General features: G+C 52.9%; 39 protein-coding genes, 2 tRNA genes and 1 pseudogene (1 of these 42 only partly in view). 33 read left to right on the forward strand and 9 right to left on the reverse strand.

From position 1 onward, the window contains the following. The 15 genes and pseudogenes from proS to INF30_RS10885 all read left to right on the forward strand — a co-directional run. Positions 1 to 545 carry the 3' end of a proline--tRNA ligase gene (proS, locus tag INF30_RS10815; RefSeq protein WP_076780186.1) on the forward strand. Its footprint begins 898 nt before the window's first position, so only the last 545 of its 1443 coding nucleotides appear in the window; its start codon lies beyond the left edge, outside the window; its stop codon occupies positions 543 to 545. 173 nt (positions 546 to 718) lie between these two features. Further along, positions 719 to 2068, forward strand: a complete 1350-nt coding sequence (locus tag INF30_RS10820; RefSeq protein WP_226395190.1) for a CCA tRNA nucleotidyltransferase — start codon at positions 719 to 721, stop codon at positions 2066 to 2068. A gap of 80 nt (positions 2069 to 2148) precedes the next feature. Further along, positions 2149 to 3204: a phosphotransferase gene (locus INF30_RS10825; protein WP_226395191.1), complete on the forward strand. Its 1056-nt coding sequence runs from the start codon at positions 2149 to 2151 to the stop codon at positions 3202 to 3204. Between the two features lie 163 nt (positions 3205 to 3367). Beyond that, positions 3368 to 3661 (forward strand): annotated as a pseudogene (locus INF30_RS10830) (HU family DNA-binding protein); the annotation flags it as partial. 139 nt (positions 3662 to 3800) lie between these two features. Further along, positions 3801 to 4040: an RNA-binding S4 domain-containing protein gene (locus INF30_RS10835; protein ID WP_226395192.1), complete on the forward strand. Its 240-nt coding sequence runs from the start codon at positions 3801 to 3803 to the stop codon at positions 4038 to 4040. 49 nt (positions 4041 to 4089) lie between these two features. Beyond that, entirely contained in the window at positions 4090 to 4374 is a 285-nt protein-coding gene (yabP, locus tag INF30_RS10840) for a sporulation protein YabP (protein ID WP_076781142.1), read from the forward strand. Between the two features lie 3 nt (positions 4375 to 4377). Beyond that, a complete protein-coding gene (gene yabQ / locus INF30_RS10845; protein ID WP_076780191.1) occupies positions 4378 to 4710 on the forward strand; it encodes a spore cortex biosynthesis protein YabQ in 333 nt (110 codons plus the stop codon). A 72-nt stretch (positions 4711 to 4782) separates the two neighbouring features. Beyond that, the gene (locus tag INF30_RS10850; RefSeq protein ID WP_226395193.1) at positions 4783 to 5106 is read left to right on the forward strand and encodes a septum formation initiator family protein; all 324 of its coding nucleotides are present in this window, start codon (positions 4783 to 4785) and stop codon (positions 5104 to 5106) included. Positions 5107 to 5213: 107 nt separating this feature from the next. Next, positions 5214 to 6617 (forward strand): SpoIIE family protein phosphatase, encoded by a 1404-nt coding sequence (locus tag INF30_RS10855; RefSeq protein WP_226395194.1) that lies wholly within the window; start codon positions 5214 to 5216, stop codon positions 6615 to 6617. A gap of 91 nt (positions 6618 to 6708) precedes the next feature. Continuing rightward, a complete protein-coding gene (gene tilS, locus INF30_RS10860) occupies positions 6709 to 8118 on the forward strand; it encodes a tRNA lysidine(34) synthetase TilS (protein WP_226395195.1) in 1410 nt (469 codons plus the stop codon). Then, positions 8102 to 8629, forward strand: coding sequence for a hypoxanthine phosphoribosyltransferase (gene hpt, locus INF30_RS10865; protein ID WP_076780198.1), 528 nt, complete (start codon positions 8102 to 8104; stop codon positions 8627 to 8629). The genes tilS and hpt overlap by 17 nt, the downstream gene beginning before the upstream one ends. A 17-nt stretch (positions 8630 to 8646) precedes the next feature. Then, entirely contained in the window at positions 8647 to 10497 is a 1851-nt protein-coding gene (ftsH, locus tag INF30_RS10870; RefSeq protein WP_076780200.1) for an ATP-dependent zinc metalloprotease FtsH, read from the forward strand. A 17-nt stretch (positions 10498 to 10514) separates the two neighbouring features. Further along, positions 10515 to 12557, forward strand: a complete 2043-nt coding sequence (locus INF30_RS10875; protein ID WP_226395196.1) for a glycoside hydrolase family 13 protein — start codon at positions 10515 to 10517, stop codon at positions 12555 to 12557. Positions 12558 to 12789: 232 nt separating this feature from the next. Next, complete coding sequence (gene gnpA / locus INF30_RS10880; RefSeq protein WP_226395197.1) at positions 12790 to 14952, forward strand: 1,3-beta-galactosyl-N-acetylhexosamine phosphorylase; 2163 nt, start codon at positions 12790 to 12792, stop codon at positions 14950 to 14952. A 38-nt stretch (positions 14953 to 14990) separates the two neighbouring features. Beyond that, positions 14991 to 16118 (forward strand): radical SAM/SPASM domain-containing protein, encoded by a 1128-nt coding sequence (locus tag INF30_RS10885; protein ID WP_033125819.1) that lies wholly within the window; start codon positions 14991 to 14993, stop codon positions 16116 to 16118. On the opposite strand, the gene INF30_RS10890 is transcribed toward INF30_RS10885, so the two are convergent. Beyond that, positions 16115 to 16972 carry an AraC family transcriptional regulator gene (locus tag INF30_RS10890; protein WP_076780206.1) on the reverse strand — a complete coding sequence of 286 codons (858 nt, stop codon included), beginning with the start codon at positions 16970 to 16972 and terminating at the stop codon, positions 16115 to 16117. The genes INF30_RS10885 and INF30_RS10890 overlap by 4 nt on opposite strands. Before the next feature lie 16 nt (positions 16973 to 16988). Then, positions 16989 to 18449 (reverse strand): arylsulfatase, encoded by a 1461-nt coding sequence (locus tag INF30_RS10895; protein ID WP_033125820.1) that lies wholly within the window; start codon positions 18447 to 18449, stop codon positions 16989 to 16991. A 211-nt stretch (positions 18450 to 18660) separates the two neighbouring features. Here INF30_RS10895 and INF30_RS10900 point away from each other — a divergent pair, with 211 nt between their 5' ends. Then, positions 18661 to 19461 carry a sulfite exporter TauE/SafE family protein gene (locus INF30_RS10900; protein ID WP_330391207.1) on the forward strand — a complete coding sequence of 267 codons (801 nt, stop codon included), beginning with the start codon at positions 18661 to 18663 and terminating at the stop codon, positions 19459 to 19461. Positions 19462 to 19488: 27 nt separating this feature from the next. Here the strand turns inward: INF30_RS10900 and INF30_RS10905 are convergent, their stop codons facing one another. Continuing rightward, positions 19489 to 20409: a glycoside hydrolase family 43 protein gene (locus tag INF30_RS10905; protein ID WP_033125821.1), complete on the reverse strand. Its 921-nt coding sequence runs from the start codon at positions 20407 to 20409 to the stop codon at positions 19489 to 19491. Between the two features lie 138 nt (positions 20410 to 20547). Between INF30_RS10905 and INF30_RS10910 the strand changes: the two genes are divergently transcribed. The 6 genes from INF30_RS10910 to INF30_RS10935 all read left to right on the forward strand — a co-directional run bounded on the left by INF30_RS10910 (position 20548) and on the right by INF30_RS10935 (position 28014). Further along, entirely contained in the window at positions 20548 to 22458 is a 1911-nt protein-coding gene (locus INF30_RS10910) for a beta-N-acetylhexosaminidase (protein WP_226395198.1), read from the forward strand. Positions 22459 to 22648: 190 nt separating this feature from the next. After that, entirely contained in the window at positions 22649 to 24172 is a 1524-nt protein-coding gene (locus tag INF30_RS10915; RefSeq protein WP_226395199.1) for a polyhydroxyalkanoate depolymerase, read from the forward strand. Between the two features lie 34 nt (positions 24173 to 24206). After that, positions 24207 to 25469: an ABC transporter substrate-binding protein gene (locus tag INF30_RS10920; RefSeq protein WP_033125823.1), complete on the forward strand. Its 1263-nt coding sequence runs from the start codon at positions 24207 to 24209 to the stop codon at positions 25467 to 25469. Between the two features lie 100 nt (positions 25470 to 25569). Further along, positions 25570 to 26475: a carbohydrate ABC transporter permease gene (locus tag INF30_RS10925; RefSeq protein ID WP_033125824.1), complete on the forward strand. Its 906-nt coding sequence runs from the start codon at positions 25570 to 25572 to the stop codon at positions 26473 to 26475. Positions 26476 to 26493: 18 nt separating this feature from the next. Continuing rightward, positions 26494 to 27378: a carbohydrate ABC transporter permease gene (locus INF30_RS10930; protein WP_330391208.1), complete on the forward strand. Its 885-nt coding sequence runs from the start codon at positions 26494 to 26496 to the stop codon at positions 27376 to 27378. Positions 27379 to 27552: 174 nt separating this feature from the next. Continuing rightward, positions 27553 to 28014, forward strand: a complete 462-nt coding sequence (locus INF30_RS10935) for a hypothetical protein (RefSeq protein WP_226395200.1) — start codon at positions 27553 to 27555, stop codon at positions 28012 to 28014. Between the two features lie 72 nt (positions 28015 to 28086). On the opposite strand, the gene INF30_RS10940 is transcribed toward INF30_RS10935, so the two are convergent. Further along, a complete protein-coding gene (locus INF30_RS10940; protein ID WP_226395201.1) occupies positions 28087 to 29547 on the reverse strand; it encodes a sulfatase-like hydrolase/transferase in 1461 nt (486 codons plus the stop codon). A gap of 188 nt (positions 29548 to 29735) precedes the next feature. Here INF30_RS10940 and INF30_RS10945 point away from each other — a divergent pair, with 188 nt between their 5' ends. The 5 genes from INF30_RS10945 (at position 29736) to INF30_RS10965 (ending at position 32415) form a co-directional block, all read left to right on the forward strand. Further along, positions 29736 to 30878, forward strand: coding sequence for a DUF3810 domain-containing protein (locus INF30_RS10945; protein ID WP_226395202.1), 1143 nt, complete (start codon positions 29736 to 29738; stop codon positions 30876 to 30878). A 21-nt stretch (positions 30879 to 30899) separates the two neighbouring features. Beyond that, the gene (gene prdD, locus INF30_RS10950) at positions 30900 to 31655 is read left to right on the forward strand and encodes a proline reductase cluster protein PrdD (RefSeq protein ID WP_226395203.1); all 756 of its coding nucleotides are present in this window, start codon (positions 30900 to 30902) and stop codon (positions 31653 to 31655) included. A 32-nt stretch (positions 31656 to 31687) separates the two neighbouring features. Then, a complete protein-coding gene (locus tag INF30_RS10955) occupies positions 31688 to 32176 on the forward strand; it encodes a glycine/sarcosine/betaine reductase component B subunit (RefSeq protein WP_033126204.1) in 489 nt (162 codons plus the stop codon). A gap of 88 nt (positions 32177 to 32264) precedes the next feature. Next, a tRNA-Glu gene (locus INF30_RS10960) sits at positions 32265 to 32336 on the forward strand. A gap of 7 nt (positions 32337 to 32343) precedes the next feature. Beyond that, positions 32344 to 32415, forward strand: a tRNA-Cys gene (locus INF30_RS10965). A 111-nt stretch (positions 32416 to 32526) separates the two neighbouring features. Here the strand turns inward: INF30_RS10965 and INF30_RS10970 are convergent. The 3 genes from INF30_RS10970 to INF30_RS10980 form a co-directional block, all read right to left on the reverse strand. Beyond that, positions 32527 to 32928: a HEPN domain-containing protein gene (locus tag INF30_RS10970; protein WP_076780231.1), complete on the reverse strand. Its 402-nt coding sequence runs from the start codon at positions 32926 to 32928 to the stop codon at positions 32527 to 32529. Then, positions 32913 to 33242: a nucleotidyltransferase domain-containing protein gene (locus INF30_RS10975; protein WP_033126205.1), complete on the reverse strand. Its 330-nt coding sequence runs from the start codon at positions 33240 to 33242 to the stop codon at positions 32913 to 32915. Before INF30_RS10975 ends, INF30_RS10970 begins: the two co-directional genes overlap by 16 nt. Positions 33243 to 33348: 106 nt before the next feature. Continuing rightward, the gene (locus INF30_RS10980) at positions 33349 to 34692 is read right to left on the reverse strand and encodes an MATE family efflux transporter (RefSeq protein ID WP_076780232.1); all 1344 of its coding nucleotides are present in this window, start codon (positions 34690 to 34692) and stop codon (positions 33349 to 33351) included. A gap of 177 nt (positions 34693 to 34869) precedes the next feature. Between INF30_RS10980 and INF30_RS10985 the strand changes: the two genes are divergently transcribed. The 5 genes from INF30_RS10985 to INF30_RS11005 all read left to right on the forward strand — a co-directional run bounded on the left by INF30_RS10985 (position 34870) and on the right by INF30_RS11005 (position 40158). Continuing rightward, positions 34870 to 35715 carry a PocR ligand-binding domain-containing protein gene (locus INF30_RS10985; RefSeq protein WP_052084060.1) on the forward strand — a complete coding sequence of 282 codons (846 nt, stop codon included), beginning with the start codon at positions 34870 to 34872 and terminating at the stop codon, positions 35713 to 35715. Further along, positions 35712 to 37058, forward strand: coding sequence for an MATE family efflux transporter (locus INF30_RS10990; protein WP_226395204.1), 1347 nt, complete (start codon positions 35712 to 35714; stop codon positions 37056 to 37058). Before INF30_RS10985 ends, INF30_RS10990 begins: the two co-directional genes overlap by 4 nt. 130 nt (positions 37059 to 37188) lie before the next feature. After that, positions 37189 to 38466 carry a sugar ABC transporter substrate-binding protein gene (locus tag INF30_RS10995; RefSeq protein ID WP_226395205.1) on the forward strand — a complete coding sequence of 426 codons (1278 nt, stop codon included), beginning with the start codon at positions 37189 to 37191 and terminating at the stop codon, positions 38464 to 38466. Between the two features lie 70 nt (positions 38467 to 38536). After that, positions 38537 to 39322: a carbohydrate ABC transporter permease gene (locus INF30_RS11000; RefSeq protein WP_330601314.1), complete on the forward strand. Its 786-nt coding sequence runs from the start codon at positions 38537 to 38539 to the stop codon at positions 39320 to 39322. After that, entirely contained in the window at positions 39319 to 40158 is an 840-nt protein-coding gene (locus INF30_RS11005) for a carbohydrate ABC transporter permease (RefSeq protein WP_076780240.1), read from the forward strand. The genes INF30_RS11000 and INF30_RS11005 overlap by 4 nt, the downstream gene beginning before the upstream one ends. A 40-nt stretch (positions 40159 to 40198) precedes the next feature. On the opposite strand, the gene bilS is transcribed toward INF30_RS11005, so the two are convergent. Both bilS and INF30_RS11015 read right to left on the reverse strand, forming a co-directional pair. Next, entirely contained in the window at positions 40199 to 40720 is a 522-nt protein-coding gene (gene bilS, locus INF30_RS11010; RefSeq protein ID WP_226395206.1) for a flavodoxin family protein BilS, read from the reverse strand. A 30-nt stretch (positions 40721 to 40750) separates the two neighbouring features. Then, a complete protein-coding gene (locus INF30_RS11015) occupies positions 40751 to 41146 on the reverse strand; it encodes a zinc-ribbon domain-containing protein (protein ID WP_226395207.1) in 396 nt (131 codons plus the stop codon). Between the two features lie 167 nt (positions 41147 to 41313). On the opposite strand from INF30_RS11015, the gene srtB reads away from it, so the two are divergent. After that, a complete protein-coding gene (gene srtB / locus INF30_RS11020; protein ID WP_226395208.1) occupies positions 41314 to 42351 on the forward strand; it encodes a class B sortase in 1038 nt (345 codons plus the stop codon). The last annotated feature ends 143 nt before the right edge of the window (positions 42352 to 42494 follow it).

Genomic DNA, 42494 nt, shown 5'->3' on the forward strand with positions numbered 1-42494 from the left:
CACAGCACAAAGAGGGCGTGCTGGATCGGGCAGATGCGCTGCTGGATGAGCTGAAGAAAGCCGGATACAGAGTGAAGATCGACGACTCCGACAAGAGCACAGGATGGAAGTTCTCCGAGCAGGAGATGCTTGGTATTCCTACACGTATCGAGATCGGACCGAAGGATATCGAGAAGAACCAGGTAGTTGTTGTGCGTCGTGATAACCGTGAGAAGATCATTGTTTCCATGGATGAGATCGCAGTAAAGCTGCGTGAGATCCTTGAGACGATCCAGCAGGATATGTACAACAGAGCTGAGAAGTTCCTGAATGACCACATCGACACAGCCACAAACATGGATGAGATGGTGGAGAAATTCAAGGCCAACAGAGGCTTTGTAAAAGCATGCTGGTGCGGAGATCCGGAGTGCGAGGGCGAAGTGAAATACGCTACAGGCGGAGCTGCCACAAGATGTCTGATCGAGGATGAGGAGTTCGTCTCCGACAAGTGTATCTGGTGCGGAAAGCCTGCGAAGCACATGGCATACTGGGGCAAATCTTACTAATCCCTGCCGGTTTCTGGAGGCTGCCTCCGGGGCGGAGGCGCAGCGGGATCACCGTATGCGAAGAGAGAATATACAAGGGCGGAAGGACAAAAACTTCCGCCCTTATCTTGCGCCTGAAACAGGAAATGGGATATGATATATACACGAAAATAGATTTTAAAGGACTGATAGATATGAATGGCGTCAGACAGACACATATATCCATGCCGGAGAAAGTGAAAGAGATCATTGGCACGCTGAGAGCCGCCGGCTTTGAGGCCTGGGCGGTGGGCGGCTGCGTCCGGGACAGTCTCCTGGGCAGGGAGCCGGAGGACTGGGACATCACCACCTCCGCCACGCCGGAGCAGACAAAGGAGCTGTTTTCCCGGACTTTTGACACAGGGATCCAGCACGGGACAGTGACCGTGCTCCTGGACGGGGAGGGGTTCGAGGTGACCACCTACCGGATCGACGGGGCCTACGAGGACAGCAGGCATCCCAAAGAGGTGACTTTTACGAGGAACCTGAAAGATGACCTGCTGCGCCGGGACTTTACCATCAATGCCATGGCCTACAGCGATGAGGAGGGGCTGGTGGACATCTTCGGCGGCATGGAGGATCTGGAGCGGGGAGTGATCCGCTGTGTGGGTAATGCCAGGGAGCGGTTCAGTGAGGATGCCCTGCGCATCCTTCGGGGCGTGCGCTTTGCGGCCCAGCTGGGCTTCCGGCTGGAGGAGGAGACCCGGGAAGGAATGGAGGCGCTGGCCCCCACCCTGCAGAAGATCAGCGCCGAGCGGATCCAGACGGAGCTTCTGAAGATCCTTCTGTCCGGACGGCCGGATATGCTGCGGACCGCCTGGGAGCTGGGGATCACCGCCTGGTTCCTGCCGGAGTTTGACCGGATCATGGACACGTCCCAGGAGACGCCCCACCACATGTATACGGTGGGGGAGCACACTCTCCACGCCCTTTTAAACGTGCGGCCGGACAGGGTGCTGCGGCTTGCCATGCTGTTCCACGATATGGGAAAGCCGGACCTGAAGACCGTGGATGAGGAGGGAGTCGCGCATTTTAAGAAGCACGCCCTGCGCAGCGAGGAGATCGCCAGGGACGTGATGCGCAGGCTGAAGTTTGACAATGAGACCCAGAGGAAAGTGGCGGTCCTGGTGCGCTACCACGATTACCGGATGCCGGTCCAGGGAAAATATGTCAGGAGAGCCATGAACCGGATCGGTCTGGATCTGTTCCCTCTGTACCTGGAGGTGCGCCGGGCGGATGTGCTGGCCCAGAGTACCTATCTCAGGGAGGAGAAGCTGGCAGATATAGACGGAGTGGAAGCACTCTACAGGCAGAGCCTGGCCAGGCAGGAGTGCGTCACGCTCAAGGACCTGGCCGTCAACGGCCGGGACCTGATCGAGGCGGGCTTTCGGCCGGGGAAAGAGCTGGGCGTGGTGCTGGAGAGTCTGCTGGAGGCGGTGATCGAAGATCCGCAGCTCAACGAGAAGAGCAGGCTTTTGGAACTGGCAGAAGAGAAAAAGAAGTAAAAAGAGAACAGGCATATTACCGTTTTCGCTGTCATACATTAAACAGAACATGATATTGGAAATGTGCAGGGGACGGTAATATGCAGGATTACGAATTGAGTATATTGGAGCAATATCCAATCAATGTAAAGTGCACCCGCAAAACAAGGGGTGCGTTTTTTTGTGATACAGACCAGGGACTTTTTCTGCTCCGGGAGGCGGGGGTGTCCAGGCGCCAGGTCCTCCTGATGCGGCATGTGGGAGTCCATCTGTACCGGGAGGGGAATATGCGGACGGACCTGCCTGTGGCCAACTGCGACGGGGAGTATGTCAGCACGTCCCCGGAAGGGCGGAACTATATATTGAAGCAGTGGTTCAGGGGAAGGGAGTGCGATATCCGCAAGAGCCGGGAACTTCTGGAAGGGACTGCAAATCTCGCCCACCTGCACCGGTTTATGCAGCAGGTGCCGCCTTGCCCCGATCCAGAGCCTGAGAGCGGACCGGAGGAGGACAGCGGCGAAAGAGCGCAAAGTCCTGCCGCCGATGCGGCTTTTGAGCCGGAGAGCCTGAAAAAAGAGTATGAGAGGCACAACCGGGAGCTGAAAAAGATCCGCAGGTTCATGCGGGGACAGTCGCCCAAAGGGGAGTTTGAGATGGAATTCCTCCGGTGCTTTGACGGCATGTACGAGTGGGCCCGGCAGGCGGCAGAGGAGCTGGAGCGCACAGACTTTGGAGAACTCTGGGACGGAGCCAGGGAAAATGGCGCGATGATCCACGGGGATTACAATTATCACAATATCCTTGTCACGGCGGGCGGGTACGCCATCACCAATTTCGACAGATGCAGGGTGGGTATCCAGATGGAAGACCTATATTATTTTCTGCGGAAGGCCATGGAGAAGCATGGGTGGAATGTGCGGAGCGGGGATCACATGCTGGATGCTTACAGCGCCATCCGGCCTCTGTCCGGGACAGAGATAGAGTACCTGAAGATCCGGCTGATCTACCCGGAGAAATTCTGGAAGCTGGCTGATTCCTACTATTGCTCCAACAAGGCATGGATCCCGGCCAAGAATGTGGAGAAACTAAAGACCGTGGTCATGCAGACAGAGGAGAAGAGCCGGTTCCTGGAACAGTTGTTTTCATTTTCTCTGTAAAAAGCCCAGAAACCTTGAAAATACCGGGTTTTTCGGGGATTTTCCCTTGACAAACAGGGGGAAAACCTGTATAACTTTATTGAAAGACGTCCGGCGGCTCTGCAAGATGCAGCGCAGGATGTACAATAAGCTGAATAGAATATGATAAGGGTTCTATCATAAGTCGAAGGAGGAGTTATCCATGAACAAAACAGAATTAGTAGCAGCTATTGCTGAGAACGCAGAAATATCCAAAAAGGATGCTGAGAAGGCCTTAAAAGCTTTTGTTGATGTAGTGACAGAAGAGTTAAAGAAAGAGGAGAAAGTACAGCTTGTAGGCTTTGGTACATTCGAAGTGAGCAAGAGATCTGCAAGAGAGGGCAGAAATCCTCAGACAGGCCAGACAATGAAGATCGAGGCATGCAAGGCTCCGAAGTTCAAAGCTGGCAAAGCTTTAAAGGATGCTGTGAACGCATAGATTTTGTTGCGGTTTATGTGAAAAGTTCGACAGGATGTGCCCCTGGCGCATTCTGCTGGGTACTTCGTAATATAAGACGGCACTGCGGCGGAGAAGGCTGCAGTGCCGTTTTGTCCATAAAACGCAGGGAGGTGACAGTATGAGACTTGATAAATTCCTGAAGGTTTCCCGCCTGATCAAGAGGCGCACCGTGGCGAATGAGGCCTGTGACGCGGGGAGAGTACTGGTGAACGGCGCGGTGGCAAAGGCCTCAGTCAAGGTAAAGCCGGGCGACATCATAGAGATCCAGTTCGGGACAAAAACTGTAAAAGTCGAAGTCCTCGACATAAAAGACACGTCTAAAAAAGAAGAGGCGAAAGATCTGTTCAAATATCTGTAATAATCTCAGACAGCCTTTCATATGATTATCAAGAAAGGTTGTGATGGCAATGGAAGAAAAACAGGTGCGGGGAGCGCACAAGCTCGTTGTGAATAACCGGAAGACCAGCCTGGTGACAGGCGTCCTGGATGTTTTGTCCTTTGACCTGAACGAGATCCTCCTGGAGACAGAGCAGGGGATGCTGATGGTCAAAGGATCTGACCTTCACGTGAACAGGCTGAGCCTGGAAAAAGGGGAAGTGGATCTGTCCGGGACCATAGACAGTGTGGCCTACTCGGAGGTGCATCCGGCGGCCAAGACGGGTGAAAATATACTGAGCAGACTGTTCAGGTGACGCATGCACGGGATAGAGGTGGAGGGCCTTTCTTTCCTTGAGGCAGTGCTGACGGGAATGACGGTCTGCAGTGTCTACACATGCCTGCGCGTGCTGCGGCGGATCGTCCGCCACGCCCCGGCGGCCATTGCTGCGGAGGACCTTTTTTTCTGGCTGGCGACAGCGTTTTATATGTTTGTGCAAATTCACCATACTACCAGTGGTAGCATCAGGTGGTATTTTATACTAGGTGTTGTGCTGGGGAGTATTTTTTTCTCCTGTCTGTCGAAAATTCCGGGAAAACTGCGAAAAAAATTGTACGCAAAGAGGAGGGGGAAATTCGGCGAAAACGGTTGAATAAGCAGGAGAAAAAAGATAAGATAAGAGATAATAACCAGTGAAAGCTGGCGAAATGGGTGAGTAATTAATATGGGAAGCATTAAACAAAAGAACAGGGCGAGACGCCGGAAAAAACAGGTGCAGCAGCACAGGAGGAGTATGCTGGGCATCAGTGCGGTGATCCTGCTTTTGGCAGTCATTGTCTCGGTGAGCAGTATTGAGCTGCGTGCCAAGAACAGTGCATACATAGAGCAGGAGCAGGAGCTGGAGGAAGAGATCCAGGCCGAGAAGGACCGCGCGGAGGAGATCGAAGATCTGGAAGAGTACGTAGGTACAGATGAGTACGTGGAGCAGACAGCCAAAGATAAGCTGGGACTGGTTCACGAAAATGAGATTATTTTTAAGGCAAAATAAGAATTTTTATAAGTATGCAAAAGAGAAGCTTTGGGAGAGAGTCCCAAAGCTTTTTTGTTCCACAGACAGAAGTTTTGGCCTGCCTGTGGGTGCAGGGGAGTATAGCGATGGGTGAGGTTAAGGAAAAGGAACTTTTTGTCAATCCCTACGTGATCCAGATGGACAAATTTGCGGGCTCTCTGAAGCATCTCTCTGAGACCTTTCTGGGCCTGGAAAAGAGCCGCCGGACGCTGACAGGGGAGGAGATCGACGAGATGTTCGCCGCTGTCTCGGAGAAGGTGTGCGGGGGATGTGAGAGGAAGAGCCTGTGTCTGGGAGAAGGCAGAGACAGGACAAGACAGATGGTCTACGAGATCATGGCTGCCGCCGAGGAGTACGGGGCAGAATTGAATGTGGAACTGAAGAGGAAACTGCAGAAAAAGTGTATCCTGGCGCCCCGTTTCCTGCGGGAGACGCTGGAAGTCTTTCAGGCGGAGAAGCAGAAGATCGTGTGGAGCCGGAAGATGGTCATGAACCGTGAGGGGTGCGCGGCGTCCATGAACGCCTTTGCAGATCTCGTCCAGCATGCAGCCCGTGAGCTGGACGCGGGGATCTGCATGGATGAGCACTTGCAGAAAAAAGTGAAGAATCAGCTGAAAAGGAGAGGGCTGAAACTTCTGTCCAGTGTGTTCTTTATGACCAAGCAAGGCAGGTACGAGGTTCATCTCACGGTGCGGGCTCCCAAGGGGCAGTGTGTGGCCTCTAAGGAGGCGGCGGAGGCGCTGTCCGTCTGCCTGGGGCGGAAGATGCTGCTTGTGAAGGGAGAGTGCCCGGTGGTGACCGAGAACTACGGTACGCTGGTGTTCATGGAAGGCCCGGGCTTTCAGACCATCCAGGGGGTGGCGAAGATCGGAAAGGGATGTCAGAAGATATCGGGGGATACATTTGCCATGACTCAGCTTCCCGGCGGGAAGGAGGGGGTGGTCCTCTCGGACGGCATGGGCTCCGGCGAGCACGCCTTCCAGGAGAGCGCCATGGTGGTGGAGATGCTGGAGGAACTGCTGGAGGCCGGATTCCCGCCCCAGACGGCTGTTCAGATGATGAACACGGCTCTGGTGGCGGGCAGGGAGGAGCTTTGTTTTTCCACCGTGGATATGTGCATTTTCGATCTCTACCAGGGATCCTGCGAGCTGATGAAGGCAGGGGCATCCACCACCTTTATCCGGAGCAGTGCGGGGGTGGAGAAGATCAGCTCCGCCACGCTCCCTGTGGGAGTGCTCCAGGAGCTGGAGATCCAGAGAACATCCCGGCAGCTTGGGGATGGAGATTTTGTCATCATGGTGACGGACGGAGTGCTGGACGCCCTGCCTGTGGGAAATCAGGAGGCCATGCTGTCGGCGCTCATAGGGGGTAGCAGCATTAACAATCCCGGCGAGCTGGCCCACTATCTTCTGGAGCAGGTGCTGGAAATGTCGGGGGAAGTGCCGTCGGACGATATGACTGTCCTTGCGGTGGGGATATGGAAAGTGTGAGAGAGCTTGCTTTTTTTCTCCTGATTATTTATAGTATTATATATTTGGTAGACAGCGAAGAGGCCTGCCATCCGGGCAGGAGGAAAAGGACATGTATGAAAAGATAAGAGACTATGTGCGCGCACATGGGATGCTGGATAAGGGTGATGTGGTTATAGCAGGCATATCGGGAGGAGCAGACTCCGTATGCCTGCTTTGTGTGCTTTTGGAGCTGCGGAAGGAGTACGATCTGTCGGTCCGGGCGGTCCATGTCAACCACGGCATCCGCGGGGAGGCCGCGGCGGCGGATCAGGCCTATGTGGAGGAACTGTGCCGAGAGGTGAAAGTTCCGCTTGATGTGGTGCATGTGGATGTGTGCCGCATGGCCCGGGAGGAAGGGATGACCCAGGAGGAGGCGGGGCGCATAGCCAGACGGCGGGCCTTTGAGGAGGCCGCCGCAAGATGGAGCGCCGGCAGGATCGCCCTGGCCCACCACAAGAATGACAATGCGGAGACGGTCCTTCTCAATCTGGCCCGGGGAACCGGGCTGCGGGGGATGGGCGGGATCCGGCCCTGCTCCGGGAAGTACATCCGGCCCCTGTTGGATACCTCCAGGGAGGAGATCGAAGCATTCCTGGATCAAAAAAATATTTCTTATTGTATGGATGCCACAAATTATGAGGATACTTATACACGGAACCGCATCCGCAATCATATAATTCCATATATGGAGGAGCAGGTCAATTCCAGGTTCGTGGACCATGTGTGCGGGACAGCTGGACAGCTGGCTCGGCTCTGGGAGTATGTGGAGAGGCAGACAGACAAGGCGGCAGCCGGCCTGACCAGCCTCCGGGAAGGGGAGGACGGACAGGGAAGAGAGATGGTGATAGATGGACAGGGATTTGCCCGGACAGATACGGCGCTGCGGCCCTACATCTTAAAGTGGGTGCTGGAGCAGGTCAGCGGCAGGGCAAAAGATCTGGAGACGGTGCATTTTGACGACCTTGAGGAACTGTTTGACAGGCAGGTGGGCAGAAGGATCAGCCTTCCCTACGGCATGAAAGCCTACCGGTGCTATGAGGGGGTACGGGTGGTCAGCTCAGACTGGAAGCCTCCACGGGAAGAGGAAAATGAGGTGTGGGACAAAGACAGGATAAAGATGCGCATTCTGGACCCGGCGGACATAGACGGCCCCGCTCTGGAGGCAATTCCCAAAACACCCTACACGAAATGGTTTGATTATGATATAATAGAAAACAGTGTTACTATCAGGACCCGCCGCCCCGGCGACTATCTGGTGATCGGCAGGGACGGAGCCACGCAGAAGCTGAACCGGTATTTTATCAATGAGAAGATACCGTCCCGGGAGAGAGACCGTATTCTACTGGCAGCAGACGGAAGCCGGATCATGTGGGTGATCGGTTACCGGCGCGGGCAAGGGTATGAAGTGACCGGACAGACGAAGAAGATACTGGAGATCACGATAGATAAGGGAGGAAAATACGATGGCAGAGACAATTAGAGAGCTTGTGTCAGAAGAAGAAGTAGAAAAGAGAGTATGTGAACTGGGCAGACAGATCAGCGAGGATTATGCCGGGAGACAGGTGCATTTGATCTGCGTCCTCAAAGGCGGCGTGTTCTTTATGTGTGAGCTGGCAAAGAGGATCACGGTCCCGGTTTCCATGGACTTTATGAGTGTCAGCAGCTACGGCGACGGGACAGCGTCCAGCGGCGTGGTGAAGATCGCCAAGGACCTGGATGAGTCGCTGGAAGGGAAAGATGTGCTGATCGTGGAGGACATCATTGACTCCGGGCGCACACTGTCCTACCTGATCCAGATCCTGGAGAAGAGAGGACCGAAGAGCCTTAAGCTCTGCACGCTCCTTGACAAGCCGGAGCGGAGAGTGAAACCGGTGACCGTGGACTATGTGGGCTTTAACATTCCGGATGAATTCGTCGTGGGATACGGCCTTGACTATGCGCAGAAATACAGAAACCTTCCCTACATCGGCGTTGTGGAAGGCGTGGAGTAGAAAGGAGCAGCAAAGATTTGAATGATAAAAGAGGCAGGGGACTGAGCGGAGCCACGCTGCTTGTGTGTGTGGCATTGCTGTTTGCAGCGCTCTGGTTCACCAATCAGATCGATCAGCGGGATAAGCAGATCACCTACCAGGATTTTGAAAGCCTGGTGGAAAATGAACAGGTTTCAGATGTGACTATCATCCAGAATCGGGATGTACCTACCGGGCGGCTGGAGATCACAGTTGTGGGCGCTCAGGAGGGGGACGAGGCAAAACAGGTCTATGTATCAGATGTCAACGAGGTGCAGGACTATCTGGACGAGTATGACGTGACCTACTCTCTTCGGGATGTGCCCCAGGAGAACTGGTTTATGACCAATATTTTCCCTACGCTTCTCATACTGGCAGCATTTTTCCTGTTCTTCTACATGATGAACAGGCAGAACGGCGGGGCCAACGCGAAAGCTATGAGCTTTGGTAAGAGCCGGGCCAGGATGAGCACGGAGCAGGACAAGAAGATCACCTTCGCTCAGGTGGCAGGCCTGCAGGAGGAGAAAGAAGAGCTGGAAGAGATCGTGGATTTCCTGAAAGCTCCGAAAAAATATATACAGGTGGGAGCCAGGATCCCCAAGGGTGTTCTCCTGGTGGGCCCTCCGGGTACAGGAAAGACGCTGCTTGCCAAAGCGGTGGCAGGCGAGGCGGGAGTTCCCTTCTTCAGCATTTCCGGATCTGACTTTGTGGAAATGTTTGTCGGTGTGGGTGCGTCCCGCGTCCGCGACCTTTTTGAGGACGCCAAGAAAAATGCGCCCTGCATCATCTTTATCGATGAGATCGACGCGGTTGCCCGCAGGAGGGGAACCGGCATGGGCGGCGGTCACGATGAGCGAGAGCAGACACTGAACCAGCTCCTTGTGGAGATGGACGGATTTGGCGTCAACGAGGGTATCATTGTCATGGCAGCCACGAACCGAGTGGATATCCTTGATCCGGCTATCCTGCGTCCAGGACGGTTTGACAGGAAAGTTGTGGTGGGCCGGCCGGATGTACAGGGAAGAGAAGAGATACTGAAAGTCCACGCAAAGGGTAAACCTTTGGGAGACGATGTGGATCTGAAGCAGATTGCTCAGACGACAGCCGGATTTACAGGGGCTGACTTGGAAAATCTGCTCAATGAGGCGGCTATCCTGGCGGCCAAGGACGGCCGGGTATACCTGCAGCAGGAAGATGTCCGGAAGGCTTTTGTCAAAGTGGGCATCGGCGCGGAGAAGAAGAGCCGCGTGATCTCAGACAAGGAGAAGAAGATCACAGCCTACCACGAGGCCGGGCATGCCATCCTCTTCCATGTGCTGCCGGATGTGGGGCCTGTGTACAGTGTGTCCATCATTCCTACCGGGGCGGGGGCGGCAGGTTACACCATGCCTCTGCCGGAGAAGGATGAGATGTTCAACACAAAGGGCAAGATGCTTCAGGATATCACAGTGGCTTTGGGCGGCCGGGTAGCGGAAGAAGAGATCTTCAACGATATCACTACCGGGGCGTCACAGGATATCAAGCAGGCTACCAGCCTGGCAAAATCCATGGTAACAAAATTCGGTATGTCCGAGAAGCTGGGGCTTGTCAATTATGACAATGACAACGATGAGGTGTTTATTGGCCGGGATCTGGCCCACACCTCAAGAGGATACGGCGAGCAGGTGGCCAGCACCATTGACCAGGAGGTCAAAGACATTATTGATGCGTGCTACAGAAGGGCCAAATATATTATCCGGAAATACCAGAATGTGCTGGAGAAGTGCGCAGAGCTTCTCCTTGAGAAGGAAAAGATAACAAGAGAGGAATTCGAGTCCTTATTTGAAGGGATTGAGGTTTCAGAAATATAAAGTCAGGCGGCGATAGAATGAACATACATGCATTATTTTGCGACGGAACAGGAAATTACGTTTTCCCGCCGGAACCACTGCCAGGACAGCAGGTCACACTGCAGTTCCGCACCGGAGCAGGCGATGCGGACAGTGTCTGCCTGCTGACGGGCGGCAGAGAGTACGAGATGGAGAAGCGGAGCACATCCGGGGTGTTTGACTACTATGCAGTGTCCCTGGAGCTTGGTGAAGAGAATCTGTACTACAGCTTCAGGGTGCGCGCCGGGGAGGAAGTCTGGTATTATAACCAGTTTGGCGCCACCAGGGAGAAGATCGAGGAGTATGAGTTCCAGATCGCTCCCGGATTTAGTACTCCCGACTGGGCCAAGGGCGCGGTCATGTACCAGATCTTTGTGGACCGTTTCTGCAATGGAGATCCATCCAACGATGTGGAAGACGAAGAGTACATCTATATCGGAGAACCTGTGGAACATGTGAAGGACTGGAATGAATACCCGGCGGCCATGGACGTGCGGCGTTTCTACGGAGGCGACCTGAAGGGCGTCATGGAGAAGCTGGATTATCTCCAGGATCTGGGAGTGGAGGTCATCTATTTTAACCCCCTGTTTGTCTCACCGTCCAACCACAAGTACGATATCCAGGACTACGACTACATTGACCCGCATTTTGGTGTCATCGTAGAGGACGGCGGAGAGCCTCTCCCGGTGGGCGTGAAGGAAAATGTATATGCGACGAAATATCAGAAGAGGGTGACGGACAGGAAAAACCTGGAAGCCAGCAACCAGCTTTTTATCAAGCTTGTGGAGGAGCTTCACAGGAGGGGAATGAAAGTCATCCTCGACGGCGTTTTTAACCATTGTGGTTCTTTTAACAAGTGGATGGATCGGGAACGGATCTACGAGGGCCAGGAGGGGTATGAAAAGGGAGCCTATGTCTCCGCGGACAGCCCCTACCGGGATTTCTTTGAATTTTTCCAGAGCGGAGACGAGCACTGGCCCTACAACGGAAATTATGACGGTTGGTGGGGGCATGATACTCTGCCTAAGCTCAACTACGAGGGTTCAAAGGAGCTGGAGGACTATATACTGGAGATCGGACGCAAATGGGTGTCTCCCCCCTACAATGTGGACGGCTGGAGACTGGACGTGGCGGCGGATCTGGGGCACAGCATAGAGTACAATCACGAGTTCTGGAAGAAATTCCGGCGTGAGGTCAAGAAGGCCAAACCGGATGCGCTGATCCTGGCGGAACACTATGGGGACCCGAAAGAGTGGATTGCGGGGGATGAGTGGGACTCTGTTATGAACTATGACGCCTTCATGGAGCCTGTTACCTGGTTCCTGACCGGGATGGAGAAGCACAGCGATGAGGACAGGGAGGAGCTCCACGGTAACGCGGACAGCTTTGTGCGCTCTATTTTTCACCATATGTCCCACATGCTCACTCCCTCTCAGCAGGTGGCCATGAATGAGCTGTCCAACCACGACCACTCCCGGTTCCTGACAAGAACCAATCATATGGTGGGAAGAATCGGCAGCCTGGGACCGGAGAAGGCGGAGGAGTATGTGAGCCTGCCTGTGATGCGGGAGGCGGTGGCCATCCAGATGACCTGGGTGGGAGCGCCCACCATCTACTATGGCGACGAGGCGGGGCTGTGCGGGTTTACAGATCCGGACAGCAGAAGGACCTACCCCTGGGGAAAGGAAGATCAGGAACTCATTGACTACCACAGGGAGCTGATCCGCATACACAAGAATTACGAGGTGTTCCGCACAGGTTCCCTCCAGTGGCTGGTGAAGCAGGACAATGTCCTGGCCTACGGGAGGTTTAACGACACGGATCAGTTTGTCGTTGTCATCAACCACAGCAGTGAGCTGCGGGAAGTGCGGGTGCCGGTGTGGGTGATCGGCGTACCCATGAAGAGCAGCATGAGGAGGGTGATTTACTCCTATGAGGAGGGGTACACCATGGAGTTCGACGAGATCCACGTGATCGATGGAGAGATCGTGGTGAACATGGGAAGCCAGTCTGTGCTGATTGCGAAGAATAAGGAATTTTAATAAAAGAGAGAGCCAGATGTTCCGATTGGCTGATGCGGAGCATCTGGTTTTTTGATTGCGATTTTAGTAACAATGGTCTGCGCTTTCTGATCAAAGCAAGAATCCTAAAAATGTAAGCAACATGCAAATTGACGGATTTCCTCTTTTCGAATATGCTTACTTTAAGTAAAATGTACAAAGACTGTGCAGGGAAAGAAACTAAAAACAATTGTATGAGAGAAAGGAGAAAAAAGTGAAGGAGCAGACAAAAGGAAGAGTTACGATACCTACAGACGTTGACGTTGTACCGGAGACACTGGAACTGGTAGAGCGCTGGGGAGCCGATGCTATCCGTGACTGTGACGGGACGGATTATCCGGAAGAGCTGAAGAACGTGGACGCGAAGGTTTACTCCACATATTACACAACAAGAAAGGACAATGCGTGGGCCAAGGCCAATCCGGATGAGATCCAGCAGATGTATATCATGACACCGTTCTACACAGCGGTGGAGAGCGAGCTTTCCATCCACCTGATGAACCATCTCTACCCGGATATGCTGAAAGTGAACGACCATGATGATATCACCAGATGGTGGGAAGTCATCGACCGCACCACAGGGGAAGTCGTGCCGGTGGAAAAATGGAGCTATGACGGGGAGACCGGGGATGTGACCATCCATGACGCAGCGGCCTTCCACGACTACACAGTCAGCTTCCTTGCCTACATTATGTGGGATCCGGTCCATATGTACAATGCAGTGACAAACGGCTGGACCAATTTTGAGAAGCAGATCACTTTTGACGTGCGCCAGCCAAAGACAAAGGCTTACTCCATGGAGCGTCTGCGCAGGTTCATCGCGGAGAACCCTCACGTGGATGTGATCCGCTACACCACTTTCTTCCACCAGTTCACATTGATCTTTGATGAGCTGGCCAGAGAGAAATATGTAGACTGGTACGGATATTCCGCATCTGTGAGCCCCTATATCCTGGAGCAGTTTGAGAAGGAAGTGGGCTACAAGTTCCGTCCCGAGTACATCATCGACCAGGGCTACATGAACAACACCTACCGCATCCCCTCCAGGGAATTCCGGGATTTCCAGGATTTCCAGAGAAGAGAAGTGACAAAGCTGGCAAAAGAGATGGTGGACATCACCCACGAGTGCGGCAAGGAAGCCATGATGTTCCTGGGCGACCACTGGATCGGCATGGAGCCTTTCATGGACGAGTTCAAGAATGTTGGGATTGACGCAGTTGTAGGAAGCGTTGGAAACGGATCTACCCTGCGCCTGATCAGCGACATCAAGGGCGTGAAGTACACAGAGGGACGTCTTCTTCCCTATTTCTTCCCGGATACATTCCACGAGGGAGGAGACCCGGTGAAGGAGGCGAAGATCAACTGGGTGACAGCAAGACGTGCCATCCTGAGAAGCCCTATCGACCGGATCGGCTACGGCGGATACCTGAAGCTGGCTATGCAGTTCCCGGATTTTATCGACTATGTGGAGAGCGTGTGCCAGGAGTTCCGCACACTGTACGACAACATTAAGGGAACCACTCCCTACTGCGTGAAGAAAGTGGCGGTCCTGAACTGCTGGGGTAAAATGAGAGCATGGGGCAACCACATGGTGCACCACGCCATCTACTATAAGCAGAACTACTCCTACGCAGGCATCATCGAGGCCCTCAGCGGAGCACCGTTCGATGTGAAGTGGATCAGCTTTGACGATATTCGCAGCAACCCGGAGATACTGGATGACATTGACGTGATCCTGAACGTGGGCGATGCAGATACAGCCTACACCGGAGGAGAGAACTGGACAGACGAGAAGATCATCACTGCTGTAAAGAAATTTATTTACAACGGCGGCGGTTTCATCGGTGTCGGCGAGCCGGCAGCGCACCAGCATGAAGGACATTTCTTCCAGCTGGCCACAGTCATGGGCGTGGAGGAAGAGAACGGCTTTACTCTGAATGTGGACAAATATAACTGGGATGAGCACGAGCATTTCATCACAGAGGACTGCAAAGGCGACATCGATTTCGGTGAAGGAAAGAAAAATATTTACGCTTACGAGGGAACTACGATCCTGAAGCAGAATGACAAAGAAGTACAGCTGGCTGTCAATGACTTTGGCAAGGGACGCAGCGTCTACATCAGCGGACTTCCCTATAGCTTTGAGAACAGCCGTCTCCTGTACCGCTCCATCCTGTGGGCATCCCACGATGAGGGCGAGCTGCACAAATGGTTCAGCACCAACTACAATGTGGAAGTGCATGCCTATGTGAAGAACGGCAAGTACTGCGTTGTAAACAATACCTACGAGCCCCAGAGCACGACTGTGTACAAGGGAGACGGCACAAGCTTTGGCCTTGACCTGGAGGCAAACGGTATCTACTGGTACGAGATTTAAAAAGAAAAAGATGAAAAAGATATAAAGGAGAAACAAAGATGAGAGAGCTTCAGCTTCTCATCAAGCCAGTCTCCTCTGCCTGTGACCTGGACTGCACTTACTGCTTTTACAAGGATGAGGCAGCAAACCGCGCTGTGGGCGATCATGGGAAAATGAGCCGGGAGACCATGCGCGCGGTTGTGGACAAGGCACTGGCGGCATCGCAGACCTGCGTGTTCGGCTTTCAGGGGGGAGAGCCGACACTCGCAGGTCTGTCCTTTTTTGAAGACTTTACAGCATATGTGGAGGAGAGAAAAAGGCCGGATCAGGAGGCGGTGTACACCATACAGACAAACGGAAACAGGCTGGATGAGAGATGGTTTGAGTTTTTGAAAGAAAAAAATTTCCTTGTGGGACTTTCCCTGGACGGTGTCCGGAAGACCCATGACGAGAACAGGAAGGACCGGGCGGGAGAGGGAACCTTTTCCAGGGTTTTTGCCTGCGCGGAGCGCATGCGTGAACTGGGGATCCCCTTCCATGTGCTCTGCGTGCTGAATGCCCAGACAGCCCCCCGGATCGGAGCCATCTACCGGTTTTTCATGCGGAAGGGCTTTGACCATCAGCAGTACATCCCCTGCCTGGATCCCCTGGGCACAGTGCGGGGTGAGGCGTCCTTCTCCCTGACCCCCACAATGTACGGGGAGGCTCTGGGGACCCTCTTTGACCTGTGGTGTCAGGACAGGATGGCGGGGCGTCCGGTGTACATCCGGCAGTTTGAAAACTATGTGGCCATGCTCCGGGGCGGACAGCCGGAGGCCTGTAGCATGTACGGCAGATGCAGCATGCAGAACGTGGTGGAGAGCGACGGGACCGTCTATCCCTGTGACTTTTACGCGCTGGACGCGTGGCAGATGGGAAATCTGAAAGATCCGGATACGGACTTTGTGAAACTGCAGAAGATAGCGGCGGAAGAGGCTGGGAGTAAGAGACATCCTTTTTTCAAGGAGGCGGACAGGCGGGACGACAGATGCCGGACCTGCAGATGGTATCCTCTGTGCCGGGGCGGCTGCCGCAGGGACTGCTTCCCGGAAGAGGGCAAGATGAGAAATTATTACTGTGAGACGTACCAGAAGTTCTTTGCGGAATCCATAGGACGGCTGGAGTACATGGCGGGGCATCTTGTTTAGATGCCCCCTCCTGCGTTTGAACGACTGCCGTCGGCGTGCTGCTGCCGGTACTTGATGGGCGTCATGCCGTACTTTTTGCGGAAAGCCTGGGTAAAGTAGGACTGAGAAGAAAAGCCCACCGTAGACGATATGGAAGAGATGGAGTGGTCCGTGTCCTTCAGCAGTGTGCAGGCAGCTTCCATCCGCCGCTGGTTCAGGTACTGGATGGGTGACTGGCCGGTGTACTTGGCGAAAGAGTGGGCCATGTAGTACTTGTTCATGTGGGTCAGCTCTGTCAGCGTGTCCAGCGTGATGGGCTCTGAGTAGTTGATGTCCAGATACTCTTTGATCCGGGCGCACTCCTTTGTCATGTAGGTGGAGGTGATGGGCACCGGGATCACGTGCTGATAGCGGACGATGCGCAGGATCAGGATCTCCAGCAGATCCTGGCAGATCTTGTCAGAACCGTAGGAGGGATTCCTCACCTCGTAGAGCATCTGCGCAAAGAGGTCTGCGATCAGAGACTTATTGCTGAAATTACAGAAGACCTGTACGCAGGTTTTTTTGTTTGCCGGTTGGAAGGAGATGCCCTCCACTCCGATGACATAGTACTCCAGTGGAGTGCCCTTGATAGACTGTTCCGTGTGTTCCATGTATGGGGGGATGATGACCAGGTCCCCCGTTCGGATATGATACTTTTCGTCGTGGAAGAGGAAGTTCCCCTCCCCGTTTACCACGAAGAAAAGCTCGGTGAAATGATGTGTGTGGAAAACGCTCTGCCAGTCCTTTTCGTCCTTGGACAGAGAAACGGACAGAAGACGGGCATTCAGCTTGTCAATGTTTGTGGGCTTGATAGCGTATTGTCTGTGACTCATAGGTCCTCTCCTCTGCTCAGATGTTTCGGGTGTGCTCCATTGTCTCCGGATAGGGCCTGCCGGGAATCAGGACTTTTCCGTCTGTAAATCCTTCAGGCCGGTCTTTCAGGGACTCGATCAGGCAGGACCGGAGAAAGGAAATCCTTTCTTTTGCTGTGCTTTCGTTTATCAGATCCGTCAGTTCATGGGGATCTTCCCTCAGGTTAAAATACTGTTCCCGGCCTGTGGCGGAGTGCCAGATGTACTTGTCAGTCTCCGTGACGATCCAGTGGTTGGAGAAATCTCCGTAGGAGTGCTCTCCGTGAAGCCATGGCCGTACGGACCCGGAGGGATCGGACAGGAGGGGCAGAAGATCTTTGCCGTCCACGGAGTCCGGGATATCGGCCCCTGCCGCAGAAAGGAGGGTGGGCATCACGTCCCTGAGTTCCACCACGCCGTGGCACACGCTGGAAGGCTTAAGATCCAGATGGACATTTTTGCCGGCCCAGACAAAGAAGGGAACACGGCAGCTTCCCTCGTAGGGGCGGGATTTCCGGAACATGTGGTGGTCGCAGAGCTCTTCCCCGTGGTCTGAGGTGAAGAGGATGATGGTGTCATCATACACTTCCTGCTCCACAAGAGCCATGATGAGCCTGCCGATCTGGTGGTCCAGGTGGGTGATGCAGGCATAGTAGCCGATCTGTGCCTGGCGGATCAGCTCTTTGTCAGCCGGGCCTGTCTTGGAGTCAAAGATACGCCCTTCCCGGCGGAGATACTCATCGCTCTCCCAGGTGCCCACAAAAGGCGGACGCAGATCCTTGTCCCGGTACAGGTCGAAATAGTACTGGGGGGCATCAAAAGGCGGGTGGGGCCGCAGGTAGGAGGCCATCAGGAAGAAGGGCTGGTCCGGATCTCTCCTGCGGAGAAAATCCAGACACCGGTCTGTCACCCAGTTGGTGGGGTGGTACTTTTCCTCGTGGGTCCAGGGGCGCGCCACCCAGCTGTTGCAGTCAATGCCTGTGTCCGTCACATCGGCATCGGCGCCCAGCTCCTTTTTCAGCCAGTAGAAATAGTCGTCCGCCACAAGCTGTGACTCCCGGTATGGCACGTTTCCGTACCTGGCCGCATGGAGGTAGCCGTCGTGGAGATCGACATTGTTGAAGCCCAGATAGTTGCGCAGGGGATGGACATGCATCTTTCCCACACACTGGGTGTAGTAGCCGGCCTTTGTGAGCTCGCCTGCCAGGGTGTGCTCATACCGCCAGGGGATGCTGTCCTCGTATCCCACACGGCCGTGGTGGCTCTGTTCCATGCCGGTGTGGAGGGCGGCGCGGGCGGCGATGCAGCTTGGGCAGGCGCTGTAGGCCCGGTCAAAGGCAACGCCCCGGGAGGCCAGGGTGTCCAGGTAGGGAGTCTTTACGTCCGGGTGTCCCGCATAGCCCAGAGCATCGCCGCGGAGCTGGTCTGTCATAAGTAAAATAATATTTGGTTGTCTCATAATCTCTCCTTCATCTCGCAAATACAAATCTTATGGGAAATTATATCTACCATAATACATTCCCGGGGGAAAAGCAAGCGGGTGGGGCGAATGCAGGAGAGATTTTCTGTGGCTGAAAAGAGAAAAACAGAGTATAATGTAGGGACAATGTGCGGCGTACGCCGCATTCTGAGGAGATTATCAAAAGACAGAATAGAAGGGAGAAAAGAAAATGGGTATGGTATTTATATTTTTTGCAGTCAGCATCCTGTCCTGCACGGCAGGGTCCATCTGCGGGATCGGAGGGGGCGTTATTATCAAGCCGGTGCTGGATGCCACAGGGATCATGGGGGTGAGCAGCATCAGCTTTCTGTCGGGGTGCACAGTGCTTGCCATGTCCCTTGTGTCTGTCTGGAAAAATCTGCGCGCCGGGACGGCGAAGATGGACGTGGGGATCTCTACGGCCCTGGCTGTGGGAGCGGCGGCCGGCGGTGTGGCCGGGAAGGCTATGTTCCAGAGCCTGAAAAACGCAGTGGGGGATGAAAACCTTGTGGGCATGACCCAGGCGCTGGTCCTCATCGTGATCACGCTGGGCACGCTGGTCTACACGATCTGCAAGGAGAAGATCCGCACAAAACACTGCCGCCAGATCTGGCTCTGTGTGCTGATCGGCCTTGTGCTGGGGATCATGTCCAGCTTCCTGGGGATCGGGGGAGGTCCCATCAATCTGGTGGTGCTCGGGTACTTCTTTTCCATGTCCACCAAGGAGGCGGCTCTTTCTTCCCTCTACATCATCCTGTTCTCACAGATCACCAGTTTTGTGCAGACCTGTGTGACAGGGACGATCCCGGATGTGGAGCTGGTCTACCTGGTCTTCATGATCATAGGAGGCGTCCTGGGAGGAACCATCGGGAGCAGGATCAACAAGAAGATCAGCGAGAAAGGTGTGGACAGGCTCTTTATCTTTCTCATGGCGGTGATCGTTGTAATCAATATCTACAATGCGATAAAATTTGGAGTGGCTGCCTTCTAGGCAGCCACTCCTTTTATAAATTCTGCTCTATTTTTTGGACAGATCTGTGTATTCCTGGAAGGGGATGGTCAGCAGACCGTCCTGGATCTGAATGGGGAGGATACTGTAGCCGGATTCCTTCAGGTTCTCGGGTTTCCAGTGATCCAGCATAAGATAGTGCACACCGTCTTTCTCGAAAATGTAGGTGCTCTGTCCGAAGAAAGTCTGGCGGGCATGCTCGCCCACGCAGGGATTGTCGATCAGTTTCCAGCCGGACAGGACCGTGGGGGATGTGGCGAAGAGGGCGTTGTTTGGATCCCAGCCTGTACAGCCGGAGGTGATCATGTAGTATACGCCGTCTTTCTCAAAAAGGGCCGGAGCCTCCCGCTCCTGCTCGACAAAAGCTTTTCCGTACACGCCGTCCACATCCAGATAGTCCTCTGTGAGCCTGGAGATGCGCAGGGTCTTGTTCCAGTCGGAACTGTGGATCAGGTAGGCCTTCCCGTCCCGGTCGCAGAAGAGAGTCATATCCCGGCAGTCTGAGCGGTTGGGGCGGATCCCGCGGACATAGCGGAAGGGCCCGGTGGGAGTGTCAGAGACGGCGATGCCGGCTCTGGCGTCTGTGTAGTCGGCAGAGTCCAGATGGAACCACATGACAAATTTGCCGGTCTTTTTATTGTACAGAACTTTGGGGCGCTCCCCCACTCTGTCTTTGTAGAGGTCGTGTCCCGGTTCGCCGGAGGCTTCCAGGGCCAGCCCCTCGTATGTCCAGTTCATGCAGTCCGGCGAGGAGTAGCAGGAAATGCCGATAAAATCCACCCGGATATCGCCTGAGGGTGCGATGGATGTGGCGCCGTTCTTGTTTTCGCCGTACCAGTAGTACATCCCTTCGTGCTCCAGAATCATGCCGCCGTGGGCCTGGATCAGTTCTCCGTTTGTGTCGTACCATGTAGAGCCGTTTTTGTTCATTGCAGATCTCCTTTGCTTTTTTTGTGTTGAATTCGTATATAAACCATGATAAAACATTAGTCACAGGGCAAGGCCCTTTGCCCTATCATCTTAATATACTTGCACTGCAAAAGCAAGTGAAAAGAAAAGGAGAAGACTATGAGAATTAAGATCAGAGGAACCGAGGACCGCACAGGAGGTCTGCAGATACAGCCGATCCGCGACATACTGGAGGAGAGAGGACACGAGACGGCAAAAGACGGGATGGAGGGAGATCTCTGCATCCATTTTACAAGAACTGACGAGAAGGGATACAGCGTCGCAAAGGCGGGGAGAGATGTGTATATTTCCTGGCATACGCGCCCCGAGGCTTTCCGGGCGCTGGGAAAGGCCCTGGAACATGCGGGGAAAGAGAAGTGGAGAGAGGAGAACAAAGGAACGCAGGGGAACACAGGACTTATGTTTGACTGCTCAAGAAACGGCGTCCTCAAGGTGGAGGCGGTCAAGGAGATGATCCGCCAGGCGGCTCTCATGGGACTGAACTGGCTGCTCCTCTACACGGAGGACACCTACGAGGTGGAGGGATATCCCTGCTTCGGCGCCCTCAGGGGCAGGTATACGAAGGAGGAGATCCGGGAGTGCGATGCCTACGCGGCGCAGTTCGGCATTGAGATGATCCCCTGCATCCAGACGCTGGCTCACCTGCGTACAGCCCTGCGTTGGCCGGCCATGGAAAAATACAGGGACGATGCGGACATCCTGCTGGCTGAGGAGGAGAGGACCTACCGGCTGATCGATGCCATGCTGGCCTCTGTCAAGGATATGTACCGATCAAAGAGGATCCACCTGGGCATGGACGAGGCGTTCTACCTGGGCTACGGAAACTACCGGAGGATCCACGGGGAAGTGAAGCAGGGAGAGCTGATCCGCAGGCATCTGGACAGGGTGATGGAGATCTGTGAAAAATACGGCCTGGAGCCCATGATCTGGAGCGATATGTTCTTTGTGACGCCGGGAGGCGGAGACTATTACAATGTGCCTGCAGACTATGAGTGGCCGGACAGCGAGAAGCCGGACCGGAGAGTCACTCTTGTATACTGGGACTATGAGGGACATGATGAGGACAGATACACAAGAATGGCTACGCTCCACAAAAAACTGACAGATCAGGTGTGCTTTGCCGGGGGAGCCTGGATCTGGAACGGGCTTGCGCCCAACTATGCCCAGGCCATGGACGCCACGAAGAAGGCTTTTCTCGGCCTGGAGGACACGGGCGTGACAGACAGCTTCTGCACCCTCTGGCTGGACAACGGGGCTGAGACGCCCATGCGGGCCGGGCTTCCTATGGCAGCTTTCTACAGCAGATGTGCCTACGGCGAGTCCACAGATCCGGAGGAGATGGAAAGCTGGTTTAAGATGCTCTGCGGCGAGTCCTACCAGGATATGCTCCTCTTTGACAGGTTGGACCATATACCGGGAACTGGCGTGTACAATGAGGGATTCGCCAACCCCTCCAAGCAGATCTTCTATCAGGATCCCCTGACCGGCGTCTTCGACGGGCAGTATGCGGGAACGGGGCTGGATGTGTATTACGCGGAGACGGCAAAGCTGTTGAAAAAGGCACAGAAGCGTGCGGGTAAACTGGAAAAAATGTTCCGGTATTACAGACTTCTGGCCAGCATCGACGCCGGGAAGTGCGAGCTGGGAGTGAAGATCCGCAGCGCCTACCTGTCCGGTGACAGAGACACCCTGGCAAGGATCGCAGACAAGGAGATGCCGGATCTCAGGAAGAAAGTGCAGAAAATGCACACGCTGAGAGAGCAGATGTGGCAGGAGGAGTTCAAGCCCAACGGCTATGAGGTGATGGATGTGCGCATGGCCGGCGTGGAGACCAGGCTGAAGTCCGCCCGCAGGCGTATCCTGGATTATCTGGACGGAAAGATCCCATCCCTGCCGGAGCTTGAGGAGGAGAGACTCCCCTATTTCACCAATGAAGAGGGGAAAAATGCGTCCGGAAAGTGCAATTTGTGGGAAAATATCGTAAGTGCGGCGAACATCTGCGGCGTGTAATTGTGTAAAATGTAGTGAATGTTGACGAAAAACATTTATTTTTGTAAATAGAATGCACAAAAAAAGCAAGAACTATAAAAAAAGGAGCAAAAGAAAGATAGAAACGGCTAAAGGGGATAGCTATAATACAGATATAAGCTGACAGACGGCTTAGAGGTTCATAGGCAGTAAATTGCGGACAGGAGGAGACATGGACGGAAGGAAGATTTATTACGTCAGCACCCTGCGGGGGGATGACAACAACGATGGCTTGTCAGAGGAGACACCTTTTCGGAGCCTGAGAAAAGTAGCCGGACAGAAAAGAGAGCCGGGTGATATGATCCTTCTGGAGCGGGGCTCCGTCTTCCAGGAAGAGTACCTCCACATATACGAGGGAGGCACCAGGGAGCATCCTGTTGTAGTAGATGCGTATGGACAGGGAGAGATGCCGGTGATAGCGGCAGAGGGAAGCGGCCTTTGGTATCAGAATTACGGAGCGCCTCTCGACAGCCCGGCCCACGTGTGGAAAGGGTATGTATCATCTGCAGTGCTTCTCTACGATGCGGAGTACATCACGGTGCGGAACATTGAGATCACCAACAGCACCCTCCGGGAAGGAGAGGTGTACAACCAGGGGGATCTGATGAACCGGACAGGCGTCAGCATTGTGGCAAAGGACAGAGGAACCCTTCGCGGGATCGAGCTGGACAACCTGTATGTCCACGATGTAGACGGGAATGTATATGACAAGCATCTGAACAACGGCGGCATTTACGCCAGTGCCCTGGCGCCGGCCGACGAGAGCCGGACGGGAGTTGCCAGATACGACGGCCTTCACATCCACCACTGCCGGGTAGAGCGGTGCAGAAGATGGGGGATCGCAGCCGGATATACCTACCAGCATGGCAGGTTTACCACGCTGGAGCTGCCGGACGAAGTGGTCAGAACATACGGTTCTGTCAATGTAGTTATTGAGCACAACCGCATCCGGGAGATCGGAGGAGACGCCATCACTCCCATGTACTGCTTCAGGCCACTGGTACAGTACAATGTATCAGAACATGTGGCCCTCGATATGAACGAGGATGTGTACACCGAGGCAGGAGAGCGGGGAGGCATGGTCGCGGCGGCCATATGGCCCTGGAAATGCAAGACAGCGCTCTTCCAGTACAACGAAGCGTCACACACACACTTCAACCAGGACGGGGAAGCCTGGGACGCGGACTCGGGGGACGGCACCATCTACCAGTACAACTACAGTCACGACAACGAGGGCGGATGTGTCATGTTCTGCGAGGGAGAGAGCGTCAACAACATTTTCCGCTATAACATCAGCGTCAATGACGGTACGCAGAGGTCGGGGGTTGTCACTCCGGTGCGGAACATAGACGCGCACATTCACAACAACATATTTATTATAAAGGAAAGCGTTCCCTTTATCCGGACCAACATGTCCGAGGGAGGGATGCTGGTAGAGAATAATCTTATTATAAATACAGGGGATGAGGCCAGGACAGAGGACTGGCATCACCAGACTGAGAAAGCTCAGTACTGCGGAAATCTGTACGGCAACTACGCAAACATCCCGGAAGATGACCGGGAGGCAAAGGACGCGCAGAGTACAGATGTTGAAAAATGGATAAAAGGGGAAGCCGGGCTGGACTTCTATGAAGAGCATACCGGTGTCCGTCCTTATATCGGGGCCTGCTTTGCCCGAACCAAAAAGCAGAACTAAAAACCCTATATTTTAAGGAAGGTGAGGTAACATTATGAAAAAGAAAATTGTGAGTGTATTACTTACAACAGCCATGGTTGCAACACTGGCAGCAGGATGCGGATCTTCCGACAGCGGAAGCTCTGATTCAGGCTCCAGCGACAGCGGCAAGGAGATGACCTACTGGTCCATGTGGAACTCCACAGAGCCCCAGGCAAAAGTCATCCAGGAAGCAGCAGATGCTTACGAGGAGGAGACAGGCATCCACATCAATATCGAGTGGAAGGGCCGTGATATGAAGACTCTCATCGGTACAGCTCTTGAGGCCGGCGAGGACATCGACCTCTTCGACGACGACTATATGCGTACTATAAGAAACACACAGGAGTATCTGACAGACCTTTCCACACTGGAGGGAGAGGAAGAGTTTGAGAGCCATGTAATGCCTGTTATCCTTGACAAGGCTAAATCATGGGGAGATGGAAAGCTCTACGCAGTACCTTATCAGGTATACACAACAGGTGTATGGTATGACAAGGCTATGTTCGAGGAAGCTGGCGTGACAGATGTTCCGACAACATGGGATGAGTTCCTGGATGTATGCCAGAAGGTTAAAGATGCAGGATACAACCCGATCACATGTAACTCCGACTCTGCAACACTGATCTATGGCTTCCAGCTGGCAAGATACATCGGACAGGACGCAGTTCTTGAGTGCTTCAACAACGGCGCATGGACAACTGTTCCGGAGGCTAAGAAGGCTGCAGAGGATATCGCTACATTAGTAGAAAAAGGATTCTTCTCACCCAACGCTCCGGCACAGTATCCGGATGGACAGAACGAGATCGGCTTCGGCGAGAGCTGCATGGTCCTGAACGCATCCTGGATCCCGAACGAGATCGTTCAGAACACAGGTACAGAGGTAGACTTTGGCTTCTTCCCGTGGCCGTCAGTTGAGGGCGGTGTAGACGGAGCTGAGGCGTCCATGGTTGGTGCACAGGGCTTTGGTATCGTTAAAGAGAGCGATATGCAGCAGGAAGCTTTTGACTTCGCAACAATGATCGCTACAGGCGACTATGACCTTGAGATGGCTTCTTCCGTAAATTCTATCCCTGCTGATACAGAGAACACAGAGTGGCCGGATGCAATCTCCGCGGCAGAGCCTTACTTCAAGGAAATGACAAAGGCTTACGACTGGGCAGTTGGTCTTGAGTCAAACGCTGACTTTACACCTGTTATTACTGAGAACGTAGTAAAACTGATCCAGGGCAACACCACTCCGGATGATTTCGTTCAGGCATTAGCTGATGCTCAGTAATTAATCTGGAATTACACCGGTATGGCAGGCAGATGCTGTCTGCCATACCGCTTTTTGTTAGCACTACAGAAAACAATCTGAGAGAAAGGGGGACATCTTCTTGAAACAGAATAAGAAAATGATCGTCTGCTTTCTGACTCCGGCGCTGCTCTTCTTCATCATCATGTTCCTGTATCCTATTATCCGTACAGTCATCATGAGCTTCTTTAATGTGGAAGGCGTCAGCGACCCGATGAGCGAGTGGACCTTTAACGGTCTGGGGAATTATGAGAAGCTGTTGGGGACAAAGCTTTTCCAGACATCCATGGTCAACATGATCAAGATTTACGTCATTGGCGGCATCGCTGTCATGGTCATCGCACTTCTCTTCGCTGTCATCCTGACAAGCGGTGTGAGGGCGAAAGCATTCTGGCGTGCGGTCATCTATGTACCCAACATTATCAACGCGGTTGCTATCTCCACTATGTGGATCCAGTACGTGTTCAACAAACGATTCGGTCTTCTTCACAGCTTCTTTGAGGCTCTGGGACTGGAAGAACTGGCAAAGATCGACTACATGAACGGATCGTGGAAGTTCTGGTCGTTGCTGATCGCTTTCTGCTTCGGCTCGGTGGGCTATTTCATGCTGATATTCATCAGTGGTATTGAGAGGATCCCGGCGGACTACTACGAGGCTGCCACTATCGACGGAGCGAACAAGCTGAAACAGTTCGGCTTCATCACTATGCCGCTGATCAAGGGCGTGTTCAAGACATGTATGACATTCTGGACCATCAGCATTGTCGGCTTCTTCGTGTGGTCACAGATGTGGGCATCACCGATGCCGTCCGACAACGCGACTATCACTCCGGTTGTGTACATGTACAACGCTGTGTTCGGCACAACAGGAAGTACAGCCCGTGATGCCGGCGTGGGCGCTGCGGTAGGTATCCTGATGGCGCTGATCGTGCTTGTCGTATTCGGACTTGTCAACGTGCTTGTCAAAGACGACGACCTGGAATTCTAAGAGAGGAGGATGGCTTTTATGTTTGGAAAAAAGAAAGAAAAAGAAAAAAAGGTCAGAGAGCCGTTTAATCCTCGCAAAGAAGTGAAACTGATTCCCGGTTATCTTATTGTAGGCATCTGGGTGTTCTTCACGATCTTCCTTCTGGTGTGGATCCTGGCAGCCAGCTTTTCCACAGCTCCGGAGATCATGCAGGGCAAGGTCTTCAAGTTTGAGAGCGGCTTTCATTTTGAAAACTATATCAATGCATGGAATGCAAACAGTATTTCCACGTTCTTCATGAACTCACTGCTGTATGCTGTTGCAACCATGGTAGGCGCGGTTGTTATCAGTGCGCCGGCAGCCTATGTACTTTCAAGATTCACATTCCTCGGAAATAAGCCGATCCGGTCCGGTTTCCTCATTGCCATGAGTATCCCGAACATCATGATCGTACTTCCGCTGATGTCCATCTCCATTCAGCTTGGCATCAACGGCTCCAGAGGACTGCTTATCTTCCTGTACATAGGAATGCAGATCCCGTACACAACCACATTCCTGATGACCTTCTTCCAGAACCTGTCCAGGACATACGAGGAGGCGGCAGCCATCGACGGATGTACGCCCATGATGACATTCTGGAGGATCATGTTCCCGCTGGCTCAGCCGGGTATTGTTACGGTCAGCATTTTCATCTTCATGAATATCTGGAATGAGTACTTTATCTCACTGATCTTTGCATCGTCCTCGGATATCATGCCTGTAGGACCCGGACTTAAGAGTGTACTTTCGTCCATGCAGTACACAGGAGACTGGGGCGGCCTGTTCGCAGCCGTTGTCATCGTCTTCCTGCCCACGCTGCTGCTGTATGTCTTCCTGTCAGAGAAGATCATCTCCGGTGTTACCGGCGGCGGTATCAAAGGTTAAGAGTGTATCCGGCCTGAGGCCAGATAAAAAAACAGGAGCGCTGCCTCGTTATCGTTATCCGATAGGGGGCAGCGCCTCTTTTTTCTCAACACTTAAGAAAGGAGACATTATGCAAAAACAAGTAACAGCGGCTGGCCGGCCAATGTCCTGACCATGCATCCAGACGGGGAGAGTGTGAGGAGAGCTCTTGAAGAGGGGCCCTACGGCCGCTGTGTTTACTACTGTGACAATAATGTTGTGGACCATCAGGTGGTAAACATGAATATGACGGACGGATCGACCGTCAGCTTTACAATGTGCGGATTTACGGCAGACTGCTCCAGATATGCAAAGCTTATGGGCACAAAAGGGCAGATCATTGCCGACATGGGGGCTAACACGATAGAAGTGACTCCGTTCGGGAAGGACGCGGAGCTGATCGATGTCTCCAGGATGGCAGAGGACTTCTCAGGACATGGAGGAGGAGACAGGGGCCTGGTGAGCGCGTTCCTGGATTTTGTCACCGGCGAGCAGTCAGAGGATGACACAATTTCTTCTGTAGAGCGCTCTCTGGAGAGCCACTACATTGCGCTGGCGGCGGAGGAGTCCAGACGGAACGGGGGCGCTGTGATCCGGATGGAGCAGGTGCGGAAATAAAAACAGAAAAGCAGGCAGAACAAAAGAGGGGGTACCTCTGTGGCGACAGCGTCACGGAGGTACCCCCCTGTTTTATTCGTTTTTTACAGGTCTGGGCATTGGCCCGTATTTCTCCAGGAGATGGGCCCGGCTTCCGGCCCGGCAGTACTGTCCGGTGCCGGTGACGCCCTCTTTTCTGGCATCCAGGTCCGGGTCTGAATAGCGAAGGAACCACTCTTCCATCTGGCGGCGCATGGCTACAATGCGCTCTTCCTGGGCCGGATCATGGAACAGGTTCTCGGTCTCATCCGGGTCCTCGGTCAGGTGATAGAACTCATTGGGGCCGTAGGGGTAACGAAGAACCAGCTTCCACTCTTTGTCCCGGATCATCCGGACAGGGCCGTATTCGTCAAATACGACTACAGGGCGGCTGCTTTCCAGCTCTGGATCCTCCAGCCATCGGGCAAAACTGTGGCCCGGGATTTCCTGTTTTGTGTTCACAGGGCAGCCGGCCAGATGGCACAGAGTGGGCAGGATGTCGTAGTGGCTGAACAGCTCACTGCACACAGCCCCTTTCGCGAAATGCCCTGGCCAGGAGGCGATGAAAGGCACCTTCACAGAGCTGTCGTACATATTTTGCGGGAAAGTCCCGTTTCCCTTGCCCCAGATGCCGTGCTGTCCCAGGTTCATGCCGTTGTCGGAGGTGAAGATAACGATGGTGTCGTCTGCGATCCCCAGCTCATCCAGGCGGTCCATCAGACGCCCGATCTGGTGATCCATGGCTGTGATGGCGGCGTAGTAGCCCCGCAGTAATTCTTTGCGGCGCTCACCCTGGCCGTGGGGGCAGGTGAAGACCTGCCAGGGGTGGTAGGGAAGGTCAGGAGTGGCAGTGAAATCACAGTCCCTGTACAGATCCAGATATTCCTTCTTGTGATCCGTCTCCTCCCACGGGCTGTGGGGAGCAGTGAAGTGGACGCTCAGATAAAAAGGCGCGTCTTCCTTTGAGAACCTGTCCAGGCACTCCAGCGCGTTTTCGCCGATGAGGTCTGTGATGTATCCTTCCTTTTCGGAGAGAACCCCGTCCTCGATGGTCTCAGGGTTGAAGTATCTGATGCCGCCCCCGCCGATGGTGTACCAGTGGGAAAAACCGTGCTGGGGCGTCATGCTGTCTCCCATATGCCATTTGCCTGAGAGGGCGCAGCGGTAGCCGCCTGACGCCAGGATGTCTGTGTAGGCGGTGAGGTGATCCGTGTACTGGATGGGAATAGTCTCGTGGGGCATATATTCTAAACTTTCCCTGGATAGGGAGGCTCTGTCCATGCTGCCGCCGTCCAGCCAGTCAAGAATGCCGTGGCAGGAGGGCATAGTTCCGGTAAGGATGGAAGCGCGGGCCGGTGAGCAGACCGGTGAGGCACAGAAAAAGTTGTCAAATTTTACACCCCTCTGGGCAAGTCTGTCCAGATTGGGGGTGTGGATGTCTGTGTTCCCGGCGTTCTTCATGGCCCAGTGCCCCATGTCATCGGCCAGCAGGAACAGAATGTTTGGCTGTTTCATAGTATGTTATGTCCTTTCTTAAAATGTATTAATAGGCTATGCATGTTATTATACTCTCTGGGATGCGGAATGGCAAAAATTTTCTGTATATTTTTGAGGGCTATCCGCTTTTTTTATACTATGTGGTAACAGGAGGGTGTATAATGTGATTACAACCAGGAAATGAAGCGACAAAAGAGGAGACGGGCATGGGGACAGAGGAGAGAAAGGTGAGAGAAATACGGGACGAGAAGAGAAACAATGTTTGCGGGACAGCTGTGAGACGGGCTGTGGCGGGCATTGTCCTTTTCGCTGCGGCGTTTCTTCTTCTGTTTGCCGCCTCAGTATCCGGAGAGTTTGCCCAGTGGTACACGCTTCACGTCTACTCCTTTTTTGTGGCTACACTGGGTCGTTTTTTTGGCATATTCGCCTTCTCTGCGTCTGAGTTTATGCTGTATGTGCTGATCGCCTTTCTTGTGTGGCAGATCATAAAGACTGTGTACAGATGCCGGCGGGGAAAGAATGTGAGAGAGCCCCTGGCAGCCTTTTTCTCAGGGATCTTTCTGGCGGCCGGGATCTTATTCTTTCTCTATGCCGCCTTCTGCGGCGTGAACTATCACAGGAGCTCCTTCGCGCAGGAGACGGGGCTTACGTGGGAGGGGGCCACGGTGGAGGAACTGGAGGCAGTCTGTGAGGAGCTGACATCGGCGGTGAACCGGACAGGGCAGCAGGTAAAGCGGGATGAAAACGGGATCATGGTGCTGACAGAGGATGTGTCTGTCCACGCTGTGCGGGCAATGGAAAAGCTGGCACTGGAATACCCCTGCCTGGAGGGCTGCTATCCGCAGCCCAATGGCCTGGAATTTTCCTGGATCCTGTCCGTCCAGCAGCTGACAGGGATTTACTCGCCCTTTACGATAGAGGCAAATTACAATACGGATATGGTTGCCTATAACATTCCTTTTACAGCCTGTCATGAGCTGGCTCACCTGCGAGGATTCATGCAGGAGCAGGAAGCGAATTTTATAGGATATCTGGCCAGCACCCGGGCAGACAGCCTGGAGTTTAACTACAGCGGCTATATGCTGGGGTGGATCTACTGTACAAATGCGCTCTATGATGTGGATCCGGATGCCTACGAGGAAGTGCGAAGTGAGCTGTCGGAGGAAGCGGAGGCGGACCTGGAAGCCAACAGCAGGTTCTGGGCGAAGTATGACACGCCGGTGGCCGAGGTGTCGGACCAGATCAACGACAGTTATCTGAAGGCCAACGGGCAGGAGGACGGAGTAGCCAGCTATGACCGGATGGTGGAGATGATCCTTACATATTACAGAGAAGAAGGACATTTATAAAAAATACGGGAGGGATGACAGATGGAGACAGGAACAAGACTTACCGTGAGGGCCTACCACATATCCTCGTTGGAATACGGGGAAGAAAACCGGGTCACACTGGACGGGCATATGACAGTGTGTCCGTCTGTGGCGGAAAAGATCCGGGAGAAGGAACCGCTGATCAAGGACATTTCGATCCGGATCATCCGGCCCGACGAGCATGACCAGCACACCAACACGGTGATGGACGTTATCCCTCTCTCCACGAAAGTGCTTGGAAAGGTGGGAGAGGGGATTACCCACACGTTGACGGGGGTGTATGTGATCCTGACAGGGGTGGATGAGGCCGGCCGGCAGGTGTGCAATTTTGGCGCCAGCGATGGGATCCTGCGGGACAAGATCGCGTGGGGCAGGCCCGGGACTCCCCTGGAGAGCGACCTTTTGATCTCCTTTGACGTGGTGCTGCGGGAGGGGACCTGGGCGGACCGGCCCGGTCCGGAGGCGATCCACAGAGCCTGCGATGTGTTCTGCCAGATCTTCCGGGAACAGATGAAGAAATTCAACGGGTACAAGTGCACGGAAAAGCACGTGTTCCAGGAGACCTATGAGCCGGGCCGCAAGGATGTGGTGATCGTCAAGGAAGTCTCCGGGCAGGGGGCTGTGTACGACACGAGGCTGTTTGGAAATGAGCCCTGCGGCTACGAGGGCGGACGCTCTGTCATTGATATGGGATGGATGCCGGTGGTGGTGACGCCCAACGAATTCCGTGACGGCATTATGCACGCAATGGACTAGGCGGGAGACCCTGGCGGAAAGGAGAGGAGACTATGGGTATAGGTACAAGCATGAAAGAGACCACGCTCCACTATTACAGAGATCCTCTGGTGGAGGTGCTGTCGGAGGACAGGGACGTCAACCTGAGGGGGATCGTGATTGTAGGATCCCCGGATAAGAACGAAGACAAATATCTTTCGGCGGAGAGAGTGGGTGTCTCACTGGAATGTATGCGGGTGGACGGCGCCATTTTCTCCTGCAATGGGATCGGGAATAATCATGTGGATTTTGCGCATGCTATTGAGGAGACGGAAAAGCGGGGCGTCCCCACGGCAGTCTTAAGCCAGTGCCCTGCAAAGGACTTTGTAGTCCAAAACGACCACCTGGACGGCGTGATCTGCTATTACAAAGCGCTGGACAGGATGGATCAGCCGGGAGATGAGACGAAAATGCTGGCAGAAAATACTGTGACAGAGACGGACGCCAGAAAAGCGCTTGCGCTTTTAAAACTGAAAATGCGCAAGTGGGAGGAAAAGGGATAAAAATAAAAAAATGCCTTGCAATTTACAGCGGAGTGTGATACGATATCTCACGGTCAGCTTGAGAGAGCTGACTGTCTATATCGTATCTGGCTCCGTGGTCAAGAGGTTAAGACATCGCCCTTTCACGGCGGTAACACGGGTTCGATTCCCGTCGGAGTCATGTATCAGGCGCAGTAGCCAAGTGGTAAGGCACAGGTCTGCAACACCTCGATTCACCGGTTCAAATCCGGTCTGCGCCTCTCAAATTTAAAGTGCTTCAAACTCTTTGTTTATAAGAGCTTGAAGCACTTTAAATTTGAGAAGAAGTTGTACGATTTTGTGTCAGGACAGGAAACGGGATACTTACTGCTTTACAATATTTCTTTTTTCTGTAGATAGTTGGTAATAAATTCATGAAATGTTTGAGCTTTTTGAACTTGTTCCTCAGCATCCTGGCGGGAAGCAACGAAAAAATCTTCGTAGTCAGCATGTTCACGCATTTCAGAAGATGTTCGGATGATCTTCGATGCTTCTTTAGAGAAATCGCCTGTCTTAACATGGTATTGATTAAAATGGGCAATGACACCGCTATGCTTGCTGCTGTCAAATTCATCCAGGACATTTACTGCGCGCATACCGTGAAAAATAGAATAATAGGATCGGTTAAGAGCAAGCTTATATTTACCGGTTTCCAACATTGCTTTTGCGTTTTCTAGTTCTTCAGAGGATCTTTCATACCGGTATCTTGATAAATCTTTTATGCTGCCGGCCATAATACAATCCCTTCCTTTTTCACGTTTTTATAAAATGGCATTACATTTTCCCACTCTGCAAATTTATCATGATCAATAAGGAGCACGGAAAGGACTTTGTCATATTCTAATTCCAAGTCTACGACAAGATCTGTCATCTGTTCGTGCATCTCTTTGGTATATGATCTGACCAGGACAGCGATGTCAATATCTGATTCTTCTGTCTGAGTTCCTCTTGCCACAGAGCCATAGAGGATGATACTTGTAATTGAATCCTGAAAAATACGGACAAGTCCGGGGATTAATTTTTTCAGCAGATTTGTGTAATTTTCCATGGTGTGCCTCCTTTCTCCTGTTTGAAGTTATTGTACCTTATTTTAAGGACGAAATCAATCAAGTGAGAAAAGTTGAAGGAGCGGCATACAGAATTCAGGCGGAGAATTATGCTATCAGTTTCTTCTGCGTCCATTTTCCGCGGAAATAGCAGATGGCTCCGGCTGCGGATACAAGGATCCATGTGAGACCCTCGGCCAGCCAGATTCCCCACTGTCCGATAAAGGGAATGGAGGTGAGAAGGAAGGCGCACCCCATTCTGCCAACGACTTCCAGGATTCCGCTGACAAGGGCGAACCCTGCGTTCCCGGCTCCGTTCAGAATGCCGCGGAAGACGTAGAGGAGTCCCCAGAAGACAAAAAACAGACTGATCAGCTTCAGGGCCTGGGCACCGGTCTCAATGACCTGCCGGTCGGTCACAAACCATCCCATGAACATGTGACCACACAGGTACATGACAAGGACCATGAGGAGCGAAAATCCTACAGTGATCTGAATGCAGCACCGGGTGCCGGCGCGGACCCTGTCTGTGTTCCCTGCTCCCAGGTTCTGGGCTGTGTAGTTGGACAGGGCCGTGTTGGCGGCTATGTAGATCTGATTTACCAGATTTTCAATGCGGTTGGTGGCAGTGAAGACAGCCATGATCATGGTGCCGAAGGAGTTGATGACACTCTGGAGCATGACGCAGGAGAAGGCAATCATGGCGTTCTGCAGCGCCAGGGGGAGTCCGATGTGCATCATCCGCCGTATCAGGCCTGTATCCGGACGGAATTCCTCTTTTTTAATATGAAAATACGGGTTTGTCTTCAGGGAGAAGACAAGGCAGGCGCAGGCGGAGGAGAACTGGGCAATGGCCGTCGCCAGGGCGGCGCCTGCAACACCCATGTGGAATACCGTGACAAAGAGCAGGTCCAGCCCCACATTTAAAAGAGCGGCCAGAGCCAGAAAGATCAGAGGCGTCCGGCTGTCTCCCAGCGCTCTGAGGATGGAGGAGATGCCGTTGTAAAAGGCGACGGCCACGATCCCTCCGCTGGTGATCTGGAAATAGACGGCAGCATCCTGCATGATCTCCTCCGGTGTGCCAAGGAAGGTGAGAATTGGTCTGGCAAGCGTAAGGCCGATCAGTGTCAGCAAAATAGAAGCTGCCAGCAGGATGTACACAGAGCAGGCAATGCCTTTGCGCACTGTGCTGCCGTCACCAGCGCCGAAATACTGGGAGATCACGATCCCGATTCCGGCAGAAAGCCCGAGAAAAAGAGAAAACAGCAAATAGATAACAGAGGAGCAGGCGCCGATGGAAGCAAGGGCGTCCGCGCCGACAAATTTCCCCACGATAATGGAGTCCGCCATGGTGTAAAACTGCTGGAACAGACTTCCGATAAGAAGGGGAATAGAAAAAGACAGAAGAAGCTTGAACGGAGATCCTTTTGTCATATCCTGCATAAAGTTCATAGTAGATCATATCCTTTCCACGTGTTTTAAAAATATAAGTCCATTTGGATATTCCGCAAAAAATATATTATATGGAAGATAAAGGGAAAACAATGTATAATATGTTTATGATTAGCACAATCGGACACATATGTCAGAAGATACTATTCATGTCCGGGAAGAGCAGGGGGAAGAAATATGTCAGAGATCATTTCGCTGGAAGATATTTTAAAGCAGCTGTATGCCATATCGGGCATCCTCATCGACGTGTATGACCTGGAGGGGCATTCTGTTGCCAGGTATCCGGATACAGGCGCCTATTTTTGCAGCCTGGTGACCAGGAACTCCCAGGGATGTGAACGCTGCGGCCGGGACAACAGAGAGGCTTTTGCAACGGTGCGGGAGGAGCACAAAGTACATATTTACCGGTGCCATATGGGGCTGTATGAGGCAGTGTTCCCCCTCTACCACTACGGGCGCCTGGCAGGGTATATGATGACCGGGCAGATGCTGGAAAAGCGGGAGGGAGCCGCGGAAGAGGTGATGCAGAAAGCCAGGCAGATGAACCTGGGGAGCGAGGAGGAGATAGCGGAGGGGGTGAAAAAGCTGGTGCGCATCGATCTGGAAGAGATCGGGGCTTTTGTGACCATGTGCAGGGTCTGTGCGGACTATATAGCCAACCATCATCAGTTCCCGGTCACTGCCACTGGAACGGCCAAAGAGATCATCCGCTATCTGGAAGAGCATTACAGGGAGGACATTACTCTGGAAGGGCTGTGCCGCTGGTTCGGGTACAGCAAGACAAGGCTGAACCAGCTGTTCCGCGAGTACACAGGCACCTCTGTGTACCGCTATCTCATGGGTGTGCGACTTACCAATGCATGCAGAAGCCTGAGAAATTCGGAAAAGTCCATCTATTCAGTTGCTTTGGAGAACGGATTTTCCAATCAGAATTATTTCTCCCGGCAGTTTAAAAAATATATCGGATGTACGCCCGGGGAATACAGAAGAAACCAGGAGAGGGAAGGCGGTCAGAAGGCATGAAAACAGAAAAAGGATTCTACAGAAATTTCTTTTCCATCTATATCATGCTGGTGCTCCAGAATGTGGTGACCATCAGTGTCAATCTGGCGGACAATGTGATGCTGGGAGGGTACAGTGAGGCCGCCCTCTCCGGCGTGGCGGCTGTGAACCAGATCCAGTTTGTCTATCAGCAGCTCCTTCTGGCTCTGGGGGACGGGCTTGTAATCTTCTGCAGCCAGTACTGGGGAAAACGGCAGACAGAGCCCATGCGGAAGATCTCCTCGGTGGCCATGCGGGCGGGACTGTTTATAGCAGTCGTTCTTTTTGCGGCGGTCAGCCTCTTTCCGCAGAGAGCGGTGGGGCTCTTTACCACGGAAGAGTCCATCATACGGGAGGGGGCAGCCTATCTGGGGATCGTAAAATACACCTACGTCTTCTTCGCGGTGACTATCATCCTGCTGGCCACGCTGCGGAGCGTGGAGACGGTAAAGATCGCCTTCTGGCTGTCGGTCATGGCGTTCTGCGTCAATTGCTGTATCAATTATGTGCTGATCTACGGGAGATTCGGAGTGCCCGAGCTGGGGGCAAAAGGAGCGGCCATAGGGACGCTGGCGGCCAGGATCGCGGAGTGCGCTGTGCTCCTTGTCTATATAGCGAAAAAAGAAAAAAAGCTGCATTTGCAGCTGAAAGATTATTTCCGGGCGGACCGCCTGATGGCGGGAGACTATTTCCGGGTGTGCCTGCCCATGCTGGTGGTGCAGGGACTGTGGGGGCTCAACACAGCTCTGCAGACAGTCATATTGGGGCACATGAGCGCTGCTGCCATTGCGGCAAACAGCGCGGCGTCCACCCTGTTCCTGCTGGTGAAATCCATGTCTGTGGGGGCTTCCTCCACCGCGTCGGTCATTGTGGGAAAGACTATCGGGACGGGCAACATCCCTCTTGTGAAGCATTACTCCTCCATCATGCAGAGGATGTTCGTGGTGATCGGCCTTGTGTCCGGTCTGCTCCTCTTTCTGATCCGCATCCCCGTTATGACGCTCTATGACCTGTCCCCGGAGGCGATGGAGATGATGAATACGTTCCTCATCATCCTGAGCGTGGTCTGTGTGGGTATGTCCTACCAGATGCCCACCAACAACGGCATCATCCGTGGCGGCGGCAATGCCATGTTCGTAGTGAAGATGGACCTGGTCAGCATCTGGATGATCGTCATCCCCCTGTCCTTTGCTATGGCTTTTGTGGTGAAGGCTTCTCCGGCGGTGGTGGTGTGCTGCCTCAACGCAGACCAGATATTTAAATGCGTGCCTGCCTTTCTGGAGTCCCACTACGGGAACTGGATACGGAAGCTTACGAGAGAGTAAACCCGCAGGACATATTGATGAAAACGATAAGTGGGATCATACATGTGAAAAAACGATTAGACGCCCAATTCCCTGCTTGCTATACTTTCTTTGATACCAGAGAAAAAGGTATGGTAGGAGGTATACAATTATGAAAAAGAAACTGGTGAGCATGCTGCTCTGTGCAGCTATGGCAGCGACACTGACAGCAGGATGCGGCTCGGACAGCAGCGGTGAAAGCGGAGATAAAAGCTCTTCTTCCGGTGAAAGTAAGGAAATCACTTTTATGGCGCCTGACTGGGCAAACCCGGGAGATGAGCTGCTGGCAGAATTCACGGAGGAGACAGGTATCTCTGTCATTTTTAATGAGGTGAGCTGGGATGATATCCGGGATAAGGTGTCTATTGCGGCCAGCGGCGGAGAGGCAGCAGCTGACGTGATCGAGGTAGACTGGTCATGGGTAGGAGAGATGAACAGCGCGGGATGGCTGGAGCCTATCGAGATGACAGATGAGGACAAGGAGGACATGCCTACGCTTGAGACCTTTACCATTGATGGTGAGATACTTGCTGTGCCTTATGCAAATGATTACCGGATCGCCTACTATAATAAAGAGCATTTTGAGCAGGCTGGAATTACAGAAGTTCCTGAGACTTGGGATGAGGTATATGATGCTCTGAAAAAGATCAAAGAAGCAGGGATCGTAGAGTATCCCTACACAATGCCGATGAACGCGGATGAGTCTGCCACCACTTCTATGATGTGGATGGCCTTCTCAAGAAGTGGCCAGGTGTTCAATGATGACGATACACTGAATGAAGAAGCGGTCATGGATGCTCTGACATTTGAGAACCAGCTTGTGCAGGATGGATTTGTGGATCCAGCATCTATTTCTTTCAATGGCATGGATTGCTACCGCAAGATCACATCGGGCGAGGCCAGCTTTATGGTAGGTCCTACCAAGTTTGTGGGTATCAGCAATGATCCTGAGCAGTGCTCAGAGATCGGAAACATTGTTCCTATCCTTCTTCCGGGAACAGACGGAACATCTCCGCAGACAATGGCTCTTCCGGAAGCAGTTGGAATTACTTCCTTCTCAGAAAACAAAGAAGCAGCCCAGGAGTTCGTTAAATGGTACAGCTCAGCAGATGTCCAGAAGAGAATGTACGCAGTCAACAGTTCCATTCCGACAAGAAACTCAGTCTTGGCAGAAATGGTAGAAGATGGCACATTTGAAAATGCAGGGGCCATGCTGGACGAGGCAGACCTGATCAAGTCTGTTTTTCCCAATGGCGTTCCTTCCTACTATTCTGAGATGAGCAACACTATGTACAATAACATTAATCAGATGGTTCTCGGAGAGCAGACTCCCCAGGAGGCATTTGATGCGATGAATGCGAAAGTGAATGAATTAATTGAAAAGAAGTAAGATATTACCTTATGCATTACTGGCGCCCATTATTCTTATAATGGGCGTGTTGGTGTTTTATCCGACGATCATGACATTTTCATATAGCTTAAAGGAGATGAAGCTGACCAGCCCGGAGGACACAGACTTTGTGGGCCTGTCCAACTATGTGGATGTCCTTACTTCAGACTCTTTTATGTATAGCTTGCAAAATACTCTGTTCCTCCTTGTCGTAGTTGTTATCCTGACTACAGTCCTGGGGTTTGGTGTGGCTCTTCTGCTCAATGTGGATACAAAGATATCGGGGCTTTTGATGGCGCTGGCCGTCCTTCCCTGGGCGCTCCCGCCCATTGTAAATGGGATCATATGGCGTTTTATTTTTCATCCAGGATATGGTTTTATGAACAAGCTCCTTATCAGGCTGCATTTTATAGAAGAGCCCATTATGTGGCTGACAGACCGGTGGCTGCTTCTTCTGATCGTGGCTATCGTGGTGGCGTGGAGGAGTATTCCGTTCTGTGCGATCGTCTGCCTCTCGGGGCTGCACGCTATCCCGGAAGAACTCTATGAGGCAGCAAAGATAGACGGCGGCGGCAGGGTGACTGTCTTCCGATATATAACGGCACCGCTCATGATGCCTTTTATCGGTATTGGCATTACATCTGCATCGATCACGGCCATCAATATTTTTGACGAGATCGTAGCCCTTGCAGGGTACAAAGATCTGGGGAAAAATCTTCTGATCGAGAGTTATCTCACGACCTTCTCCTTTCTGGATTTTGGAAAGGGGAGCGCTCTTACTTATCTGATTATGCTGATGGCGGCCGTGCTTGGGTTCTTTTATCTTAGAAGTCTGAACAGGGAGGTGGAATTTTGAAGAAAAAAGTTTCTCCTCTCTACTGGGTGGCGGTGGTTATCTTTCTTGTTTTGACAGTGGGACCTTTTGTGTGGGCCTTCTCGATTTCTGTCACACCGGAGTATGAGATGTTTAAAAACACTATGAACATGTTCCCCAGCGAGATTACCTGGGATAACTATCTTACGCTGTTTGATTCTATCAGTCAGCAGCATATCCGGCTTTTCCGAGGGCTTGAGAACTCTCTGAAGGCAGTGGCGTGTACACTTGTCATCGGGATTCCTGTGGCTGCAGTCACAGCCTACACTTTGAGCAGGATGGAGTTCAGGGGGAAGAAGATCATCAAGAACGCGATCTTGATTACTATGGTCATTCCGGTGTTTGCGACTATCATTCCTCTATACAGGATGTTCTCGGCTATGGAACTGCTCAACAGCACTTTTTGGCTGAGCATGGTATATGCCAGCTCCTTTCTGCCTATGAGCATCTGGCTGATGAGCAATTACTTTTCGACGATACCCAGGGAATTAGAAGAAGCCGCCCTTGTGGACGGCTGCGGACGGCTAAGGACATTTTTCCGGATCATACTTCCGGTGTCCTATCCTATCATATGTGCCAGTATGCTCATTATGTTCCTGAGCGCCTGGAGTCAGTTTCAGATTCCCCTGATCCTGGCGTCGAATATTGACACAAAGCCGGCGGCCATTGTGGCCTCGGAGTTTATGACAAAAGACACAGTGCTTTACGGAATTACTGCTGCTGCGGGGATGCTGATCATTCTGCCGCCGGCCATTGCAGCGCTTGTCTTCCGGAAACTTCTCGTTAGAGGAATGACAGGGGGATCTATCAAGGGGTAAAAGATCATGCCAGATTGATAAAATGAATCAGCAGATCTGTTTAAACACAGGAGGCATGGGAAATGCAGGATAATGCGAATTCCTGTGCCTTTTTCAGATCCTCCCGGTCCGGGTGAGTCATGGCGCAGTCAAAGTTTCGGATAAACCCGTCTACCTGCGGGGCGTTTTCGCTGGTGCGCATGTTCTCGTATTTCTGGCGGACCTGCATGGGCATCTTTCCCTGGCAGATGTAACAGCCCAGGTAGCGGCAGCTGCTGTTGATCCATGCGCTGACATTTTTCTCAATAAGGCTGTAGTATTCCGCGGATCTTCCCATGCCGCAGGTGCCGAAGAGGGCAATGTTCTTATTCTCCAGGGAGCTGAGCAGATCGCTCACCTCTATGCAGCAGGAGCCTCTGTGAACGCAGAAGCCGATAAAATAAGTGGAAGCCTCGGGGATGGGCTTGCCGCTGTCTATGTCGATCAGATCTCGGGAGCCCTCCGGCAGGGCGGAGAAGATGGCGGCAGCTACGCTCTTTGTGTTTCCGGAATGGCTGTTGTATAAAACTAAATAATCCAACATATGCACGTACCTTCTTTCATGATATCTTTATCAGCTCTTCTTGATGAACCGGGTCTGGCATTTGGGACAGCGGATCTCGATCTTGCCCTTGCCTTTCGGAACCCGGATCTTCTGCCGGCAGGTGGGACATTTGTAGATGTGGTGGGTCTTGCGCTGTGCCATCAGGTTCTTCTGGGTGGCGAACCAGGTGCGGATCCGGCGTGTCTTTGCCAGGTAGGCCTGGTTCTCGGCAGAGCGCCTGTAAATGTTCCTGGAAAACAGCCGGAAGTATGTGTAGATGATCAGAGCCCAGGAAAGGAGCGACAGGATGGCGCTCTCAAATAAACCGGACAGGATCATCACGATAAGAGCAACGATCAGGGTTGCCTTTCCCAAAGAGTCAAAGCCGTAGCGTCCGGCCATAAATCGTATCAGTTTTTCTTTCATTTTCTCATCCTCCTATCTGCAATCATACTCGCACCGCCTGCAAAGTCAATAAACTGGAAATTAAAAATATATAAAATAATAGAAGCGCATCTTTTGATGTGTTATACTGGGAAAGAACAGGCATCGTGCAATGTGACGTGTGTTTATGAAGAAAAGGAGTTAAGACAGTGAGCGAAAAGAAGCATTACCATAGAGGGAGAAGGCGCTCTTCCAGTCCGGCCGGGAGCCGCGGCAGCAGCCGGGACAGCAGCCGGGAAAGGGCTGCGCGTCAGGTGGAGAGACGGCCGGAAGAAGATTGGGAGAACGATTGGATCGATCTGGAGGAAGATGAGGATCTGCGAACACCGGACCAGGTGAAGGCTACAGGGAAGAGAAGAGCTGCTTCCGGAGGCAAAGCGGCCGCCGGGAAAAAGAAAGGGAAAACTCCCGGAAAGGGCGAGAAAAAGAATGGACGGAAGGGGCGCATGATCAGCAACATCATCCTTGTGGTGGCTGTCATCGTCTTCTGCGTGTCTGCCTTTCAGCTTTTTTACATTATCTCGGGGTATTACGAGGGACGCAAGGAGTACGACGAAGTGAAAGATCTTGCTATCACGGAGGAGGAGTCTGAGGACGGAGAGAACCAGTTCGCGGTGGATTTTGACACACTGATGGGGATCAATCCGGACACGGTGGGATGGATCCGCTTTGACCCGGAACCGGCCCAGATCAATTATCCCCTGGTCCAGACGGCGGACAACAGCACCTATCTGAATAAGACTTTTTCTGCCAGTGACAACACGGTGGGGGCTATTTTTGTAAACACGTACAATAACCCGGACTTTAATGACAGAAATACCATCATATACGGACACCGCATGAACGACAGCTCCATGTTCCACGACCTGGCCAAGTATGAGGAGCAGTCTTTCTGGGAGGCCAATCCCTACTTCTATATTTATACGCCGGACGGGCGTGAGATCACCTACCACATCTATGCGGCAGGGCAGGTGACGGAGACATCGGACACGTACCTGACGGACTTTGCCGATGATGCCGCCTATCAGGCTTTCCTGGACTATACGAAGGAGGCATCCGCCTACGACACAGGCGTGGAGGTGACTACCCAGGACACTGTGGTGACGCTGTCCACCTGTACCCGGGCCAGCGACGAGCACAGGATGGTAGTTGTGGGAGTGAAAGAAAGTGAAAAGCAGATTAATTAAATAAAAAGACAGGAGCATGGTAGTGTCAAATAAGTTATGAAAAAGCGAAGCCTAAAAAATAGGCTCCGATTGAACCTTGAAAATCGCAGATATGAAGTTTGATGGCAGCTCACGCCACCCTTGACAGCACACAAAAGCAATGC

It is taken from the genome of Claveliimonas monacensis, assembly GCF_014982975.1.
Classification (GTDB): domain Bacteria; phylum Bacillota; class Clostridia; order Lachnospirales; family Lachnospiraceae; genus Claveliimonas; species Claveliimonas monacensis.

Coding starts and splice junctions, on each gene's coding strand:
- INF30_RS10820 (WP_226395190.1), top strand. CDS start 719: ATGAATGGCGTCAGACAGACACATATATCCATGCCGGAGAAAGTGAAA.
- INF30_RS10825 (WP_226395191.1), top strand. CDS start 2,149: ATGCAGGATTACGAATTGAGTATATTGGAGCAATATCCAATCAATGTA.
- INF30_RS10835 (WP_226395192.1), top strand. CDS start 3,801: ATGAGACTTGATAAATTCCTGAAGGTTTCCCGCCTGATCAAGAGGCGC.
- yabP (WP_076781142.1), top strand. CDS start 4,090: ATGGAAGAAAAACAGGTGCGGGGAGCGCACAAGCTCGTTGTGAATAAC.
- yabQ (WP_076780191.1), top strand. CDS start 4,378: ATGCACGGGATAGAGGTGGAGGGCCTTTCTTTCCTTGAGGCAGTGCTG.
- INF30_RS10850 (WP_226395193.1), top strand. CDS start 4,783: ATGGGAAGCATTAAACAAAAGAACAGGGCGAGACGCCGGAAAAAACAG.
- INF30_RS10855 (WP_226395194.1), top strand. CDS start 5,214: ATGGGTGAGGTTAAGGAAAAGGAACTTTTTGTCAATCCCTACGTGATC.
- tilS (WP_226395195.1), top strand. CDS start 6,709: ATGTATGAAAAGATAAGAGACTATGTGCGCGCACATGGGATGCTGGAT.
- hpt (WP_076780198.1), top strand. CDS start 8,102: ATGGCAGAGACAATTAGAGAGCTTGTGTCAGAAGAAGAAGTAGAAAAG.
- INF30_RS10875 (WP_226395196.1), top strand. CDS start 10,515: ATGAACATACATGCATTATTTTGCGACGGAACAGGAAATTACGTTTTC.
- INF30_RS10885 (WP_033125819.1), top strand. CDS start 14,991: ATGAGAGAGCTTCAGCTTCTCATCAAGCCAGTCTCCTCTGCCTGTGAC.
- INF30_RS10890 (WP_076780206.1), bottom strand. CDS start 16,972: ATGAGTCACAGACAATACGCTATCAAGCCCACAAACATTGACAAGCTG.
- INF30_RS10895 (WP_033125820.1), bottom strand. CDS start 18,449: ATGAGACAACCAAATATTATTTTACTTATGACAGACCAGCTCCGCGGC.
- INF30_RS10900 (WP_330391207.1), top strand. CDS start 18,661: ATGGGTATGGTATTTATATTTTTTGCAGTCAGCATCCTGTCCTGCACG.
- INF30_RS10905 (WP_033125821.1), bottom strand. CDS start 20,409: ATGAACAAAAACGGCTCTACATGGTACGACACAAACGGAGAACTGATC.
- INF30_RS10910 (WP_226395198.1), top strand. CDS start 20,548: ATGAGAATTAAGATCAGAGGAACCGAGGACCGCACAGGAGGTCTGCAG.
- INF30_RS10915 (WP_226395199.1), top strand. CDS start 22,649: ATGGACGGAAGGAAGATTTATTACGTCAGCACCCTGCGGGGGGATGAC.
- INF30_RS10920 (WP_033125823.1), top strand. CDS start 24,207: ATGAAAAAGAAAATTGTGAGTGTATTACTTACAACAGCCATGGTTGCA.
- INF30_RS10930 (WP_330391208.1), top strand. CDS start 26,494: ATGTTTGGAAAAAAGAAAGAAAAAGAAAAAAAGGTCAGAGAGCCGTTT.
- INF30_RS10940 (WP_226395201.1), bottom strand. CDS start 29,547: ATGAAACAGCCAAACATTCTGTTCCTGCTGGCCGATGACATGGGGCAC.
- INF30_RS10945 (WP_226395202.1), top strand. CDS start 29,736: ATGGGGACAGAGGAGAGAAAGGTGAGAGAAATACGGGACGAGAAGAGA.
- prdD (WP_226395203.1), top strand. CDS start 30,900: ATGGAGACAGGAACAAGACTTACCGTGAGGGCCTACCACATATCCTCG.
- INF30_RS10955 (WP_033126204.1), top strand. CDS start 31,688: ATGGGTATAGGTACAAGCATGAAAGAGACCACGCTCCACTATTACAGA.
- INF30_RS10970 (WP_076780231.1), bottom strand. CDS start 32,928: ATGGCCGGCAGCATAAAAGATTTATCAAGATACCGGTATGAAAGATCC.
- INF30_RS10975 (WP_033126205.1), bottom strand. CDS start 33,242: ATGGAAAATTACACAAATCTGCTGAAAAAATTAATCCCCGGACTTGTC.
- INF30_RS10980 (WP_076780232.1), bottom strand. CDS start 34,692: ATGAACTTTATGCAGGATATGACAAAAGGATCTCCGTTCAAGCTTCTT.
- INF30_RS10985 (WP_052084060.1), top strand. CDS start 34,870: ATGTCAGAGATCATTTCGCTGGAAGATATTTTAAAGCAGCTGTATGCC.
- INF30_RS10990 (WP_226395204.1), top strand. CDS start 35,712: ATGAAAACAGAAAAAGGATTCTACAGAAATTTCTTTTCCATCTATATC.
- INF30_RS10995 (WP_226395205.1), top strand. CDS start 37,189: ATGAAAAAGAAACTGGTGAGCATGCTGCTCTGTGCAGCTATGGCAGCG.
- INF30_RS11000 (WP_330601314.1), top strand. CDS start 38,537: ATGACATTTTCATATAGCTTAAAGGAGATGAAGCTGACCAGCCCGGAG.
- bilS (WP_226395206.1), bottom strand. CDS start 40,720: ATGTTGGATTATTTAGTTTTATACAACAGCCATTCCGGAAACACAAAG.
- INF30_RS11015 (WP_226395207.1), bottom strand. CDS start 41,146: ATGAAAGAAAAACTGATACGATTTATGGCCGGACGCTACGGCTTTGAC.